The sequence below is a fragment of the Roseburia sp. 1XD42-69 genome (assembly GCF_003612565.1).
In the GTDB taxonomy this organism is placed as follows: Bacteria; Bacillota; Clostridia; order Lachnospirales; family Lachnospiraceae; genus Roseburia_B.
Genome location: NZ_RAZG01000029.1, coordinates 1 through 44,535 on the forward strand (window position 1 = coordinate 1; position 44,535 = coordinate 44,535).

A 44,535-nucleotide genomic window follows, 5' to 3' on the forward strand; every position below is an offset into this window, starting at 1 on the left:
AATTTGCATATCCTAATTCTTACCAAAAAGGAGCCATTTATTTCCAAAAACACAAACTTATTTACACTACCGGCTGATTTTCAAGCGTTTTTTGGGGCTGCTTCTCTTTTCTGTCATAGGAATGACGTGATGATGAAACCCTGAAGGAGACGGTGGAGGAAGCGCTTTTGCAGATAGAAGAAAAGAGATATTCATCTCTAAAAATGACAAAAATTTACGGTAACTGTGAAAAATGTCTTGTTTCTTTTGTACAAGCTGACAGTGTATAATATAAATATCAAGAGGAGCACAGTCAAAACACACAAAATCTTATGGGATATTGCCTGTCTGATTGTGCAGAAGAATGAAGGAGGATATTTATATGAAAAAGAAACTATTATCCGCACTTTTATGTGCAGCCATGACGGTATCGATGACAGCCTGCGGTTTGTCCGCACCGGAGGAACCAGCAAGTGATGCAAAAACCGATACAAAAACAGATGCCCCGGCAGATGAGAAGACAGATGATGCAACAGAAGATAAAGCAGATGACGCTGCTACTGCTACTGCGGGAGAGGCAGAAGTTGTCCTTACTTTTGCAGAGGTAAATCCTTTAGACACCATTGTTGGTCAGATGGATACCGCTTTTAAGGATAAAGTGGAAGAACTCTCTGGCGGACAGATTCAGATAGACCTTCAGGCCAGCGGCGTGCTTGGCGCTGAGCAGGATGTTTTGGATTCTATGCTTGGAGGCGGGGGTACTATTCAGATGTCCCGTATTTCTGCATTCGCACTGACAAATTACGGCGGACAGAAATCTTCTCTGCTTTCCGTACCTTTTACATTTGTAAGCCGTGACCACTTCTGGAAATTTGCAGAGTCAGATTTGGCAGAAGAAATCTTAATGGAGCCCCATGAGAACGGAACCGGGGTGAGAGGTTTGTTCTATGGTGAGGAAGGTTTCCGCCATTTCTTTACGGTTAAAGAAGTTGCTGATATGGAAGATTTATCCGGCATGAAAATCCGTGTGTCCAATGACCCCATTATGAATGGTCTGGTGGAAGGATTGGGAGCATCTCCCACGGTAGTATCTTTCGGCGAGTTATATTCCGCACTGCAGACAGGCGTGGTAGACGCAGCAGAGCAGCCCATTGCAAACTACAAGTCTAATGCATTCCAGGAAGTTGCGCCGAACTTAATTTTAGACGGACATACACTTGGAGCAGTTCAGGTTATTATTACAGATCAGGCGTGGGACAGCTTGACAGAGGAGCAGCAGGGATGGATTACAGAGGCAAGCGAATACGCTTCCAATTTCTGTCATGAGATTTCCGAGAAGGCAGAGAACGAAGTGTTGGAAGAGCTTAAGGGCCAGGGAGTAAACGTGGTTGAGGTTTCCGATATTACAAAATGGCAGGAAGCCTGCAAGAAAGTAATTGAGGACTCCACAAAAGACAATGCAGAACTGTACCAGAAAATTGTTGACATGAAATAAGGCGTGCCAGGATATTTGGTAAGTGCTTTTGGGCACAGAGAGATAAGTGCTCTTTGTGCCCTCTTATAATATAAGGAGGGATGGTATGCCTAAATTTTTTGAGACAATGGATAAAATCCGCCCGGCATATGATGTGGTTTACAAGATTGTGCTGTTTATCTGCAAACTTCTCTTGGTGGCGGACATTTTGATTACCAGTATGGCGGTAATTGGACGGTATGTCTCTTTTGTGCCGGACCCGGCATGGAGTGAGGAGGTAGTGCTTACACTGATGGCCTATATGGCTGTGTTGTCTGCAGCCCTGGCAATCCGCAGAGGGGCTCATATTCGGATGACGGCTTTGGATGTTTATCTTCCTAAGGCTTTGATTAAATTTTTAGATATTTTGGCAGATTTGTGCGTTTTTGTTTTAGCTATTGTTATGATTACAGTGGGGTGGAAATATGCCACATCCATAGGCTCTAAGGGATATTATGTAAGTATGCCCACACTTTCCAAGTTCTGGCAGTATTTCCCCATACCTTTAGCGGGAGTTGCCATGGTAGTGTTTGAGCTTGAAGCTATTTACAACCACATAAAGAGTATATTTGTAAAGGAGGGAACAGGCAAATGACAGTAAACAGTACGGCGATTGCTATTCTTTTGATTAGCTTTCTTGTTATGATTATTTTAAGGTTTCCCATTGCCTATGCAGTGGCTTTGTCCTCTCTCTTCTGCCTTTTATCCCAGGGGCTTCCCTTAACCACTATCTGTCAGCAGATGGTGAAAGGAATCAGTTCTTTCAGTTTAATGGCGGTTCCTTTTTTTATAACTATGGGTGTGCTTATGGGCTCAGGAGGTATATCGGATAAGTTGATTGCCCTGGCGGATGCCTGTGTGGGCTGGATGACCGGGGGCATGGCAATGGTAAATATTGTGGCATCCTATTTCTTCGGCGGTATTTCCGGTTCTGCATCTGCGGATACTGCATCCCTGGGGAGTATTTTGATTCCCATGATGGTGGAGCAGGGATATGACGACGACTTTTCCACCGCAGTAACCATTACTTCTTCCTGTGAAGGACTTCTTGTTCCACCCAGCCACAACATGGTAATTTATGCCATGGCTGCCGGAGGGGTATCCGTGGGAAGTCTGTTTTTAGCCGGTTACATACCCGGGGCGCTCCTTGCAATTTCCCTGATGATTGGTTCCTTTATCATCTCTAAAAAACGGAACTATCCCAAGGGAGCAAAGTTTTCCCTTAAAAATCTTGGAAAACAGTTTTTAGTGTCCTTCTGGGCGCTGGCGGCAGTGATAATCGTGGTAGTGGGCGTGGTAGGCGGATGGTTTACCGCAACGGAATCCGCAGCTATCGCAGTTATCTACAGCTTGATTGTCAGCGTGTTTATCTATAAAGGACTGGACTGGAAAGGTGTCTGGAAAGCTCTGGAATCCTGTATCGATACATTGTCCATCGTATTGATTTTGATTTCTACATCCAGTATCTTTGGATATTGCCTGACTACATTACATGTGCCCGATTTGGCTGCAAATGCCATTATCGGTATCAGCAGGAACCCAATCGTCATTGCCCTTTTATTGGACTTGATTCTTTTGTTCCTTGGCTGTATTATGGATATGTCACCTATTATATTAATTGCAACACCAATTTTGCTGCCTATCGCAACATCTATCGGCATCGACCCCATTCAGTTTGGTATTATGATTGTATTAAACTGTGGTATCGGACTTTTGACACCTCCGGTTGGGGCGGTTCTCTTTATCGGATCTGCCGTGGGTAAAGTAAAAATGGAGCGGGTGGTAAAAGCAACCCTTCCTTTCTATCTGTGTATGGTAGTGGTATTGCTCCTGCTCACATTTATACCGGAAATCAGTATGTTTTTGCCAAATCTGCTGGGTTAATTATTTAGAAATTTAAAGAGAGGATATTCCATGAAATACCGTTTTAAAAGTGAAGTGAAAGCTCTGGATTTTTGGAAATTGTCCATGTATAAAACCTACCACGCCATAGCGGGCGTCTGTAATATTGTGTTTACCGCAGCTATGTTTGGCCTGTTGTTTCATTTTTGGGACAGCGGCAAAGATATCTGGATTGGCTTGATTCTCTTTGGATGTGTTTTGTTTCCTGTGATTCAGCCCCTGTGTATTTATCTGCGCTGTGTCAGGCAGGTAGAGGATATCCCAAAGGATTTGGAACTGGAATTTGACGAGGTGGGAATCCGGGTATTTGCCGGGGGAACCGAAGAAAAGATTCCCTGGAAAAAAGTCAACCACGTGGTGAAACAACGGGATATGCTGGCAGTATATACGGACAGGAATCATGGTTATATCCTTATGGAGCGTACCCTTAAGGAACAGTGGGAAGAATTTTTGGAATATTTGAGGGCGCAAATAAAAAATTAAAGGAAAAGGGTGGCTCGGACAGGAGGATTCTGTTTTGAGACGCCCTTTTTAGTTCAGGGATTGGAGCGGAGAATTGAAACAGAAAATAGCAGCAAGATGGCAGGCGTTAAGCATTGAACAGAAAAGTTCTTTTTTTACAAAGTTAATTTTTTTCCTGTTTCTTATGGTTGTATTATTTGATATCTGGGTGGTGCGTTTTTCCGTCTTTGATTTTAACAAGATCCTGGAGGAAAACTTAGAGAGCGGCACTCTGCTGCAGTGCGTTCAGGAGGAGACACAGCTTTTTGCAGAATTTGTGAAAAACCGTGAGAAAAACACGGAAAAAGAACTGGATAAGGCTATGGAAAATACTTGGAAGGCCGTGGAGGCCCTGCCGTATGATTATGGAAGCATCGGGGAAAAACGGTATAATAAAACCTGGTCGATTCAAAATTTTTACGAGGTATACCAGGAGAAAAGAGATGCCTTTTTTTTCATGAAAGGATATGGCACCCAGTATGTCACCAGTCTTTATGAAATCTATGATATGCAGGAGTATCTGCAGAAATATGCCAGGGAGCTTATGAGTGATACCCTTCATGACGGGAATGACATATACCGGGAGAAGGTTCCGGGGCTTATGCGAATTCCCGTATTTATGGTAATCCTTGGAGGTATCCTGCTCATCGGGGTAGTTCAGCAGACGGAGCTTATGAAAAAAGGTATTACGGAGCCTATTCTGGAACTGGCAAAGGCATCCAAGAGAATTGGAGCCAATGATTTTTCCGGGGAGGATATTAAAACCAACAGCCAGGATGAGCTGGGGGAGCTGGTACACGCCTTTAACAAAATGAAGTATGCTACTGGGGGCTATATTCAGGCATTGGAGGAAAAACGCAAAACCCTGGATTTGCTCCATCAGGAGGAGTTGGAGCGGCTGAGTCTGGAAAAGCATTTGGAACTTACACGGATGGAACTTTTAAAAAATCAGATAAATCCCCATTTTCTCTTTAATACTTTAAATGTAATCGGGGGTATGGCAAATCTGGAGGAAGCTTTTACTACAGAAAAAATGATTGTGGCATTAAGCTCTATTTTCCGCTATAATTTAAAAACCACGGATCCTCTGGTGCCTCTGGTTCAGGAAATTAAGGTGGTGCAGGATTATATGTATTTGCAGGAGATGCGGTTTGGAGGAAGGATCTCCTATGAATTTTGCTGGTTGGTGAATCCGGAGCAGGTCATGATTCCGGTGTATACATTTCAGCCCCTGGTGGAGAATGGGATTATCCATGGATTATCCAAGAAGGAAGAGGGGGGGAAAATACGCATCCGAATCTGGGAAAAGGAAGAAGTGATTTTTATCACAGTGGGGGACAACGGAATTGGGATGGAGCAGGAGGAACTTTGTGCGCTGAGAAACAAATTAAATTCCGGTGAGAATAAAGGAATCGGCCTTGGAAATATTTATAAGAGAATTACATCCATGTATCAGGGCGGTGAACTTTTAATATTCAGCAAAAAAAATGCAGGGACAGTGATTCGGATTAAAATTCCCCTAAGCGGGATTGGGGCAGGAGGAGAAGAATATGTATCGGGTTTTGGTGGCAGATGACGAGCCTATTGAGAGAATGGTAGTGACAAAAAAGCTGCAGAAATATTTCCCCGGCCAGCTTGAAGTTTTTCAGGCGGCAAACGGCAGGGAGGCAGTGGAAATATTTCGCAGAGAGGGTTTGGATATCGCTCTTTTGGACATTGAAATGCCGGGAATTAACGGCTTGAAAGCCGCAGAAATTATCCGGGGGGAAAGCAGGGATGTAAGCATTATATTTTTAACTGCATTTGATGAGTTTAGCTATGCAAAGCGGGCGATTTCCGTAAAGGCCCTGGACTACATTTTAAAACCTGCGGAGGATGGGGAGCTCCAGGCGGTGATAGAGGAGGCCATGCAGCTTGCAGACCAGGCATTTCAGGGAAAATCCGCAAAAGAATGGGAAGAAAAGTCACCGCCGGAGCATTTTGCAGAAGAAGGCCAGGAAATTACACGTATCCGTGTGGCGGCGGAAAAAATCAGGTCTTATATTGAAGCACATTATAGGGAAGATGTATCCCTTCAGGATGTGGCGGGGATGATGGACTATTCCGACGCATATTTCTGCAAGATTTTTAAGCAGTGTTTTCAGAAAAGTTTTATTATGTATCTCTCAGAATTTCGGGTGGAAAAAGCCAAGGAACTTTTGGAAGATACTATGGTGAACATTAAAGATGTGAGCAGCAGCGTGGGATACCGGGATTCCAATTATTTTGCCAAAGTATTTAAGCGCATGACGGGCTGTACCCCAAGCGACTACCGTTTTAAGGTATTACAGAATAAAAAGCAGGATGGAAAATGATGCATAACAGGATAAAAAACGCCCTTCCGGCAGTTGTTTTTTTACTGGCCTTGGCAGGGTATATGATAGTGGGGGACCATGTATTTGAGAGAACGGGGCCGGAGTATGTTTTTTCCTATGGGGAGAATCAGGGGGAGGATTATCCCACCACCATGGGGGCCTACCGATTTGCCCAGTTGGTGGAAGAACAGACGGAGGGCAGGATTAAAATCCTGGTGACAGCAGACGGAGGGTTAGGCCAGGAGGGGGAAGTGATATGGCAGATGCAGCACGGGGGAATAGATTTTGCCCGTGTTTCCCTGTCCCAGCTTTCCGCCATGGATGATGGTATGAATGTGCTCCAGCTTCCCTATCTCTATGAAAATTCTGACCATATGTGGCGGGTTTTGGAAGGAGAAATCGGAGATGAATTTATGGAGCGGGTGAAGGGCTATGAACTTGTTGGGCTTTCCTGGTATGATGCCGGGGCAAGGTGTTTTTACAATAATCTGCGGCCCATCACCTCCCCGAAAGATATGGAAGGGATGCTAATCCGTGTACAGCAGGCGGATATGATGGTGGATATGGTGGAGATGCTTGGGGCACAGGCGGCGCCAATCAGCTATGAGGAAGTGTACTCAAGCCTTCAGAGGAGAAAGGTGGACGGAGCGGAAAATAACTGGCCTTCCTACGAGTCTATGAATCATAATGAAGTGGCAAAATATTTTACTGTGGACGAGCATACCAGAATTCCTGAAATACAGCTTTGTTCCAAACATACCTGGGAGAAACTTGACGAGAAAGACCGTGAGATAATTCTCGCATGTGCCAGGGAGTCGGCTCTGTATGAGCGGGAACTGTGGAAAAAGCGGGAAAAGGAATCTATGGAGAAAGTGATTGGGGAGGGGACGGTGGTGACGGAGCTTTCCCAGGAGGAAAAAGAGGAATTCCGAAGGGCTACAGAGGATATTTATGAGGAATACTGCGGGGCATATATGTATATCGTGGAGAAAATCCGTATGCTTGGGGAGGGCAGTTAGTCATGGTTCATTGCCCAGGGGAATAAAATGTGTTATACTCTAAAAAGTTCAAGAAAAAATGTGAAAAAGGATGGAGAATATATGGATATCGTAGTTTTAGCAGGGGGAACCAGCGCAGAGAGGGACGTGTCCCTGCGTTCCGGTGGAATGATTGCAAAAGCTCTTAGGGAGAACGGCCACAGAGTGCTGCTTCTGGATGTTTTTATGGGCTATCATGACAGGGAAGAAGATGTGTCGGACATTTTTGAACAGACAGAGGAAGCCAGTGTAAAGACAGAGGGAATCAAAGAGACGGCCCCGGATTTGGCGGCGGTAAAAGCTATGCGGAAAGACAAGTCAAGCTGCTATTTCGGGCCCAATGTGATTGCAATCTGCCGCATGGCGGACATTGTATTTTTAGCCCTTCACGGGGAAAACGGGGAGAACGGGAAGCTTCAGGCGGCTTTTGACCTTTTTGGCATCCGCTATACTGGAAGCAATTATTTAAGCAGCGCCATCGCCATGGATAAGGAGATAACGAAAATATTTTTTGAAGTGGGGGGCGTACCTACGCCAAAGGGCATTAAGATGACGAAAAAGAACCGGGAGGATAACTTTGAACTGACGGGACTTCGGCTGCCCTGTGTGGTAAAGCCCTGCTGCGGCGGTTCCAGTATCGGCGTTTCTATTGTAAGGGATAAAGAGGAGTACAAAAAGGCTTTAGAGGAAGCTTTTCTCTGGGAGGATGCGATTCTTATTGAAGATTACATAAAGGGAAGGGAGTTTTCTGTGGCTGTGATTGAAGGGAAAGCCCTTCCTGTTATTGAGATGGCTCCGGTGGAGGGTTTTTACGATTATAAAAATAAATACCAGGCGGGAAGCACCGTGGAGACCTGCCCGGCGGATATTCCTAAGTCTGTGGCGGTGGAAATGCAGCACTATGCCGAAGAAGCCGCAAGGATTCTGGGGCTTGACACCTATTCCAGAATGGATTTTCTCTTAAATGAGGCGGGGGAGATTTTTTGCCTGGAGGCAAACACCCTGCCTGGGATGACAGAGACCAGCCTGATTCCCCAGGAAGCGGCCGTGGTGGGAATCAATTACAGACAGCTCTGTGAGAAACTCATTGAGATATCGCTGAACAAACAGGAGTAACCATGGAAAATATTACGTTGGAACAAATTTTAGAATGCTGTCAGGGACAGTATTTTGGCAGTAGAGAAGATTTAAAAAGAGAGGTCACAGGTATTGTGACAGACAGCAGGAAAATAGTGCCGGGTAATCTTTTTGTGCCCCTGAAAGGGGAAAAAACCGACGGTCATAAATATATTCCCCAGGTTTTAGAGGCGGGGGCGTTGGCATCCCTGTCGGAAAATGTACTTTCGGGAAATCCGGGGAATTATATTTTAGTGGAATCCGCTTTAGAAGCCATGCAGAGGATTGCGGCATTTTACCGGAACTATCTGGGGCTTAAAGTGGTGGGGATTACCGGGAGTGTGGGGAAAACCAGCACAAAGGAAATGATTGCCTCCGTGTTGAAAGAGCGCTATAAAGTGCATAAAACTGCGGGAAATTTTAATAACCATATCGGTCTGCCCTTAACAATTTTCGGCCTTAAGAAAGAACACGAAGTGGGGGTTTTGGAGATGGGCATTTCCGATTTTGGGGAGATGCACACTTTAGCTTCCATGTCAAATCCGGATATCTGTGTGCTTACCAACATCGGTCTTTGCCATTTGGAAAATTTAAAGACCAGGGATGGGATTTTAAAGGCAAAGACAGAATGTTTCCAGCATATGAGGGAAAATGGACGGGTAATTTTAAATGGCCTTGACGATAAATTAAATACCATAAAAGAGGTAAAGGGCTCCTCCCCGGTATTTTACGGCAGGGAGGGAGACGCTGCCTATGCCACAGATGTGACGGACTTAGGGCTTTTGGGCATCCGCATCCATCTGCATCTTTACGGCGAGGTGAGGGAAGTGACGATTCCCATTCCCGGAGAGCACAATATCTACAATGCATTGGCTGCCGCCTGCGTGGGGCATGAGCTTGGCATGGATATAGAGGAAATCTGCCGGGGAATCCAGAGTGTGGAAACCATCGGGGGAAGGAGTAACCTGATACAGGTTAAAGGCATGACCTTGATTGACGACTGCTATAATGCAAATCCTGTTTCCATGAAAGCCTCCATTGATGTGCTTTCCAAAGCGCCGGGAAGAAAAATTGCAGTGCTTGGAGACATGGGGGAGCTGGGAAAAGAGGAAAAAGAACTGCATGCCCAGGTGGGAACTTACCTCTCGGAAAAAAATATCGATCACCTCTTCTGTGCGGGGGAGCTGTCCCGGGAAATGGCCAGGGAGGCGAAGGGAAATCCCAGGTGCACAGTGGAGCATTTTTCTTCTAAAGAGGATTTGATTCCCGCACTTTTACAGGAGGTAAAGGAAGGGGACACCATACTGGTAAAGGCGTCCCATTTTATGGAATATCCTAAAATTATAGAGGCTCTAAGGAAGCGCTGATTTCATCATCCCTTCCCTAAAAATGTAGAAAAAGCGCCTGGCTATGGGCGCTTTTATTAATCGGAAGATTTTTGTCCAATCGTTTTCTGTTGATTTTTTAACATTTCCAAAATAATTTCCTGGGTATGGCTGCCCAGATGTTTCTGCTGGTCTTTGTCTAAAGTTTTTGGGTAGATAGGTTTGCCGTATGTTAAGGTTACGGAAGCAGATTTGATAAAGGGAAACTGTCTCTCAAACACATCTGCGGAACCGGTGAGGGCCATGGGAACAATGGCGCATCCTGTCTTTTCTGCAATTTTGAAACTTCCTTCCTTAAAGGGTAGCATTTCCGTGTCGTCTTCGCTTTCGCACCTGGTTCCCTCCGGGAAAATGCAGATGGAAACGCCGTTTTTTATCTGTTCAATACAAGAGAGAATGGTCTTTAACCCAGCTTTTTTGTCATCCCGGTTTAAAAACTGGCAGTGAAGGCGCTTCATCCACATGGACAAAAGAGGAACGTGTTCAATGGAGTCCTTAGCTACATATCCAGTTAGTCCGGGGCATCTTTGGTATGTCACTACCGTGTCGAAAAATCCCCGGTGGTTTCCTATATAAAGCACCGCTTCCTCTTTGGGGACATTTTCTTCACCCTCCACAGTTATCCGGGTGCCGCTTAAGAACAAAACTACTTTAAATGCCCACTGCACCATACGCAGCTGGGAAATGTCTGCGGCGTAGGGATGTTTTTTGGCAATCAGCCATTCCACGCCCCATATAGGGATGCTGCAGATTAAAAAGAGCAGTACAAATAGGGCAACGGCAATTAATCTTATCATGGCGTTTATCCTCCTATTTTGGTAAAATCATTCCTATTATACTAACTGTAAAGAGGAATTACAACCGGGTTTTTTGAATATTATGTAAAAAATGTAAATTCAGGGAAAGGAAAAGAAAGGCGGTATGGAGAATGAAAATTGATATAAATAAATATTTTCATCCAGGAATTATTCTAGCGTTTTTTTACATAATGATGTTCATTGCCGGTTGTGGAGTGGAAAAGACAGATGAGAGCAGAGTGCAGGATGTGGATTACTGTATTGTGGAGGAAAACGATATCCCGGAGGAGCTCATGGCAAAAATAGAGGAAAAAAAGGCGGCGGATTTAAAAATGGTCTTTGAAAATGACGATTTTGTTTATATCGTCCGGGGATATGGGGAACAGGAGACAGGGGGGTACAGTATACAGGTCACTGATGTATTTTTGACAAAAAATGCTTTGGTATTCCAGTCTAATTTAGTAGGACCTGCCAAAGATGAGATAAAAAATGCAGTCCCCAGCTATCCATATGTAGTATTAAAAATACAGAATATGGATAAAAATGTAATTTTTGAATAAGGTTGATACAAAATATAGTACTTATGTCCTTTTTGACATCATTGCGGTGCAGTGTTATACTAGACAAGTAGACTTACCATCAGTGCCGGAAGAAAGGGAGGAACTACTATGCAGCAGTCAGACATCAACAAAGTGCGTGCATCCGTACACCAGCAATGTGGAAGCAAGGTTATGATTCAGCTTGACCGTGGAAGAAACAAAATTGATGTTCAGGAAGGCGTAATCGTAGACGCATATCCCAGTGTGTTTACAATTTTGGTCAGTGACCAGAACGGGGATAACCCACCCCAGTTACTATCTTTTAGCTATACGGATATTATTACCAGAGATATACGAATGAAACTTTGTTAGTGAAAAGCATAAAAGCCCGCTGTTTTGAATAAGATGTATAAATTCAGAACAGGGGGCTTTTTTAGTGGAATTAGAGAATAAAAAACTGCATGGAAATCAGGAAGTGGGAAGAGCATTCAGCCAGATTACGCTGGATGATGATTATAATCTTCCGGATTATAAGCCGGACTTGACAAAGGTGATACGGGAGAGGGGAACTATTCGTTTTGAGGAGACCCATGTGAGCAGCGGCCATGTGTGGCTGAAGGGCGTCCTTTCCTTTTCTATTTTGTACAGGACGGATTTGGACAATAAGAAGCTAAACCAGCTTCAGGGCGAGATACCTTTCCAGGAAAGCCTGGCTATTGACGGGGTGGAGGAGCACAACCCGGTGAAAGTGGAGGGAAAAATTGAGGATATCTCTGTCAGCGTAATAAATTCCAGAAAACTGAGCATCCGCTCTCTGGTGGAGTTTACGGCGGCAGCAAAAGTATCCGGGGAAGAAAAAATTCTCACCGGTATCAAGGAAGAGAATTCCTGCGAGATGTTAAAGGAAACCTTAGAGGCATTGGAGCTTATCACAGACAAGAAAGACACTCTTAGGATTCGCAAAGAACTGTCCCTTTCTTCCAATAAGCCAAATATGGAAGAAATTCTCTGGAGCAGCGTGGAGCTTAGGGGAATGAACAGCAAGCCGAAAAACGGTGAGATTGAAGTGACAGGGGAAGCGCTGATTTATGTGCTCTATGCAGGTGCCGAGGAGGAAGCGGGACTTCAGTGGTTTGAGACCACCGTACCAATCCACGGAGGGGTTGAGTGCAGTTCCTGCGAGACAGAGCAGATTTACTGGGTGAAACCATCCCTGGAACAGTGGAGTATGGAAATCCGCCCGGACGAAGACGGGGAGGAGAGGAATCTTATGCTGGAGATGGTTGTCCAGTTGGAAATCGGATTGTGGCGGGAAGAGTCCATTGAGATGATTTCAGATATCTATGCCCTGGATAAACAGATAAAGCCGGAATTTAAGACGGCTGTTTTCCATAAACTGTGGATGAAAAACGAGGTAAAATGCAAAATAGCAGATAAAATAGAACTTTTAGAGGGGGATGAGGATATCCTTCAGATCTGCGTCAATGAGGAGACCCTGAATATTGAGCAGACGAATATTACAGAGGACGGGGTGCTGGCGGAGGGAACCCTTACCGTGGAAATCCTTTATATGACATCGGACGATTCCATGCCTTTGGGCGCAAAGAAAGCTTACATACCTTTCCAGCAGATGATAGAGATGCCAAAATCCCAGGGGGAGATGCAGATTTGGCTTCACGGGGAGATAGACCAGGTGACAACCGTTCTTTTGGACAGCAGAATGATTGAGGTGAAAGCTGCCGTCACATTAAATCTACTGGCTTTCCAGAAACAGGAGAGGCAGTTAATCACCAATATTTCCCAGGAAGAGCTGGATTTAAAAGCGCTGCAGCAAAGTCCTGGAATTGTGGGATATATTGTGCGGCCTGGGGACAAATTATTCTGTATTGCCAAGGAGCATCACACCACAGTGGGAAATCTTATGGAGACCAACCGTCTGGCACAGCCAGTGGTAAAACCAGGGGAGAAATTATTAATTGTAAAAAAAGTTGAATAATTTCTGTGAAAAACAGCAAGAAAGTGCTATAATATTTACAGAAATTTTTCGGTTAAGGTACAGAGCGTAATATGCCGTGAATGCGGCATGAGGGTACGGGAAAGAGAGGAAAACTATGACAGAGACGCAATACAGGAGAGCAAACAGAACTGTTTTTCCAGCGGTTATCATTATACTGGCCTATGTGAGTATCACATTACTGGCTTTTGTGTCTAGCGGAAAAGGGGTGACAATAAGGACTTACGTGCAGCTGGCGGCGGCGGTCTTGGGGATTGCAGTGTGTATAGGGCTTTATGTTGTAAAGCGTGACACAAAACTATGTGCTTACGGAATTCTGGCATCGGCAGTCTTCGTGTATGGAATTTTGCGGACAGTGGGTACAAGGGAGGATAATTTTTCCTATATTTTTCCCGTATTATTTGCTGCTGTTACATATTTGAACCTGCGGCTGATTGTCATAGGAAACGGAATTATCTTAGCGGTAAATGTGATGCATGTGATTATAAATGCCAGCCTCTTTTCCCAGGAGCAGGGGGCCACTATGATGGTGAGTGTATTTGTCTCCTTCCTGGCGGCATTTGTTTCTGTACGTGGGACGAAGCTTTTAAAAGAGTTTGACCAGGAAAATATGGATGTAATCCAAAATGCTATGGAGGCGGCGGAAGAAAACCGGAAAGCAGGGCTTATGATTGCGGAAAATGTTATCCGGCATTTCCATGACGCCATGGAGATGATGAATACTTTAGAGGAAAGCCTCTCCACCAGCAACTTTTCCATGAGCAATATTGCGGACAGTACGGAGAGCACTGCCCAGGCCATACAGCAGCAGGCGGTGATGTGCCAGAATATCAGGGAATATGCCGAGGAGGGCATGACGGTTGCCGACACGATGATAGAGGAATCCCACAATGTGGAATTGTCCGTGGGGGATGGGGTCGCTTTAGTTGGGGAACTGCGCACCCAGGCGGACAGCGTTGCAACGGCAAGTAATATGGTGGAGGGAACCATAGAAGAGCTGACAGATAAAGTACATGAGGTGGGGAGCTTCGTGGATACCATTTTAAACATTTCCAGCCAGACAAATCTTCTTGCCCTCAATGCATCTATTGAAGCGGCAAGGGCGGGAACTGCGGGGAGGGGATTTTCTGTTGTGGCGGAGGAAATTCGGAAACTTTCGGAAGATACCCAGCAGGCGTCCAATAATATTACAAATATTATAAAGGAGTTAAATACCGGGGCGGTACAGGCAAGTGAAAGCATCGTCAACGCCATAGATTCTGTGAAGAAACAGAATCTGATTATTGAGGATACCAACGGGAAGTTTACGGAAGTGGAAAATAAGGTGGGAATTCTTGTGGAAAAAATTAACACAATGAGCGGTATTATGACCCAGACTGTGGATTCTTCCAATGTGATTTTTGACAGCGTTTCCCATCTGTCCGCTGCCAGCCAGGAGATTGCGTCCTCTTCCAATGAGGGATTGGAAAATTCTGAAATCACCGTAAAAGAAGTGGCCAGATGCAAAGAGGTTTTTGACGCCATTTATACTTTAGCTGAGGATTTGCAGAGCAGGCTGGAAGGATAATTAGTGAGGCAAAGGGGCATCGTGGATGCCCTTTTTTCCTGTATCACGGTTGAAATGGAACAGTGTTAATGATATAATACAAAAGGTGCGGAAACGGTGATTACAAAAGCCTAAATAAAAAGGATGATGGCATGAAAAATAACAGTGTACATAGAAAAGCAGCGGCCCTGATGCTGGCGGCGGTTCTGGGTTTTACAGGAAGCCAGAATGTTTTGGCGGGAAATATGTCAAAGGCTAAAGATGAGAAGGCGAAGGCGGAACAAAACCTTGACAATGCCAATAACGAGATAGAAGCTATAGAACGGAAACAGTCCCAGCTCCAGGGGGAGATTGACGCAAAGGATGCGGAACTGGTAAATCTTTTAGTAAATATGGGGATTTTGGAGGATGAACTGGATGCGAAAAGCCAGCAGTTAGATGAGGTGACTGTGGAGCTTAAGGATGCCCAGGTTTCGGAGAAGAAACAGTATGAGGCCATGAAAAAGAGAATCCAGTTTATGTATGAGCGGGGAGACGGGGCCATGGTGGAAGCCATCCTTGGCTCAGAGGATATGTCGGAATTTTTAAACCGGGTGGAATATGTCTCAGAGATTTACAATTATGACAGGAGGCTTTTGACCCAGTATCAGGCTACGGTAAAGCAGGTGGCGGAATTAAAGACCACAGTGGAGACAGAGAAGGCAGAAATGGAGGCTATGCAGGAGGAATATGCCCTGCAGCAGCAGTCTCTGGAAAACGTTTTGGCGGAAAAACGCTCACAGATGGGAAGTTATGACAACCAGCTTGCCTCAGCCCAGGCGGCAGCGGCTGCATATAAGCAGACCATTGCAGAGCAGAATGCCATAATCAAAGAGGAAGAGAGAAAAGCCAGGGAGGCGGAAGAAAAGGCAAAGGCAGCGAGGCAGGCGGCTGCCAGCCAAAATAGTGCTTCAAATAATTCCGGAAATTCCGGAAATGCAGGCACAGGAAATGAACAGGGCGGTAGCAGCTCGGAGGACGGACAGGAAACTTCGGGAGGAAGCTCCGGTGACAGTACCGGAAGTACCGGGGGCGGAGGCGGACAGAATCCCTCCTATTCCACCGGGGTATCCGGGAGTGACGTGGTAAATTATGCCTGCCAGTTTGTGGGGAATCCTTATGTCTGGGGGGGGACTAGCCTGACAAACGGCGCTGACTGTTCTGGATTTGTAATGAGTGTCTTCGCAAAATTTGGCATTTCCCTGCCCCACAGTTCCGCTGCCCTCCAGGGATGCGGCCAGGCGGTGAGTTACGCAAATGCACAGCCCGGAGATTTAATATGCTACAGCGGCCATGTGGCCATTTATATGGGGGGAGGAAGGATTGTCCATGCCCAGAGTACCGCAGTGGGAATTACCACATCCTCTGCCACTTACCGGACGATTGTATGTGTAAGGAGAGTGCTGTAATGCCAAAGAAAAAAAAGAATATAGGAATTTTTTTGGCAGTTGTGGCAGTGTCCCTTGTCCTTGCCGGGGCGGCAGCAAAAAACAGGACAAGAAAATGGGAAAAAGTGGTTTACGCAGAAAATTTGGACAAAGTGATTGCCACAGTGGATGAAACCCCCATCACCCTAAAGGATTTTGGGATTTATGCTGTCCACGAGGAAAAACTGGTGCAGCAGCAGGCCCTTGTCTATGACAGCGACACAAAAAAATATTGGAATACCCATACCAACGGGGGATTTTTAAAAATTACGGCCAGAGATGCAGCCATTGATCTGGCCATTCATGATGTCATTTTTTATGGCATGGCACAGGAAATAGGCCTTTCCTTAAATGAGGAGGAGCAGGAATACCTGGCCAATGAACAGTTGGATTTTTGGAGTGATTTGGAGGAGGATCAGAGAGAAAAGCTGGCCATATCCAAAGAGGAAGTGGAGGAGGCTCTCTTTAAAATGGCCCTGGCACAGAAAATGCAGCAGCAATTTGCACTGGAAAAGGGAAAGGATGGCAGTGAGTATGACTTAACAGGTGATGCCTATCAGGACATGTTAAAAGAACATGATGTTATAAAGAAGGAAGAAATGATTGACCATATTGATTTTGGAAATATAATTTTAGACCATAAACAATAGATACAATTTATAGAAAGGAAACAGACAAGGAATATGGCTGGAAAAATAGGAAGAAACGACCCATGCTGGTGCCACAGCGGGAAAAAATATAAAATCTGCCATCAGGCATTTGACGAGAAAATAGCAATGATACAGGGTGCAGGACACATTGTCCCCACACACGATTTGATTAAAACCCCGGATCAGATTCACGGGATTAAGGAAAGCGCTAAAATTAATATTGCGGTTTTGGATGAAATTGCAGAGAAAATCCATGCGGGCATGAGCACAGAGGAGATTGACCGGCTGGTCTATGAGAGAACTACCGCTATGGGAGGGATACCGGCGCCTCTAAATTACCAGGGATTCCCCAAAAGCGTTTGTACGTCCTTAAATGATGAAGTCTGCCATGGGATCCCCTCGGAGGATGTGATTTTAAAAGAAGGGGATATTGTCAATGTGGACGTGTCCACGAATTTAATGGGATATTATTCCGATTCCTCCAGAATGTTTTGTATCGGGGAGGTAAGCACGGAAAAGCAGAAACTGGTGCAGGTTGCCAGGGAATGTATTGGAGAGGGATTAAAAAAAGTAAAACCCTGGGGATTTCTGGGGGATATGGGACAGGCGGTTCATGATTATGCCTATGCCCATGGGTACACAGTAGTCCGGGAGATTGGCGGCCATGGGGTTGGGGTGGAATTTCATGAGGATCCTTGGGTAAGCTATAACAGCCGGCAGGGAACAGAAATGCTTATGGTGCCCGGAATGATGTTTACCATTGAGCCTATGATAAATATGGGGAAAGTGGAGATATACGTGGACGATAAGAACAACTGGACCGTGTACACGGAGGACGGCAAGCCTTCCGCCCAGTGGGAAGTGCAGGTGCTGGTAACAGAGGAGGGCTATGAGATTATCTCATATTAGCGCACAGACAAAGTAGAAAAGAGGAACCTATGAAAAGATGGCAGATTGCAGCAAGAATTTTGATGTTGGCTGTAATATGTGGACTTGCCGGCTGCGGGGAGAAACATAAAGCTGAAGCAAAAGATTATTATGCGCTGGTGCAGAAGCAGGAGAAATTTGGATACATAGACGGCACAGGAAAAAAAGTGATTGATTTTTTATATGAGGACGCAGGAAATTTTTCGGAAAACGGCCTGGCCTACGTGTTAAAAGATGGCAAATATGGATATATTAGTACAGACGGGGAAATGGTTATAGCCCCCCAATTCGACAGGAGTTACGGCTTTTCCCATGGTTATGCGGTTATTGAGGAGCAGGGAAAGTTCGGAGCCATTGACACCCAGGGAAATGTGGTGATAGAGCCAAAGTATGAGGGGATTTTTACCTTTGGGGAAAACGGCTTGGCAGTTTACCAAAAAGGAGACAAGTACGGCTATCTGTCCAAAGAGGGAGAAGAAGTGATTCCGGCCCGTTATACCATGGCAAAGGCATTTACAAAAGAGGGGCTGGCCGTCGTCATGGAAGGTGAGTATTTTGGGATGATTCGGGAAGATGGAAGCGAGGCTGTGCCCGTGGAATATCAATATCTGGATGATTTAGGGGAAAACGGCCTGGCTTTGGCACAGAAGGACAATAAATGGGGCTATATTGATAAGGATGGCAGGACGATAATTGACTTTATTTATGACGGGGCCTCCTCTTTTTCAGAAAATGGCCTGGCGGCTGTGTTTACAGGGGGGAAATACGGATACATTGACAAAAATGGGAAAAAAGTTATCCCCTTTGAATATACTAATGCGGGAAAATTTGCAGATGCGGGAGACGGGAACTTTCTGGCGGCTGTGTGCCTGGAGGACCGTTACGGCTATATCAATGAAAAGGGTGAGAAAGTCGTGCCCATCCGTTATGGATATGTGAGCGACTTTTCAAAAAACGGCCTGGCTGCAGTGAGCAGTGACATGGGATGGGGCTATGTAAACCAAAAGGGAGAGGAAATCGGAAGCTTTACATACCAGTATGCCAGCACTTTCGGGGAGTCGGGTCTTGCCATTGTGGAGGCAGAGGGAGCTTACGGCTGCATGAACAGCGAAGGGGAAATTGTGGTGGAGCCGGAGTATGAAAATATAGGTACTTTTGTAAAAGTAAAATAAATATGAAACAGGAGGAACAGAGGATGAAAAAGATTGAGGAATACGTAAGAAGCATACCGGATTTTCCCGAGAAGGGTATTATTTTCCGGGATATCACCAGCGTTTTGGGAGACGCAGACGGATTGAAGCTGGCCATAGATTCTATGATTGGCCTGTTAGACGGCCTGGAGTTTGACGTAATTGCAGGTACAGAGTCCAGAGGGTTTATTTTTGGCGTGCCCATCGCCTATGCCCTGGGGAAACCCTTCGTGCCTATCCGGAAAAAAGGAAAACTTCCCTGTGAGACAATTTCCGCATCCTATGATTTGGAGTACGGCTGTGCAGAAATTGAGATGCACAAAGACTCCATCAAACCCGGGCAGAGGGTGATTTTAGTGGATGACCTGATTGCCACAGGGGGGACTATTGAAGCCTGCATCCGTCTGGTGGAAGAACTTGGAGGAGAAGTTGCAAAAATTATTTTCCTTATGGAACTTGCAGGGCTTAAGGGAAGGGACAAGCTTTCCGGATATGATGTGGCATCCATCATAACTTATGAGGGAAATTAAGAAGAAAAGGAGAGAAACTATGCTTGAAAAGTTTTTTAAGTTAAATGAAAATCACACTACTGTGAGGACAGAAGTGATTGCGGGAATTACCACATTTATGGCTATGGCCTATATCCTGGCGGTAAATCCCACCATGCTTGGAGATACGGGGATGAACCGGGATGCAGTGCTTATGGCTACCTGCCTGGCATCCTTTGTGGGAACTATGGCGATGGCCCTCATGGCAAATTATCCTTTTGCCTTAGCTCCCGGAATGGGGTTAAACGCATACTTTGCCTACACGGTGTGCGGGGCAATGGGGTATTCCTGGCAGATTGCTTTGCTTGCCGTATTTGTGGAGGGCATTATTTTTATTGTCTTATCCCTTACCAGTGTGAGAGAGGCAATTTTTGATGCCATTCCCAGTACCTTAAAAAAAGGCGTCAGCGCAGGTATCGGACTTTTTATTGCCTTCATCGGACTCCAGGGGGCCCATATTGTTGTGGCAAATCCTTCCACTCTGGTAAGTTATGTGGCTTTTGCAGAAAACTGGCATACGGAAGGAATTTGTGCCGTACTTGCCTTAGTGGGCCTTATGCTTACTGCAATCCTCTATATTAAAGGGGTAAAGGGCTCTATTTTGATCGGAATCCTTTCCACCTGGGTGCTGGGAATGCTCTCTCAGGCGGCAGGAATTTACAGGGCAGACCCGGAGAACGGATTTTATTCCCTGTACCCCTCTATGGCCCTCACGGATTTTTCGGCTTTAGGCACCACCTTTGGCCAGTGTTTTAAAGCTGATTTTTCCAATGTAAATATATTTAACTTTATTGTGATTTTACTTTCCTTTTTGTTTGTGGATATGTTTGACACCATTGGTACATTAATCGGCGTATCCTCAAAAGCCGGAATGCTAGATCAGGATGAGAAACTTCCAAGAATCAGGCCCGCCCTTTTGGCGGATGCCATTGCAACTTCCGCAGGCGCCGTATTGGGTACCTCCACCACAACCACCTTCGTAGAGAGCTCCGCAGGGGTAGGGGAGGGGGCCAGGACAGGGCTTGCCTCTGTGGTTACGGGACTTTTGTTTTTGGCGGCAATCTTTTTTGCCCCGATTTTCACTGCAGTACCGGGATTTGCAACAGCTCCGGCTTTAATCTTTGTGGGATTTTTAATGGTGACTTCCATTGTAAAAATTGATTTTGAGGATTTGACAGAGAGCATCCCCGCTTACCTTTGCCTTTTGGCTATGCCTCTTTTGTACTCCATTTCCGAGGGGATTGCCATGGGAGTGATTTCCTATGTAATCATTAACTTAGTCTGCGGGAAAGGGAAAAAAATTACGCCCCTTATGTATGTCTTGGCCGTATTATTTGTTTGCAAATATATTTTCCTCTAGTATTTTTACAGGCAGGTTTCCAAGTTGTAAAAAACAGCAGGCATGGGATGTACAGTCCGTACAAACCATGCCTGCTGTGTATGTTTCTGTCAAAAGCAGAAACATAAGGGAGAGAAAGAGTTTCAAATATTGTAAACCCTGTTGCCAGGGATAGCTTTTTGTCGGAGCCGACCAAGCCCCGCAGAACTTTACAACTCCTTTGATATGAATATAGTATATAGAACAAATGTGTTCACAGTTTGAATAAAGATGGAATTATTTTTAAAGATTATTAAAAAAGAATAAACAGGAGGATACAAAAATGGAGAAGCGGATAACTGGAAGTACGGGATTGTTGGGGCTGATTGGCTCCCCGGTGAGCCATTCCGGCTCCCCGGCAATGTATAATTACAGCTTTAGGGAACTTGGCCTTGACTACGCCTACCTTGCCTTTGACGTGCCCATAGAGGAGGTGAAACATGCCATACAGGCAATAAAAACTTTTCATATGCGGGGGTGTAATGTGACCATGCCCTGTAAAACGGAAGTGGTTCAGTACATGGATGAATTGTCCCCGGCGGCAGAGATTATCGGCGCAGTAAATACCATTGTAAATGAAGATGGAAAGCTGGTGGGGCATATTACAGACGGAACAGGTTTTGTGGATAATTTGAAAGACCACGGGACACAGGTAAAAGGCAAAAAAATTACCATTGCCGGAGGAGGCGGGGCAGCCACCGCAGTGCAGGTGCAGTGCGCTTTAGACGGTGCGGGGGCCATTTCTATTTTCAACAGGAAAGACGCCTTTTGGGGAAGGACATTAGAGACGGCGGATAAGATAAAAGCGGCCTGCCCGGCATGCGAAGTAGCTGTATACGACATTGAAGATGCAGAGAAGATGAAGGAAGAAATGGCGGAGAGCGATATTTTTGTGAATGCCACCATTGTGGGCATGAAGCCTATGGAAAATGAAACCGTGGTGAAAGACAGTTCTGCTTTCCACAAAGATTTAGTGGTGTGCGATGTGGTGTATAACCCCATAGAGACAAGGCTTTTGCGGGAGGCAAAAGAAAAGGGATGTAAATGCATCGGCGGCCAGGGGATGCTTTTGTGGCAGGGCGTGGCTGCGTTTAAGCTTTATACCGGGATGGATATGCCGGTGGAGGGCGTGAAAAAGATACTGTTTGGAGAATAACAAAAAAGGAGAGTCTTATGATACAGGGGAATATTTTTCTCATTGGCTTTATGGGAACGGGAAAAAGCACGGTTTCCAAAGAATTAAAAAAGATGCTTTCCATGGAATGCATGGAAATGGATGATATGATTGTGGAGAGACAGGGGATGCCTATCTCAGATATTTTTGAGAAATACGGGGAGGATTATTTCCGGGATATAGAGAGCGGGCTTTTGGTGGAGCTTAAAGAAAAGAACAAAGTTATTGTCTCCTGCGGGGGAGGGGTGGTTTTGCGCCGGGAAAATATCGGCCATATGAAGGACAGTGGGAGGGTGGTGCTTTTGTCTGCCACTCCTCAGACGGTGTATGATCGGGTGAAAAACACCACCAGCCGCCCTGTGTTAAATGGAAATATGAATGTGGGATATATCGGGGAATTAATGGAGAAGCGCCGGGAGAAATATGAAAAGGCAGCGGATATTGTGATTGTGACAGACGGGAAATCAACGAAGGAAGTCTGCAGGGAAATTGTAGATGCCCTGGAGAAATGAAAAATTTTCCGTTTTTCACAAATCTTTTCTTGGAATCAGGTGTCTGATTTGTTGTTTTTTTGTCATATGATGTTATAATGGGTATAGGCTATTTCTATATTTGACGGAGGGTTTTACCATGAAAATTATTATTGCGGGGGACGGCAAAGTGGGGGCTACATTAGTCCGGCAGCTCTCTGCGGAAGAATATGATTTGACGCTGGTGGATGTAAATCCCAACCGGTTAGACAGCAGTTCCGAGCGGTTTGACATTATGGCAGTTCAGGGGAATTGTGCATCCATGGAGGTTTTAAAAGAGGCGGGGGTGGAGACTGCGGATTTGCTTATTGCCGCTACAAGTGCAGATGAGGTAAATCTTTTGTGCTGCCTTACCGCCCACGGGTTAAATCCCAGATTACATACTATTGCAAGAATTCGGAATCCGGAATATACCGGGCAGATTTATAAAATGCGCCAGGCATTTGCCCTGTCCATGACAGTAAACCCAGAAAGGCAGGCGGCGGTGGAGGTTGAACGTCTCTTAAAATATCCGGGGTTTTTAAAGCGGGAGACATTTGCCAAGGGCCGAATGGAGCTGGTGGAACTTAAGGTTATGCCGGGGAGCAGGCTTTGCAATGTGACTTTAAATGATTTGGACAGCGTGGTAAAATGCCAGATTCTTGTGTGCGTTGTGGTGCGGGAGGGAAAAGCAGTTACTCCCGATGGTAATTTTGTCTTAAGGGAGGGGGATCATATTTTTGTCACCGCCTCTATTGAAAATTTAACAAAACTCTTAAAGAACCTGGGAATTATCACCCATAAGGCAAAGCGGATTATTATCTGCGGCGGCGGCAGAGTGAGTATTTATCTGGCAAAGCTTTTGCAAAAAAGCGGGATAACAGTTCAGATTATTGAGAAGGACAGGGATAAATGTGAAATTTTGGCGGCGCTTCTGCCCTCCGCCTGTATTGTACAGGGGGATGCCAGCGACGAGCAGGTTTTGGAGAGCGAGGGAATTTCCACCTGCGATGCACTGATTACCATGACGGGATTAGACGAACTGAACATGATTATTTCCCTGTACGGCAGCAAGTGCAAAGTGCCTCAGATTATAACGAAACTGGGACGCACCAACAGCAACGGTATTTTAGACAGCCTGGATTTGGGAAGTATTATCAGCCCTAAAGAGCTGTGCTGTAACACCATTGTGCGCTACGTCAGGGCAGTGGAAAATCAGTCGGGGGCGGCACTGGCGGTTCACTCCATTGCGGACGGCCAGGCGGAGGCGGCGGAGTTTGTGGTAGATGAGTCCACCATGCACTGCAATGAGCCCTTAAAGAACCTTCGGATTAAAGCTAATGTCCGGGTGGCAGGTATTTTAAGGTCCCAGACACCGGAGCTGCCCAATGGTGATTCTTATTTCAGCAAAGGGGATACGGTGATTATTGTAACCAGCGGGCAGGTAATCTATCAGATAAATGATATTTTTGAGTAAATGATATTTATGGCAGGAGATAGCAATGAATTATAAAATGATGGGCAGGTTTATGGGGCGGATTTTGCTTGTGGAGGCCGCTTTTATGCTGCCGGCCCTGTTAATTGGAGCGTATTGTAAGGAAGACGATGCGGTAAAGGGGTTTATATTGGGAATTGGAGTGACAGTTCTCCTCGCCGTGGGGCTTTTGCAGTTGTGCCGTGGGGCGGGGAAAGGTTTTCATGCCAAGGAAGGTCTTGTGTGCGTGGGCTTAAGCTGGATTTTTATGAGCCTTTTGGGCTCCCTTCCTTTTTATTTTTCCGGGGAAATTCCCCGCTTTATTGATGCGTTATTTGAGACGGTATCAGGTTTTACCACCACAGGGGCATCCATTCTCCCGGAGGTGGAAAGCCTGTCCAAAAGCATTTTGTACTGGCGGAGCTTTACCCACTGGGTAGGGGGAATGGGGGTGCTGGTATTTCTTTTGGCTGTGGCTTCCACAGCGGACAGTAAACAGGGATTTACCATGCACCTCCTTCGGGCGGAGAGCCCGGGGCCTAATGTGGGGAAACTGGTGCTCAAGATGAAGACCACGGCAAGGATTTTGTATATGTTGTACATAGTACTTACACTTTTAGATGTAGTATTTCTGCTCCTTGGGGGCATGTCCCCTTTTGAATCCGTGTGTACGGCACTGGGAACCGCCGGTACAGGAGGGTTCGGGGTGCGCAATGACAGTATTGCCAGTTACAGTCCCTATCTGCAGAATGTGTGCACGGTGTTTATGTTTCTCTTCGGGGTGAACTTTACCTGTTATTATCTTTTGATTTTAAAGAAGTTTTACAATGTCTTTAAGGACGAAGAGCTTCGGTTGTATTTCGGCATGGTACTGGGCAGCATTGCCTTGATTGTGTGGAATCTGAAAGGATATTATTCCACACTGGGGGAAACTGTCCGCCATGCGGCGTTTCAGGTGGTAAGCGTGGTGACTACCACAGGGTTTGCCACCACGGATTTTGATTTGTGGCCGAATTTTTCCAAAACCATTCTTTTGTGCCTTATGGTGGTAGGGGCCTGCGCCGGCAGCACCGGCGGCGGATTTAAGTGCATCCGTATTCTTCTGGTAATGAAAAATTTAAGAAGAAATGTACAGAAAGTCCTCCATCCCCAGAAAGTGCAGGTGGTGAGGATTAATGGACAGCCAGTGGCGGAAAAGATTCTGGACAATACCAATGCCTACCTGGCTGCATATACCTTCATTTTTTTATTTAGTTTTATATTAATCTCAATTGACAATTTTTCTGTTACCACAAATTTTTCTGCGGTGATGGCCTGCTTTAACAATATCGGGCCAGGACTTGAGGCCGTGGGGCCTACCTGCAATTTTGGGGCTTACAGCATTTTTTCAAAGATTGTGCTGATTGTGGATATGCTGGCGGGGCGTCTGGAAATATTCCCTATTTTGATTCTGTTTTCCCGGTCGGCATGGAAACATCGGTAAATAGTAAAAATTATTACCTATAAAGCAAAATATTTCGATTTAGAAAACTCCCTTTCTCCGCTATACTTTCCTTAAAAAGAAAGGAATGGTGATGTATGACATATCAGTATATCGGAGAAGATATCTTTTGGGATGTATCGGCAAAGCGGCAGGTACTGGAAAATATCTAATTTATTTAGAAAAGAATAACCCGCACAGCGACAACTTCTGGTTTGTCAAGTAGATATCAAATCCAGCCGGGGCAGTCAACGGGCAAGATGAACGGGCTGTGCCTGCTGTTGACAGCCCCGCCCATCTGCTCATGTACGGTAAAGAAGCAAGCAACCGAAACAAGAGACAGCCCGCCAGCGCCACATTAGTCCGAACCAAAGAAAGCGAAGACCAAAAGACAAGCATTGTGGAAAAATCCAAAAGTTTAGATTTTCCCACCAATGCCGACTGCTACGGAATATCTCTCATTCCTACATGATATTTAAGAGAGGTTTTTATATTTTTCACCCCATATACATAATTGGTCTAATATTTCCATGAGAGATTGCCCTTTTGGAGATAAACGATATTCTACTTTTGGAGGAATTTGAGGGTATTCATTGCGGATAACAAGTTTATCTTTTTCCAATTCCTTTAACGAATTACTAAGCGTTTTATGTGAGATTGATTTTATATAGCGTTTCAGTTCGTTGTATCGTACAACTTGAAACTCCATCAGACAATACAGGATTACCATTTTATATTTTCCACTAATCAGCGATAAGGTATAACTGAATCCAGTATCCTCAAAATTAGATTTGTCAATATAATCTTTAATCATATACGTTTTATACTCTCCTTTAGGTTAGTATCTAACATGAATGTGCGTACTTTATTTTGTTTGTATGTGCTGCGATAATTATAGCATAATCTTTGGAGGTGTACAGTATATGAGCAAAAAAATTTGTATTTTGAACGGAAGCCCCCGCAGTAACGGGAACACAAAAGAACTGATTAAAAGTTTTACGAAAGGAGCGGAAGCAGCCGGGCATGAGGTAACTTGCTTTGATTTGCAAAAAATGAATATCCACGGCTGTTTAGGCTGTTGTAACGGCGGAAAAGATGAAGAATGTCCTTGTGTTCAAAAAGATGATATGTCAAAAATCTATCCGGCGTATATGCAAGCCGATCTTGTGGTACTGGCTTCCCCTATGTATTACTGGGGAATCAGCGGTCAGTTAAAATGCGCTTTTGACCGCTTGTTTGCCGTAGCAGAAATGAACCCCAACTATGAAAATCCCAAAAAGGATTGCATTTTACTTATGGCTGCTGAAGGTGACACAGAAAGCAATTTTGCCCCTGTCAGGGCTTTTTATGAGGGCTTGACCGCTCACTTAGGCTGGAAGAATATCGGCATTGTATATGCGGGTGGAAATATGGACGCAGGAGCAATTTTAAGTAAAACAGGGCAGCTTAATGAAGCAGAAGAATTAGGAAAATCTATTTGACAGTGTTATGTTTTTATAAGTTGCCGGCTTTGCTTTTATTCCTGGGATTTACCATTATCCCGTTAATTATTTCGGGAACTTACAGTCTGTTTGACTATGACGGTATCGGGACGATGAGTTTTACCGGCTTTACAAATTTTATTGTTTTCTGATAAAAGAGATGAAATGTTATAAAAGGCCGGTTGTAATGCCTGAAGAATTGAGCAGTTTTATTGAGGATATTACAAAGTCCCTTTTCTGCTATTATGAGGAAGGGTGTAGTAAGGAGCGGCGGTGCCAATGAGAACCGGAGTTTGTGGGGAAGAGGCTTTGTGGCAAGGCTTAGCGGGGCTGCGGCGGAATTCCTCCAAATGTGGCATATTATGATGTTTGGAAAGCGCCGTTTTTCATGGCAAAGAGAAAACTTGCCTGTGAGCTTCGCCCTGTAATTCCACGGTATCTAATGCCGGAGGACAGAAAGGTTGTGTGTACCCTTTTAGACAGGGTAAAAGTTGTCTATGATTTTTAAATGTTGAAAAAGTCATTCCGGGAGCTTATCAATGGAAGAAAATCCGCATGTTGTATGCGGACGGAACATGTGTGGAAGAAAAAGGAGGCGTGCTTTTGGGAGACGCTGCATTGGCAGTCCGGGAAGGACTTGTAAAAGAGCTGGATTTATATGCTTAAGAAAATGTGAATAACAAAATAGACCTCTGCATACAATGTAAAAACAAGTATCGCAGGGGTTTTTTTGTGAAAAGCTATATAGAGGAGAGAGCGATGGATATCGCCAAATATATTGTTGAAAACAATGCAACGGTGAGACAGACTGCAAAAAAGTTTGGGATTAGCAAGAGTACGGTACATAAAGACGTAACAGAACGCCTTACCCAGATTAATCCGTCCCTTGCCCAGAAAGCAAGAAAAGTTCTGGATGTGAATAAATCAGAGAGACATATCCGGGGAGGTCTGGCTACAAGGGAAAAATATCTCCATCAGCAACACCTGTAAAAAGTGGTTTTGGATCGGATGGCGGCAGCAAGCAGGGAAAGAAATGCAGATTTCTTTTCCTGCTTTTTGTGTATAATGAAATATCCCAAAATTTTGTTATTTTTGACAGAAAATGATATAATTTTACCATTCACAGATTTACGGTTGTATTTTCATGATATACTAAAATACTATATTTTTGAGGAGAGTGGTTTTGTTGACAGCCCACATTGCAGAAGACGGTTCCGGCAGGAAAGAATCTGTGGAGGAGCATACAAAAAAGACGGCATATTTATGCGGGGAAAAGGGAAAAAGGATTGGCTTATCACAGGTTATGTCCCTGTGCGGGATTCTCCATGATATGGGGAAGAATAAGCAGAAATTTGAGAACTATATATCATCGGATGAAAGAGAAAAGCAAAGGTTAAGGGGTACTATTCCCCATGCATCTACCGGGGCAAAATATATTTATGATATGTACCATGAAAAAGACGGGATCGCCCGGATTTTAGCGGAGATGATTTCCTATGCCGTGGCCGCCCACCACGGCATGTTTGACTGCGTGGACCCAGAGCAGAGGGATGTGTTTTTCAAAAAAGTAAGCCAGGTGGAGGATTATGAGGAAGCGCGGATGAATGCCCTGAGAGATTATCTATTTCAGTATGAGGCGGAAAAGATATTTGAAGAGGCATTACAGGAATTTGCACTGGTTTGGGATAGGTTAAACGGGGTGCTTAAAAAACTGAAACCGGAGTTTTTGAAAAGAGGAAATCCCAGGGAAGCTTTTGAGGACTGCAGTTTCTTTCTTTTTTCCTGCCTTCAGAGGCTTCTTTTGTCTGTGCTAATTGATGCGGACTGGGAGGCAACAGCAGATTTTATGGGTGATGTGGATACCCTGGAAAAGCAGGTTTATAGCAATGCGGGAGAGGTATTCCAGGAGGCTTTTTGCAATTATGAGGACTATATGAGGAAGTTAGGGGATTCCATAGATTTTGCCTCTTTGACAGAGAAGGAAAAGGAGATTATATCCGGGCGGAATATGCTTAAGGAGGAGTGCAGGGAATTTGCCAAATATCCCGTCGGAATTTATTGCCTGCCCATTCCCACGGGAGGGGGGAAAACTTTAAGCGGACTGGCATATGCCCTGGAATACGCTAAGAATCATCCGGAGACGGAGCGCATTATTTATGTATCCCCCTATATCAGCATCACGGAGCAAAACGCCAAAGTGTTCCGGGAGGCAGTGGGGAGGGAAGAATGGGTTTTGGAGCATCACTCCTCCGTTGTAAGGGACAGGGAGAAAGAGGATGAGGATGAGGATTACCACAGCAGCAGGATATCCCGGCTGGAGATTAACTGGGAAAGCCCCTTTATCTGCACCACATTTGTGCAGTTTATGAATACCTTATTTTCCAATAAAAGCGAGTCGGTACGGCGTATGCACAGGCTGGCAAATGCTGTTGTCATGATAGACGAAGTCCAGTCTATGCCCTTAAAGTGTGTCCACACATTTAATTATATGATTAACTTTTTACATGCAGTGTGCCGCACAAATGTTATTTTATGTACCGCAACCCAGCCTGCCTTAGAGGCGGCGGAGCGCCCGGTGTGCTACAGCCAGCCTAAATATATGATTTCAAATGCCAGCCAATGGTTTAGGGTATTTGACCGGGTTAAAATACATATTCCCCAGAGGGGGAAGAAATACACCTTAGAGAGCCTGGGAGATGAAATTGCAGGACAGACCTTAAAATATCCTTCCATCCTTGTGATTTTAAATACAAAATCGGCAGTGGGAAAATTGTATGATATTTTGAGAGAAAAAAATATAGATGCAGAGTATCTCACCACAAATCTCTGTGCCCAGCACAGAAGCGATAAGATCGATGGGATAAAGAAAAAACTTCATAAGGGCCGGGAGGGGATTGTGGTTGTAAGTACCAACCTGATAGAGGCGGGGGTGGATATATCTTTTGCATGTGTTTACCGGTCTTTGGCAGGGCTTGACAGCCTGGCACAAAGCGCAGGGCGGTGCAACAGAAACGGCGAGATGGAAAACGGAAGGGTCCATGTGATTGCATTGGAGGGGGAAAACACCGGAAATATGGGAGAGCTTCTTCAAAGCAGGGATGTGACGGAGGAAGTTTTTTATGAGTATAGGAAAAGCCCCCGGCAGGACAGTCTTTTGATGCCCCGGTGGATGGATTTGTATTATAAGAAATTATATGCAAAAGCCTCAGACGAAATGGATTTTCCTTTAATAAACATGGATACAAGTATTGTGGAACTTTTGTCAAGGGGATTTAGGCTGGAGGAGAAAAAGAATTTTATGAACCAGGCGTATAAAACGGCGGGACAGGCATACCAGGTCATAGACGACTATTCCTTTGGGGTTATTGTGCCCTATGGAAAGGGGGAGGAGATTATCGAGAGGATTCAGGAGGCTTCTGATTTTTCAGAAATAAAGGAGTGTATACGCTTGGCACAGAGATATACTGTAAGTGTACGGCAAAACTTGCTGGAAAAATACCAGGGGCTGATACAGCCTGTCAGCGAGAAAACGCCGGAGCTTTACATGGCTGCCGCTCCGGGGGCCTATTCGGAGGAGAAAGGGATTACGGGGGAGTGGGAACCCCTTATCTTTTAAATATTTTACAGAGAGGAAGGTTTAAAAATGGAAAAGCCCAATATCATAGAGTACAGTGTATTTGGGGAATATGCCCTTTTTACAGACCCCATATCGAAGACAGGGGGAGAAAAGTTCAGCTACCAGATACCGACATATCAGGCGCTGAAAGGAATTACGGAATCCATTTACTGGAAGCCTACAATTGTATGGGTAATAGACGAGTGCCGTATTATGAACCCCATACAGACGGAGTCCAAGGGAATCCGCCCTATAAAATATACCGGGGGAAATGATTTGTCCTTTTACACCTATTTGCGGAAGGTGGAGTACAGGGTAAAGGCACACTTTGAGTGGAATGAAAACAGGAAAGATTTGGCCCAGGACAGAAATGAAAATAAGCATTATGACATTGCCAGGAGAATGTTGGAAAGGGGAGGGAGAAGAGATATTTTTTTAGGGGCAAGAGAATGTCAGGGATACGTGGAACCCTGTGGGTTTCATCAAGGAAAAGGGGCGTATGATGATATGGACCTCTCCTTTGGGATTATGGTCCATGGAATTACCTACCCCGATGAAGCGGTGAGAGAGGAGGAAAAGGGAAAAATGACTGTCCGTTTGTGGAATGCCAGAATGAAAGACGGAGTGATACATTTTCCCCGTCCCGAGGAATGTGAGATTCGTCGGGTACTGCACAAGGCAAAGGAAAAAAACTTTACTTTTGGGGAGAATTTTACCGGCCTTGGTGAATTTGAGGGAGGTGATGTTTTTGGCACTGCTGAACACTTTGGTTCATGTATATGAATTAAATGAGAATTTAGCCGGCGTGGTAAAGAACGGCCAGCCGGTGCTATTGCCCCTGTCCCATTCCACCTTTAATGCCCAGATAGAAGTTGCCATTGACGGGGAAGGGAATTTTCTCAATTCTAAAAAACTGGAGAAGGGATCAGATGCGGTGACGATTATTCCCGTGACGGAGGATTCTGCATCCAGAGGACATGGCAATTTCCCACATGCGCTGTGTGATAAGCTGTGTTATCTTGCCGGGGATTATTCCAGGTATACCGGAGATAAAAAAGAGGAGTACTATGAATCCTATATGGACAACCTTAGAGACTGGGCAGAGTCAGAATATTCCCATCCCATGGTTGCGGCGATACGAAAGTATCTGGAGAAGGGATGTTTGATACAGGATCTGGTGAGGGAAAAAACCCTGGAACTTGACGGGGGCAGGCTTACGGACACCATAAAAATTCATGGTTTGGGGCAGACCGGGGCAAATGTAAGGTTTACCGTTTATGGGAACGATATTCCCCAGGTGTGGAAAAATCGGGAACTTTATGAGAGATACGGCAGTTATTATGAAAAAAAAGGGGGAGAGGTCAGCTTATGTTATCTTTCCGGGGAGATAAAACCCTGTACGGATAAGCATCCTTCCAAAATACGCAACAGCGGTGATAAAGCAAAGCTAATTTCCGGAAATGACAAATCAGGATTTACTTACCGGGGAAGATTTACCGCAAAGGCCCAGGCAGTGTCCCTGGGATATGTAGCGTCACAAAAAGCCCATAATGCCCTGAAGTGGCTGATTCAAAAACAGGGATACACCAGAGACGATTCCACAATTGTCTGTTTTATGGCCAACAGGGATATGAAGCTTCCCGATATGATGAGGGATTCCGTCAATGCCTATGAGGGAGTAGATGAGTTTGATTTAAACAGCCTTCTTCTTAACGTTCCGGAGAGCGGAAAGAAAAATGATACGGGGAAAATCTTTGCACAGCAGTTTAACCTTGCGGTTATGGGATATGCCGGAAAAATTAAGCAGAATGACAAGGTGGCAGTGCTTGCCCTTGACGCTGCCACTACAGGACGGCTTTCTGTGGTGTACTATGATGAGATGGGGGGCACTCAATTTATAAATGCCCTGCTTTACTGGCAGGAACACTGTAAGTGGAAGCGCTTTATTCATATTGCCGGGGCAGGGGGGGAGAGAAAGAGCCTGTTATGTGATGCATCCCCCTCCCCGAGAGATATGGCCCTTGCAGCTTTTGGAACACAGAGGACAATGGGGCTGTATGGGGACAGTAAGCTAATCAAGGCTTCTGTTTACCGCCTTCTGCCATGCATCACAAAAAATGTGAAGATTCCTGAGGATATGATTCGATCGGCTGTAAGGAGATCGTCCATGCCTCAGTCTATGGATGAAAAGGTTTGGTATAATCAAGTGTTATGTGTAACATGTGCAATGATTCGGTTTAATTATGAGAAGGGAGGAAAAACAATGGAGCACTTTTTGGAGGAGAATCTGGACAACCGCAGTGTTTTATTTGGAAGGCTTTTGGCGGTATACGATTATCTGGAGCGACGGGCTATGTTTGAGTATGGTGAAGATGGAAAGGTAAAAGAGCAGCGCACCACAAATGCGAAACGGTACTGGAATGCCTACAGCAGCAGGCCGGCAAAAACATTGAAAACCATAAAGCAGAACCTGATTTCCTATGAGAAAAAATTAAAGGATTATGAACTGAAAAAGTTTGAAGAGTGGGCAGGGGAAATTATGACTCATTTGGCGGACAAGGGATTTGACAACAGGCCATTGTCTGAGATGTATCTGCCGGGATATTACCTGCAGATGGAATATATGAAAAGTGAGTTACAAAATTTTAAAGCAAAGGAGAATGAACAGTGAGTGAATTTACAAACAAAATTGATTTTGAAGCTTTGGTAATGGTACAAAATGCAAATCCCAACGGAGACCCATTAAATGGAAACAGGCCCCGGGAGACATACGAGGGATATGGGGAAATATCCGATGTGTGCATTAAACGGAAAATCAGGAACAGACTGCAGGATATGGGGGAAAATCTGTTTGTGCAAAGTGAGGATCGCTGCATCGATGAATGCAGGAGCCTTGCTGACAGAGCCCAAAAAAATGAAAGAATGCAAAAAGCCTTAAAGGCGAAAGATAAAGTGGAGTATGCAAAAGCAGCCTGCGAGACCTGGATTGACGTGCGCAGTTTTGGGCAGGTATTTGCCTTTAGAGATGACAGTGTATCGGTGGGGGTGCGGGGGCCTGTGTCCGTACACTCTGCATTCAGCGTCCTGCCTGTGTCTGTGGAAAGTATGCAGATTACAAAAAGCGTAAACAGCGAGACAAAGGAGAAGAAATCTTCGGACACCATGGGAATGAAGCACAGCATACATTCCGCTTTATACGTTATAAAAGGCAGTATCAACCATCAGCTTGCCCAAAAGACAGGATTTAGCGATGAGGATGCGGAAAAAATCAAGGAGGCGCTCAGGACGCTTTTTGTGAATGACTGTTCCTCCGCAAGGCCGGATGGAAGCATGGAAGTCTGCAGGGTATACTGGTGGAAGCACAACTGCCCTATGGGACAGTATTCTTCTGCAAAAGTCCACAGATTGGTAAATATCGAAGCAAAAACGGAGGACCCAAAGGAATTTTCGGATTATGAGATAAGGGTGGATTCTCTGCCGGATCTGGAACTGGAAGAAATTGAAGGGATTTAAACATGTACGCAGAAGAAGATTATCTGATGCTCTCCGGCATTCAGCATTTTGCTTTCTGTAAAAGACAGTGGGCCATGATACATATTGAGCAGCAGTGGGCCGAAAATTACAGGACAACCGCCGGTGAAATCATGCATAAAAAGGCACATGATGAAAGTGCTTTTGAAAAGCGGGGGAATCTTTTGACTGTGAGAGGACTAAGGATTTCTTCCCGCAGTCTGGGCCTTAGCGGACAATGCGATGTGGTTGAATTTCACCAGGATGAAAATGGCATAGATTTGTTTGGGTATGAGGGAAAGTGGAACATTGTCCCGGTGGAATATAAACGGGGGACGGTGAAAGAAAATAATGCAGATGAATTACAGCTCTGCGCACAGGCAGTGTGTCTGGAAGAAATGTTCCAGATGGATATCCCGGAAGGATTTCTGTATTATGGTGAAAACAGAAGAAGGCATCAGGTGGAGTTTACTTCTGAACTCCGCAGTGAGGTAGAAAGAACGGCAGATAAAATGCATGAAATGTTTCGGCGGGGACATACCCCAGGCGCCAAGCCCTCCAAGCAGTGTAAATCCTGTTCTCTGGAAAATCTGTGTCTGCCTAAACTGCAGAAAAGCGGGGATGTGAGAAAGTATATTGAGAAAAATATTTATGGCGGAGAGTAAAGTACCGTCACAAAGTCGCCATGTTATTTCGTAATGGTTCTTAAGGCTGTAAATTACACCGGGAGGAAAAATGCGAAAATTGTTAAACACCTTATATGTGATGACAGAAAGCTGTTATCTCACCCTGGAGGGGGAAAATATTGTGATACAAAACGGGGAGAAAGTCCTGGGCAGGTTTCCCCTGCACACATTGGAAAATGTTGTGTGTTTTACCTATAAAGGCGCATCCCCTGCCCTGATGGGAGCATGTGCCCACAGACAGGTTGGTATGAGCTTTTTTTCTCCCAGAGGGAAATTTCTTGCCAGGACAGTGGGGGAAGAATATGGGAATGTGCTTTTGAGAAAGGAACAGTACCGAATTTCAGATGACGGGGAGAGAAGCACTGCATATGCCAAAAATATGATTACGGGAAAAATATACAATAAAAGATGGAGTATAGAGCGGACGCTGCGGGACCATGCATACCGTGTAGATGCAGAAAAACTGAAACAGATTTCAAATGTTTTGTACGAGTCCTTAAACAGAGTTCAGGAGGTATCCGCCTTAGATGAACTGCGGGGGGTGGAAGGAAAGGCGGCGGAACAATATTTTTCTGTTTTTCATGATTTAATCCTGAATCAAAAAGAAGATTTTTCTTTTACCGGGAGAAACCGGAGGCCGCCTCTTGACCCGGTAAATGCACTTTTGTCTTTCGCCTATACCATTTTGGCGGGGGAATGTGCCAATGCGCTTTACAGCGTGGGACTTGACCCCTATGTGGGATTTATGCATGGGGATAGGCCGGGGCGTACCTCACTTGCCCTTGATATGATGGAGGAACTGCGTCCCATTCTGGCTGACCGGTTTATGCTGACTCTGATTAATACGAAAGCAATTCAGGCAGTACATTTTGAAAAGCAAAAAGATCAGGCAGTCTTATTAAATGAGGAGGGCAGAAAGGTTTTCTTTCACAGTTGGCAGAACCGTAAAAAAGAAACACTCACCCATCCTTTCCTGAAGGAAAAAATGGAGTGGGGACTGGTTCCTTATATACAGGCGTTGCTGCTGGCACGAACCATCCGGGGGGATTTGGAGGAATACCCACCCTTTTTATGGAAGTAGGTGATGGAATTGTTAGTACTGATTACATATGATGTTTCCACCCAGAGCGCTGCGGGAAGAAAGCGGCTGAGAAAGGTTGCAAAGGAATGCGTAAACTATGGGCAAAGAGTTCAAAATTCAGTATTTGAGTGTATTCTGGACTCCTCACAACTGCTTACGGTTAAGGATAAATTAATGTCTATTATTGATGAAAAGGAAGACAGCCTGCGGTTTTATAATCTGGGCAATAAGTATCAGCACAAGGTTGAGCATTTTGGGGTTAAAGAGTCCTATGATGCGGAAGGAACACTAATGATATAAGCTGTGCGAACCAGAAGTGAACATTATTTTCCAGGGGGGTTCGCACCAGATTTTTTATGGAAATAGTATAATAATTTTAATAAACCAGGCATATGAGTCGGCGGGTTTGTTGGAATTCAATAAATTAGAACGCAAGATTGCTGAAAGATTAGGCAATTTTGCTGTCACTCCCTGTGTGGGAGTGTGGATTGAAATTGAATCCTCACCACCGTTATCCCCAAGGGATTTCGTCACTCCCTGTGTGGGAGTGTGGATTGAAATTGAGCGTTGTAATCCCAGAAACCGCCGTGAACAAGTCACTCCCTGTGTGGGAGTGTGGATTGAAATGTCAATATCTTCACGCTTGTTTTCAGCTTTTCTGGTCACTCCCTGTGTGGGAGTGTGGATTGAAATCAATTAGAATTAGAGGAAGTATTATTCACATTCGTCACTCCCTGTGTGGGAGTGTGGATTGAAATTTATGGTAATCTAATGAAAAAGTCTTTATTTGACCCGGTCACTCCCTGTGTGGGAGTGTGGATTGAAATTTTTCCTCCTTTTTATTCCGCCAGCTCTGCACCGGGTCACTCCCTGTGTGGGAGTGTGGATTGAAATCCCTGTCAGCCATCCTATAAGATAGCCCGCAACAGTCACTCCCTGTGTGGGAGTGTGGATTGAAATTTAGCATAATTTCCTGTCTCTCCCGGATAAGGTCGTCACTCCCTGTGTGGGAGTGTGGATTGAAATTTGTGATTTGCATTTTTTCTTTCCCTCCTTCTTTTGTCACTCCCTGTGTGGGAGTGTGGATTGAAATTCTTCCTCCCGGTATCCGGATTCCGGCTTTGTCGTCGTCACTCCCTGTGTGGGAGTGTGGATTGAAATCATTACAGAATGTCCTCTTTCTCCTCCCCATCCGTCACTCCCTGTGTGGGAGTGTGGATTGAAATAACACAACCATAGAGCAGGACTTGGAGCGGATTTAGTCACTCCCTGTGTGGGAGTGTGGATTGAAATCGTATTGACCTTCTGGTAGGATATTGTGGCATTGTCACTCCCTGTGTGGGAGTGTGGATTGAAATTTTACTCACGGAAAAGCTTGCCTTGCCTGTCTCGGTCACTCCCTGTGTGGGAGTGTGGATTGAAATCCACAACGTTACACAGAGATTAGAGAATAGAGATAGTCACTCCCTGTGTGGGAGTGTGGATTGAAATATGCATGATATTTGGGAAATGCGCCGGACAAAGGGTCACTCCCTGTGTGGGAGTGTGGATTGAAATCATATTTAGATTTGGGGCATGCATTGAAAAGAAGCGTCACTCCCTGTGTGGGAGTGTGGATTGAAATTTCTTCCGTCCATTCGCAAGTATCAAAATCATAGTCACTCCCTGTGTGGGAGTGTGGATTGAAATAGGTTGCGTGTGCGCTGACACCTACGGCACAACCGTCACTCCCTGTGTGGGAGTGTGGATTGAAATAGGTTGCGTGTGCGCTGACACCTACGGCACAACCGTCACTCCCTGTGTGGGAGTGTGGATTGAAATCCTTGGTCTGACTGTGTTGTTCGCAGTTCTGCAAGTCACTCCCTGTGTGGGAGTGTGGATTGAAATACAGATTGTGCATTTTGACGAGATCTTTGCAACGGAAGTCACTCCCTGTGTGGGAGTGTGGATTGAAATAAACTGCCATCCAAATATAGAGCCAAGCGCATTGTCACTCCCTGTGTGGGAGTGTGGATTGAAATATCAAAATTAAAGTGCAGTCCAAAGTAATCAACTGTCACTCCCTGTGTGGGAGTGTGGATTGAAATTTTGGCGTGTTTTGTTGTGTTGTGGGTACTGGAATAGTCACTCCCTGTGTGGGAGTGTGGATTGAAATTTACAGATACTTGCGTCGGAACTCAACGATCGCCTACGTCACTCCTCGTGTGGAAATTTAATTTACTAAGATAACAAACAATCTGTTAATATATTTTTCATTAATATATGTTTATCTGATGAGGAAAAGTGATTTTCTTATGATAATGTATTTACTAAACAATGAAGTGTTAGCAATCATGAAAAGAATGAGAATCTTATCTTAGAATTGGAATTATTTAGCGCAGAAAAACATCAGGCTTATGAGGAGCCGTCATTTAAAAATTTACAAAGTGTAACAAAGTAACGTATACTCATTTTGTAAAGAGAAGCGATTATGAAAGCAGAATTAGATAAGAAAACGATTATAGAAACAGAGACTAATATGACAGATGAGAGAGGTATTGACTAATGTAAACTAAAAATCATTAGCTGAAGAATAGGGAAACAAATATAGAGGTATGTTATTCCTATCGTGATTTTGTTTCCCAACATAAGGGCTTGTTTGAAGTTATGCAGATTTTTTCTATTGGAAGCTATAGTGGATTTGGAAATCCTATGTTTACATATGATAGTTTTGATATTGCTTTAAAAACCGTATTGAATGGTGTTTATGATTTACAAAGAAGAGAAGATAACTATTATTGACAGTGATCTTTCTATTTATTTTAAAAAATTGCCTTGTGTTGACAGGCTTTTGAAAAAAACTTTTGGGTGTTATATTTCATTTTTTTCCACTGGGGAAATAAGGGGATTCAATTTAATGACAAGTTGTCCTTGTAAACTCTTGAAACCTATTTTATAATAATAAATTAGTGAAAGACAATAGGAGGAAACTGTTCATGGATCAGGAAAAGGTAATTGTTATTGACTTTGGTGGTCAGTACAACCAGTTGGTTGCAAGGCGTGTCAGGGAGTGCAATGTATACTGTGAAATTTATTCCTACCGCACGGATTTGGAGCAGATAAAAGCGATGAATCCCAAAGGTATTATTTTAACCGGAGGGCCAAATAGCTGTTACGGGGTTGATTCTCCAACTTATAGAAAGGAATTATTTGAGTTGGGTATTCCAGTGCTTGGGTTGTGCTACGGGGCGCAGCTAATGATGCATGTGCTTGGGGGTACTGTGGAAAAGGCGCCTGTGCGGGAATATGGGAAAACAGAAGTTACTGTGGATGTGAAATCACCGCTGTTTAAGGATGTTTTGGAAAAAACTCTCTGTTGGATGAGCCATAACGATTATATTTCAAAGGCGGCACCGGGATTTGAAATTGTTGCTCATACGAAAGACTGTCCGGTGGCGGCAGCAGAAAATCGAGATGAAAATTTGTACATTATCCAGTTCCATCCAGAGGTGCTGCACACAGAAGAAGGAACGAAGATTCTTTACAATTTTGTAAGAAATATCTGCGGTTGCAGGGGCACCTGGAGAATGGATTCTTTTGTGGAAAATTCTATCCGTGAAATTCGTGAAAAAGTGGGGGATGGCAAGGTGCTCTGTGCACTTTCTGGCGGAGTGGATTCGTCCGTGGCAGCTGTTATACTGGCAAAAGCCATTGGCAGTCAGCTTACCTGTGTTTTTGTTGATCACGGCCTTCTTCGTAAAAATGAAGGGGATGAGGTGGAAGCGGTATTTGGAACCCAGGGGATTTATGAACTAAATTTTATCCGGGTGAATGCTCAAGAGCGCTTTTACAACAAACTGTCAGGGATTACTGAGCCGGAAATGAAGCGCAAGATTATTGGAGAAGAATTTATACGGGTGTTTGAGGAGGAGGCAAAGAAAATTGGTGCCGTGGATTTTTTGGTGCAGGGTACGATTTATCCTGATGTGGTGGAGAGCGGACTTGGAGGAGAGTCGGCTGTCATCAAGTCGCATCATAATGTAGGGGGATTGCCGGACTATGTAGATTTTAAAGAGATTATTGAACCTCTTCGGAATCTTTTTAAGGATGAGGTGAGGAAAGCAGGACTTGAATTGGGACTACCCGAAAATCTTGTGTTCCGCCAGCCATTCCCCGGGCCTGGGCTTGGAATTCGTATTATTGGCGAAGTGACTGCCAATAAGGTGAGAATTGTTCAGGACGCAGATGCGATTTTTAGAGAAGAGGTTGTTAATGCGGGATTGAGTCAGGATATTGGACAGTACTTTGCAGCGTTGACAAATATGCGATCTGTGGGAGTGATGGGGGATGAGAGGACATATGATTATGCTGTGGCTTTGCGGGCAGTGAATACTGTGGATTTTATGACGGCAGATGCGGCGGAAATTCCCTTTGAGGTGATGCAAAAGGTTATGGGGAGGATAATTAATGAGGTGAAAGGGGTTAATCGAGTATTTTATGATTTGACAAGTAAACCGCCGGGGACGATTGAGTTCGAATAACGGACATTTGGACTGAAAAGTGCGTAAAATCAGCACTTTTCAGTCTTTCTTTTTTATCCGTGAGATTGTTTTGAGATTGATTTTGAAACACTTTCCACATATTCCACGAAAAGAGAATATGATTGAAATTCCTGTCGAACTGTGGTAGTATTCCAGTATGGAACCCATGACAGGGGTGGTAGCCTCCCGGGCCAATGACCGGCTTGCCGGAATACATAGGAAGGGAGGTGGCGCCAATGACCGCTGCGGATATCATTTTGATATTTATAGGGATAATCGGCTTGCTGATTGCCTTTGGTAGCTTTGTTATAGCGTTGCTTGCCTTTCTCGACAGAGATAAGGAACACAAGCGAAAAAAATAATGCCCGCCCTGTCGCAACCAGGACGGGCACCTCTCATTGAGAGGTAAATAATCCGCTTGGGAAGCTCCACCTTTGGAGTGAGTTCCTGAAAGGCATCTGTTACCAGCAGGTGTCTTTCTTTATGTTCAATATACCATAATCTGTACATGGTTTCAAGTAAATTCTTTTGATGGCGGCGGTGTCCTGCGGAACTGGTTCAGCCTGTCGGCCAGCTTCTGGTCCTTGTCCGGGTACAGGTGGGAATAAGTGTCAAGGGTTGTCTTTACTGATTCATGCCCCAGGCGGTCAGCTATCTCTAATGGGGAAAAGCCAAGTTCTATCAGCATGCTTGCATGACTGTGCCGCAGGTCATGTACCCTTATCGGCTGTAGTCCTGCCTTTTCAGATGCCCGCTTAATTTCCTTTTCCAGAGCGGATTTTGTAAAATAGAAGATTCGGTCTCCCTTTCCAATCCCGTAGAGTTTTGATATATATTCGTGTATATCGTCATATAGAAAATCCGGAATGGAAATACATCTCTTTGCCTTGGGTGTCTTAGGGTCCAGGAATAGTTCTTCTCCTTTGACTTTTGCAAAATTCTTATTGATATCTATCCGCTTTGTGGGAAGAATATCTGCAGGGGTGAGCGCCAGCAGCTCCCCAGACCGCATTCCGGTATAAAACAGTATATCAAAAGCCAGTTTTACGGATGATTTCTGGATGGCGCCGGAAAACTGCTCATATTGTTCCTGCGTCCAGATATGCATTTCATCCGCTTTGCTCTTTCCCATGCTCCCGGCTGCCTTACAGGGGTTGGATGGAAGCTGGTAATGGGACACAGCATAATTCATCAGCGCTGAAAGCTGATTGTTGACCGTTTTTAGGTACGTTTGGGAGAATGGTTTTCCGTTTTCATCCCGGTAGGAAATCAATTCATTCTGCCATTTCCGGATTTTGATGGTGTCAATATCACATACTTTCAACCTTCCGAAGTAAGGAAGCAACTTGCCTTCAATGATAAACCGCTTATTCTCCATTGTGGTAGGCTTCAGACGGTGTTCCATGTCTTCCAGATAATTTTCCACAAGGGAGGAAAAGAGTATGTCGCTGGTGTTTTTTTCCTGATCCAGAAATGACCGTTCATACTCTTTTGCCTCTCGCTGTGTTTTGAATCCTCTTTTACAGGTATGTTTATTTTGTCCGGTCCAGTCCGTATAATTAAAGGCAGCATACCACATGGTTTTACCATTTTTTAGGGTGTATTTGTAGGCTGGCATGGTTTACTCCAATCTTTTAGTATCACTGATGCAGAATTGTACTAAATAATTATCTTGAAAAGTTGCAATAATATACTTAACAAGACAGCCGGAAGGTGAATGCACCTCACTTGCTATGGCGAATTAAGACGTTAAAAGTAGCTGTCCAATCGGCCAAGATTTAAGGACGGCTATTTTTTATGGTTGACATAATCTAAAATGGCCACAATCAAAATTGCATTTGTTAGACGACATGAGGAATTAATCAATATTCTTAAATAAACCGCCTCCAACACTAATAGACATATTTGGAGTATTGGTCTGTGATGAGGTTTTATAGCCGCTGACCTCGATTTCTCCAGAAGTTCTATTGAATTTAACTCCTATGTTCATGTTTTCGGTCACATCTATGTCTGTCTGGGTTTTTCTCGCTCCTGAAGAAAATAGTAAAGTATGTGTACCGGTGGTTAAGGGGATGGTTATGCTGCTGTTATTTTCTATACTGTACTCATCCGCAGAATCCACAATAATTTTTATTTTTGGATTTACGAGAAACCATTGCTTTTCTCTTGTGATTATGACATCGTAGGTTCCACGGTCTTCTCTCCTTAATGGCATACCGCAATTTGGACATGTAGCTGCTTTGTCTGAAATTTCTTTCCCGCATTCCGGGCATTTGATTAAACTCATTTGTTTTCCTCCTAAATATAATTTTATTGAAAGTCAAAAAAGATTGACTTATTTATCTGTGTAATAAAATGATTTATACGTGCTGTTGTAGCTGATTCAGAAAATTACCATCCCATAAAAGAACTGCCAAGGAATCCGCCAATTCCTTGGCAGAATCGGTAAAATCATTATTTGTAAGAACTGCCCCTATTTGGCATTTATAAAAATCCTTTCCTGAATAAGCTTCCTGTACAGCAGAATTTCCTACACGGCTGGAATATAATTTGCACTGGATTCCATATTTTACATTTCCTTTGTATGCGATAATGTCGATTCCCTGATCTCCGCTATCTCTGGTGACACTTATTGATGTAAAACCATTTAAAGATAGCAAACGGGCACAGTATTTTTCAAAGTCGTGTCCAGTCATATTCTTAAATGAATTCTTTCTAAATAAGTTTTCAGTGTCTTTAAAGTATTCTATATCTTTTGATTCGACATTATTTCCATAGCGCAGGTTCCTTTTTACGGTTTCGTGAGTATCATAGAGCAGGGATGACACCTTTTTATAAAGTTTTTTATTGTTATAAATGGGAGCGGACGCTTTGTAATGGCCCAGTGAACTGTTTGCGAACATTTCCCTTTGTTCCAAAGGCAGGGCGTCAATATCTATGGGGAAATATTCGTTTAAATTTATCGAATCCGCATTATAGTTCTGGCGTAAAAAGCCGGAAAGAACTTTATGGAATAATTCTGGCTCATTTTTAATGTATCTGCTGTTGGCGAAGCCGAAATACTGGTGGTTTTTGATTATGTCGGATGCTGTAAGAGCCATGTCGAACTTGTGTTTTAATACTAACAGGTAATTAACAGGAAAAGTTGAATCACTGTCTTTTTCGCAAGACTCCACCAGCTTCCTGGCCAAGTCATTTCTTTTCTTTATAACACAGGTTAGGAATAATGCTTGAGCCGTGTAATTTTGAAAGGACGGGTTTCTATAACAGGAACGCAGCTTTATTATCATTTCAAAAGCCTGATCCAGTTTTCCGGAAAACAAATGCCTCTCTAATCCATAATAAAAAAGAAAGGCATACCCCACATCATTTTGTGAAGAAAATGGGTTGGAAAGAAACTGCCAGTATTTCCATCTCTGTTCAGGAGAAAGCTCTCTATAGGAAGGAAAGTATGGCGGGCTTTCAACCATTGTATTCGGGGCAGGTGCATTTACAGGCAAGTTCATTAAAATAGCGCTTGGTTCTCCGTAATCAAGGGATGTATAGGTTATTACAACACCTAAGGCATATTGTTCCTCTTTTGCAGGCGGATTATAGTTTTTGTGTATGCCATCCCCAAACCATATTAAATCTAATACTTCGGACGGTACAGTGCTAAGCTGGCTGGCAGTCAGGCTTTCCAGGGTTTTACGGTGCAGTTCTTCTAAAAAAGAGAGGTTTTCAGAACTGAGAGATTTGTTGTCTTTCATTTCCAAGTACAATTTATCCAGTTTGTTTAGTTTTCCGTTTGCAGTTTTTAATCCTTCGAGTTCATGCGTTATGTTGCGTTCGATAGCCTGGTTGATAATTGCAATCTTATTTTTCTGAATATAGTCCTTTGTATTTGACAGAGGTTCTCTTGGCCTATAACCGGCGGCAACGAGTTCTTCATATGTATAAACATTCAGCTTGTCAATCGTGTCACAGGCCATTTTGATTCGGTTAATCACCGTACCCAGGCTGTTTGAATTGTTCATTAATTCTGTGCTTTCAAATAAAATATCCATTTGCCTTTTTATTGTTTCATTTTTTAGTTCTTGCGGCATATGTGCATTTGATGAATTGATGCTGGGAGATTTTAGTTTTTCATCTCTGCTTTTTTCTAATACAGAGATAATATAAC

41 protein-coding genes and 1 CRISPR repeat array are annotated in these 44,535 nt (G+C 44.3%); of the genes, 36 read left to right on the forward strand and 5 right to left on the reverse strand.

Annotation, left to right across the window (positions count from 1 at the left end; translation table 11 throughout):
* Positions 1–361: 361 nt before the first annotated feature.
* The 9 genes from D7Y06_RS13995 to D7Y06_RS14035 all read left to right on the forward strand — a co-directional run bounded on the left by D7Y06_RS13995 (position 362) and on the right by D7Y06_RS14035 (position 9,769).
* Positions 362–1,474 carry a TRAP transporter substrate-binding protein gene (locus tag D7Y06_RS13995; protein WP_120408399.1) on the forward strand — a complete coding sequence of 371 codons (1,113 nt, stop codon included), beginning with the start codon at positions 362–364 and terminating at the stop codon, positions 1,472–1,474.
* An 85-nt stretch (positions 1,475–1,559) separates the two neighbouring features.
* Positions 1,560–2,087 carry a TRAP transporter small permease gene (locus D7Y06_RS14000; RefSeq protein WP_120408400.1) on the forward strand — a complete coding sequence of 176 codons (528 nt, stop codon included), beginning with the start codon at positions 1,560–1,562 and terminating at the stop codon, positions 2,085–2,087.
* Positions 2,084–3,376 (forward strand): TRAP transporter large permease, encoded by a 1,293-nt coding sequence (locus D7Y06_RS14005; RefSeq protein ID WP_120408401.1) that lies wholly within the window; start codon positions 2,084–2,086, stop codon positions 3,374–3,376. The genes D7Y06_RS14000 and D7Y06_RS14005 overlap by 4 nt, the downstream gene beginning before the upstream one ends.
* A gap of 30 nt (positions 3,377–3,406) precedes the next feature.
* Positions 3,407–3,877 (forward strand): YcxB family protein, encoded by a 471-nt coding sequence (locus D7Y06_RS14010; RefSeq protein ID WP_120408402.1) that lies wholly within the window; start codon positions 3,407–3,409, stop codon positions 3,875–3,877.
* 73 nt (positions 3,878–3,950) lie between these two features.
* A complete protein-coding gene (locus D7Y06_RS14015; RefSeq protein ID WP_243119326.1) occupies positions 3,951–5,471 on the forward strand; it encodes a sensor histidine kinase in 1,521 nt (506 codons plus the stop codon).
* Positions 5,446–6,249 (forward strand): response regulator transcription factor, encoded by an 804-nt coding sequence (locus D7Y06_RS14020; RefSeq protein WP_120408403.1) that lies wholly within the window; start codon positions 5,446–5,448, stop codon positions 6,247–6,249. Before D7Y06_RS14015 ends, D7Y06_RS14020 begins: the two co-directional genes overlap by 26 nt.
* Positions 6,246–7,268 carry a TRAP transporter substrate-binding protein gene (locus tag D7Y06_RS14025; protein ID WP_243119327.1) on the forward strand — a complete coding sequence of 341 codons (1,023 nt, stop codon included), beginning with the start codon at positions 6,246–6,248 and terminating at the stop codon, positions 7,266–7,268. The genes D7Y06_RS14020 and D7Y06_RS14025 overlap by 4 nt, the downstream gene beginning before the upstream one ends.
* A gap of 81 nt (positions 7,269–7,349) precedes the next feature.
* Positions 7,350–8,402 carry a D-alanine--D-alanine ligase family protein gene (locus D7Y06_RS14030; protein ID WP_120408434.1) on the forward strand — a complete coding sequence of 351 codons (1,053 nt, stop codon included), beginning with the start codon at positions 7,350–7,352 and terminating at the stop codon, positions 8,400–8,402.
* A 2-nt stretch (positions 8,403–8,404) separates the two neighbouring features.
* Positions 8,405–9,769, forward strand: coding sequence for a UDP-N-acetylmuramoyl-tripeptide--D-alanyl-D-alanine ligase (locus tag D7Y06_RS14035; protein ID WP_120408404.1), 1,365 nt, complete (start codon positions 8,405–8,407; stop codon positions 9,767–9,769).
* Positions 9,770–9,825: 56 nt separating this feature from the next.
* Here the strand turns inward: D7Y06_RS14035 and D7Y06_RS14040 are convergent, their stop codons facing one another.
* Entirely contained in the window at positions 9,826–10,584 is a 759-nt protein-coding gene (locus tag D7Y06_RS14040; protein WP_120408405.1) for a lysophospholipid acyltransferase family protein, read from the reverse strand.
* A gap of 131 nt (positions 10,585–10,715) precedes the next feature.
* On the opposite strand from D7Y06_RS14040, the gene D7Y06_RS14045 reads away from it, so the two are divergent.
* The 15 genes from D7Y06_RS14045 to D7Y06_RS26555 all read left to right on the forward strand — a co-directional run bounded on the left by D7Y06_RS14045 (position 10,716) and on the right by D7Y06_RS26555 (position 25,951).
* Complete coding sequence (locus D7Y06_RS14045) at positions 10,716–11,144, forward strand: protease complex subunit PrcB family protein (RefSeq protein ID WP_120408406.1); 429 nt, start codon at positions 10,716–10,718, stop codon at positions 11,142–11,144.
* Between the two features lie 108 nt (positions 11,145–11,252).
* Positions 11,253–11,495 (forward strand): Veg family protein, encoded by a 243-nt coding sequence (locus D7Y06_RS14050; protein ID WP_120408407.1) that lies wholly within the window; start codon positions 11,253–11,255, stop codon positions 11,493–11,495.
* 64 nt (positions 11,496–11,559) lie between these two features.
* Positions 11,560–13,119 carry a DUF3794 and LysM peptidoglycan-binding domain-containing protein gene (locus tag D7Y06_RS14055; RefSeq protein WP_120408408.1) on the forward strand — a complete coding sequence of 520 codons (1,560 nt, stop codon included), beginning with the start codon at positions 11,560–11,562 and terminating at the stop codon, positions 13,117–13,119.
* Positions 13,120–13,234: 115 nt separating this feature from the next.
* Positions 13,235–14,704 carry a methyl-accepting chemotaxis protein gene (locus D7Y06_RS14060; RefSeq protein WP_120408409.1) on the forward strand — a complete coding sequence of 490 codons (1,470 nt, stop codon included), beginning with the start codon at positions 13,235–13,237 and terminating at the stop codon, positions 14,702–14,704.
* 131 nt (positions 14,705–14,835) lie between these two features.
* Positions 14,836–16,131 carry a C40 family peptidase gene (locus D7Y06_RS14065; RefSeq protein WP_120408410.1) on the forward strand — a complete coding sequence of 432 codons (1,296 nt, stop codon included), beginning with the start codon at positions 14,836–14,838 and terminating at the stop codon, positions 16,129–16,131.
* Positions 16,131–16,799: a hypothetical protein gene (locus tag D7Y06_RS14070; RefSeq protein WP_120408411.1), complete on the forward strand. Its 669-nt coding sequence runs from the start codon at positions 16,131–16,133 to the stop codon at positions 16,797–16,799. Before D7Y06_RS14065 ends, D7Y06_RS14070 begins: the two co-directional genes overlap by 1 nt.
* A gap of 33 nt (positions 16,800–16,832) precedes the next feature.
* The gene (locus D7Y06_RS14075; RefSeq protein WP_120408412.1) at positions 16,833–17,708 is read left to right on the forward strand and encodes a methionyl aminopeptidase; all 876 of its coding nucleotides are present in this window, start codon (positions 16,833–16,835) and stop codon (positions 17,706–17,708) included.
* A 29-nt stretch (positions 17,709–17,737) separates the two neighbouring features.
* Positions 17,738–18,898 (forward strand): WG repeat-containing protein, encoded by a 1,161-nt coding sequence (locus D7Y06_RS14080; protein ID WP_120408413.1) that lies wholly within the window; start codon positions 17,738–17,740, stop codon positions 18,896–18,898.
* Between the two features lie 23 nt (positions 18,899–18,921).
* Positions 18,922–19,446: an adenine phosphoribosyltransferase gene (locus D7Y06_RS14085; protein WP_120408414.1), complete on the forward strand. Its 525-nt coding sequence runs from the start codon at positions 18,922–18,924 to the stop codon at positions 19,444–19,446.
* 19 nt (positions 19,447–19,465) lie between these two features.
* The gene (locus tag D7Y06_RS14090) at positions 19,466–20,824 is read left to right on the forward strand and encodes an NCS2 family permease (RefSeq protein WP_120408415.1); all 1,359 of its coding nucleotides are present in this window, start codon (positions 19,466–19,468) and stop codon (positions 20,822–20,824) included.
* Positions 20,825–21,125: 301 nt separating this feature from the next.
* Positions 21,126–21,998 (forward strand): shikimate dehydrogenase, encoded by an 873-nt coding sequence (locus D7Y06_RS14095; protein WP_120408416.1) that lies wholly within the window; start codon positions 21,126–21,128, stop codon positions 21,996–21,998.
* A 17-nt stretch (positions 21,999–22,015) separates the two neighbouring features.
* On the forward strand, positions 22,016–22,528 hold the full coding sequence (locus D7Y06_RS14100; RefSeq protein WP_120408417.1) for a shikimate kinase: 513 nt from the start codon (positions 22,016–22,018) through the stop codon (positions 22,526–22,528).
* Between the two features lie 118 nt (positions 22,529–22,646).
* Positions 22,647–24,002 (forward strand): Trk system potassium transporter TrkA, encoded by a 1,356-nt coding sequence (trkA, locus tag D7Y06_RS14105; protein ID WP_120408418.1) that lies wholly within the window; start codon positions 22,647–22,649, stop codon positions 24,000–24,002.
* Positions 24,003–24,027: 25 nt separating this feature from the next.
* Positions 24,028–25,482, forward strand: a complete 1,455-nt coding sequence (locus tag D7Y06_RS14110; RefSeq protein WP_120408419.1) for a TrkH family potassium uptake protein — start codon at positions 24,028–24,030, stop codon at positions 25,480–25,482.
* A gap of 268 nt (positions 25,483–25,750) precedes the next feature.
* The gene (locus tag D7Y06_RS26555; RefSeq protein WP_199714721.1) at positions 25,751–25,951 is read left to right on the forward strand and encodes a hypothetical protein; all 201 of its coding nucleotides are present in this window, start codon (positions 25,751–25,753) and stop codon (positions 25,949–25,951) included.
* 3 nt (positions 25,952–25,954) lie between these two features.
* Here D7Y06_RS26555 and D7Y06_RS14115 read toward each other — a convergent pair whose 3' ends face one another.
* On the reverse strand, positions 25,955–26,293 hold the full coding sequence (locus tag D7Y06_RS14115; protein ID WP_120408420.1) for a winged helix-turn-helix transcriptional regulator: 339 nt from the start codon (positions 26,291–26,293) through the stop codon (positions 25,955–25,957).
* 109 nt (positions 26,294–26,402) lie between these two features.
* Between D7Y06_RS14115 and D7Y06_RS14120 the strand changes: the two genes are divergently transcribed.
* From D7Y06_RS14120 to D7Y06_RS27100, 12 genes are all read left to right on the forward strand, one after another.
* Positions 26,403–26,960, forward strand: coding sequence for a flavodoxin family protein (locus D7Y06_RS14120; protein ID WP_120408421.1), 558 nt, complete (start codon positions 26,403–26,405; stop codon positions 26,958–26,960).
* On the forward strand, positions 26,957–27,112 hold the full coding sequence (locus D7Y06_RS25985) for a hypothetical protein (RefSeq protein ID WP_158591374.1): 156 nt from the start codon (positions 26,957–26,959) through the stop codon (positions 27,110–27,112). The genes D7Y06_RS14120 and D7Y06_RS25985 overlap by 4 nt, the downstream gene beginning before the upstream one ends.
* A gap of 580 nt (positions 27,113–27,692) precedes the next feature.
* Positions 27,693–27,950 carry a sporulation transcriptional regulator SpoIIID gene (gene spoIIID, locus D7Y06_RS14125; RefSeq protein ID WP_120408422.1) on the forward strand — a complete coding sequence of 86 codons (258 nt, stop codon included), beginning with the start codon at positions 27,693–27,695 and terminating at the stop codon, positions 27,948–27,950.
* 193 nt (positions 27,951–28,143) lie between these two features.
* A complete protein-coding gene (gene cas3, locus D7Y06_RS14130; protein ID WP_147415668.1) occupies positions 28,144–30,576 on the forward strand; it encodes a CRISPR-associated helicase Cas3' in 2,433 nt (810 codons plus the stop codon).
* A 27-nt stretch (positions 30,577–30,603) separates the two neighbouring features.
* Complete coding sequence (gene cas5c, locus D7Y06_RS14135; RefSeq protein WP_120408424.1) at positions 30,604–31,359, forward strand: type I-C CRISPR-associated protein Cas5c; 756 nt, start codon at positions 30,604–30,606, stop codon at positions 31,357–31,359.
* On the forward strand, positions 31,325–33,247 hold the full coding sequence (gene cas8c, locus D7Y06_RS14140) for a type I-C CRISPR-associated protein Cas8c/Csd1 (protein WP_158591375.1): 1,923 nt from the start codon (positions 31,325–31,327) through the stop codon (positions 33,245–33,247). Before cas5c ends, cas8c begins: the two co-directional genes overlap by 35 nt.
* A complete protein-coding gene (gene cas7c, locus D7Y06_RS14145) occupies positions 33,244–34,089 on the forward strand; it encodes a type I-C CRISPR-associated protein Cas7/Csd2 (protein WP_120408426.1) in 846 nt (281 codons plus the stop codon). The genes cas8c and cas7c overlap by 4 nt, the downstream gene beginning before the upstream one ends.
* A gap of 2 nt (positions 34,090–34,091) precedes the next feature.
* The gene (cas4, locus tag D7Y06_RS14150) at positions 34,092–34,751 is read left to right on the forward strand and encodes a CRISPR-associated protein Cas4 (protein ID WP_120408427.1); all 660 of its coding nucleotides are present in this window, start codon (positions 34,092–34,094) and stop codon (positions 34,749–34,751) included.
* A 70-nt stretch (positions 34,752–34,821) separates the two neighbouring features.
* Entirely contained in the window at positions 34,822–35,853 is a 1,032-nt protein-coding gene (gene cas1c, locus D7Y06_RS14155) for a type I-C CRISPR-associated endonuclease Cas1c (protein ID WP_120408428.1), read from the forward strand.
* 9 nt (positions 35,854–35,862) lie between these two features.
* On the forward strand, positions 35,863–36,153 hold the full coding sequence (cas2, locus tag D7Y06_RS14160) for a CRISPR-associated endonuclease Cas2 (protein WP_120408435.1): 291 nt from the start codon (positions 35,863–35,865) through the stop codon (positions 36,151–36,153).
* Positions 36,154–36,316: 163 nt separating this feature from the next.
* Positions 36,317–38,008: a CRISPR direct-repeat array (repeat unit 32 nt; unit sequence GTCACTCCCTGTGTGGGAGTGTGGATTGAAAT).
* An 820-nt stretch (positions 38,009–38,828) separates the two neighbouring features.
* Positions 38,829–40,373: a glutamine-hydrolyzing GMP synthase gene (gene guaA / locus D7Y06_RS14170; protein WP_120408430.1), complete on the forward strand. Its 1,545-nt coding sequence runs from the start codon at positions 38,829–38,831 to the stop codon at positions 40,371–40,373.
* A gap of 236 nt (positions 40,374–40,609) precedes the next feature.
* On the forward strand, positions 40,610–40,735 hold the full coding sequence (locus tag D7Y06_RS27100) for a putative holin-like toxin (protein WP_243119328.1): 126 nt from the start codon (positions 40,610–40,612) through the stop codon (positions 40,733–40,735).
* A 152-nt stretch (positions 40,736–40,887) separates the two neighbouring features.
* Here D7Y06_RS27100 and D7Y06_RS14175 read toward each other — a convergent pair whose 3' ends face one another.
* The 3 genes from D7Y06_RS14175 to D7Y06_RS14185 form a co-directional block, all read right to left on the reverse strand.
* A complete protein-coding gene (locus tag D7Y06_RS14175; protein ID WP_120408431.1) occupies positions 40,888–41,991 on the reverse strand; it encodes a site-specific integrase in 1,104 nt (367 codons plus the stop codon).
* 240 nt (positions 41,992–42,231) lie between these two features.
* Positions 42,232–42,660, reverse strand: coding sequence for a zinc ribbon domain-containing protein (locus tag D7Y06_RS27105; RefSeq protein WP_243119329.1), 429 nt, complete (start codon positions 42,658–42,660; stop codon positions 42,232–42,234).
* A 73-nt stretch (positions 42,661–42,733) separates the two neighbouring features.
* Positions 42,734–44,535, reverse strand: a 1,802-nt coding sequence (locus tag D7Y06_RS14185; protein ID WP_207667351.1) for a TerB N-terminal domain-containing protein, incomplete at its 5' end; no start/stop codon positions are given.

What these genes read in the sequence shown, in the direction of transcription:
- D7Y06_RS13995 (WP_120408399.1), top strand. Translation starts at nt 362, where the DNA reads ATGAAAAAGAAACTATTATCCGCACTTTTATGTGCAGCCATGACGGTA.
- D7Y06_RS14000 (WP_120408400.1), top strand. Translation starts at nt 1,560, where the DNA reads ATGCCTAAATTTTTTGAGACAATGGATAAAATCCGCCCGGCATATGAT.
- D7Y06_RS14005 (WP_120408401.1), top strand. Translation starts at nt 2,084, where the DNA reads ATGACAGTAAACAGTACGGCGATTGCTATTCTTTTGATTAGCTTTCTT.
- D7Y06_RS14010 (WP_120408402.1), top strand. Translation starts at nt 3,407, where the DNA reads ATGAAATACCGTTTTAAAAGTGAAGTGAAAGCTCTGGATTTTTGGAAA.
- D7Y06_RS14020 (WP_120408403.1), top strand. Translation starts at nt 5,446, where the DNA reads ATGTATCGGGTTTTGGTGGCAGATGACGAGCCTATTGAGAGAATGGTA.
- D7Y06_RS14025 (WP_243119327.1), top strand. Translation starts at nt 6,246, where the DNA reads ATGATGCATAACAGGATAAAAAACGCCCTTCCGGCAGTTGTTTTTTTA.
- D7Y06_RS14030 (WP_120408434.1), top strand. Translation starts at nt 7,350, where the DNA reads ATGGATATCGTAGTTTTAGCAGGGGGAACCAGCGCAGAGAGGGACGTG.
- D7Y06_RS14035 (WP_120408404.1), top strand. Translation starts at nt 8,405, where the DNA reads ATGGAAAATATTACGTTGGAACAAATTTTAGAATGCTGTCAGGGACAG.
- D7Y06_RS14040 (WP_120408405.1), bottom strand. Translation starts at nt 10,584, where the DNA reads ATGATAAGATTAATTGCCGTTGCCCTATTTGTACTGCTCTTTTTAATC.
- D7Y06_RS14045 (WP_120408406.1), top strand. Translation starts at nt 10,716, where the DNA reads ATGAAAATTGATATAAATAAATATTTTCATCCAGGAATTATTCTAGCG.
- D7Y06_RS14050 (WP_120408407.1), top strand. Translation starts at nt 11,253, where the DNA reads ATGCAGCAGTCAGACATCAACAAAGTGCGTGCATCCGTACACCAGCAA.
- D7Y06_RS14060 (WP_120408409.1), top strand. Translation starts at nt 13,235, where the DNA reads ATGACAGAGACGCAATACAGGAGAGCAAACAGAACTGTTTTTCCAGCG.
- D7Y06_RS14065 (WP_120408410.1), top strand. Translation starts at nt 14,836, where the DNA reads ATGAAAAATAACAGTGTACATAGAAAAGCAGCGGCCCTGATGCTGGCG.
- D7Y06_RS14070 (WP_120408411.1), top strand. Translation starts at nt 16,131, where the DNA reads ATGCCAAAGAAAAAAAAGAATATAGGAATTTTTTTGGCAGTTGTGGCA.
- D7Y06_RS14075 (WP_120408412.1), top strand. Translation starts at nt 16,833, where the DNA reads ATGGCTGGAAAAATAGGAAGAAACGACCCATGCTGGTGCCACAGCGGG.
- D7Y06_RS14080 (WP_120408413.1), top strand. Translation starts at nt 17,738, where the DNA reads ATGAAAAGATGGCAGATTGCAGCAAGAATTTTGATGTTGGCTGTAATA.
- D7Y06_RS14085 (WP_120408414.1), top strand. Translation starts at nt 18,922, where the DNA reads ATGAAAAAGATTGAGGAATACGTAAGAAGCATACCGGATTTTCCCGAG.
- D7Y06_RS14090 (WP_120408415.1), top strand. Translation starts at nt 19,466, where the DNA reads ATGCTTGAAAAGTTTTTTAAGTTAAATGAAAATCACACTACTGTGAGG.
- D7Y06_RS14095 (WP_120408416.1), top strand. Translation starts at nt 21,126, where the DNA reads ATGGAGAAGCGGATAACTGGAAGTACGGGATTGTTGGGGCTGATTGGC.
- D7Y06_RS14100 (WP_120408417.1), top strand. Translation starts at nt 22,016, where the DNA reads ATGATACAGGGGAATATTTTTCTCATTGGCTTTATGGGAACGGGAAAA.
- trkA (WP_120408418.1), top strand. Translation starts at nt 22,647, where the DNA reads ATGAAAATTATTATTGCGGGGGACGGCAAAGTGGGGGCTACATTAGTC.
- D7Y06_RS14110 (WP_120408419.1), top strand. Translation starts at nt 24,028, where the DNA reads ATGAATTATAAAATGATGGGCAGGTTTATGGGGCGGATTTTGCTTGTG.
- D7Y06_RS14115 (WP_120408420.1), bottom strand. Translation starts at nt 26,293, where the DNA reads ATGATTAAAGATTATATTGACAAATCTAATTTTGAGGATACTGGATTC.
- D7Y06_RS14120 (WP_120408421.1), top strand. Translation starts at nt 26,403, where the DNA reads ATGAGCAAAAAAATTTGTATTTTGAACGGAAGCCCCCGCAGTAACGGG.
- cas5c (WP_120408424.1), top strand. Translation starts at nt 30,604, where the DNA reads ATGGAAAAGCCCAATATCATAGAGTACAGTGTATTTGGGGAATATGCC.
- cas4 (WP_120408427.1), top strand. Translation starts at nt 34,092, where the DNA reads ATGTACGCAGAAGAAGATTATCTGATGCTCTCCGGCATTCAGCATTTT.
- cas1c (WP_120408428.1), top strand. Translation starts at nt 34,822, where the DNA reads ATGCGAAAATTGTTAAACACCTTATATGTGATGACAGAAAGCTGTTAT.
- guaA (WP_120408430.1), top strand. Translation starts at nt 38,829, where the DNA reads ATGGATCAGGAAAAGGTAATTGTTATTGACTTTGGTGGTCAGTACAAC.
- D7Y06_RS27100 (WP_243119328.1), top strand. Translation starts at nt 40,610, where the DNA reads ATGACCGCTGCGGATATCATTTTGATATTTATAGGGATAATCGGCTTG.
- D7Y06_RS14175 (WP_120408431.1), bottom strand. Translation starts at nt 41,991, where the DNA reads ATGCCAGCCTACAAATACACCCTAAAAAATGGTAAAACCATGTGGTAT.
- D7Y06_RS27105 (WP_243119329.1), bottom strand. Translation starts at nt 42,660, where the DNA reads ATGAGTTTAATCAAATGCCCGGAATGCGGGAAAGAAATTTCAGACAAA.